This window comes from Streptomyces hokutonensis, assembly GCF_000376565.1.
Lineage (GTDB): Bacteria > Actinomycetota > Actinomycetes > Streptomycetales > Streptomycetaceae > Streptomyces > Streptomyces hokutonensis.
This window is the reverse complement of the sequence record NZ_BARG01000038.1, coordinates 109,711-166,558: the sequence shown is the minus strand read 5'-3', so window position 1 is coordinate 166,558 and position 56,848 is coordinate 109,711. Positions and strand designations below refer to the sequence as shown.

Here is a 56,848-nt window from a genome sequence, read left to right as displayed (position 1 = left end):
TCAGCGGGTCGACGAGGGAGGACAGCTCGCCGGAGGTGCCGCTCGCCGCGGCGAGGGCGGGGAACGGGGCGGCTGCGGCGAGCGCGGTCGTGACCGCCGCGGCCGCGACTCCGACGCCGAACCGTCTTGCCGTGCCCAGTAGTTGGTGACGCATGCGTCAAGTCGCCTTTCGGGGAAGGGACATGGGACCGAAGAGACAGGGGGCGTCGCGAGGCTAGGAGGCCGCGCGATGGGAGGGAAGAGGCACCCGGGTACGGGTGATGAAGTGCGGGTGAATGCTTCGCCGCGCGCTTAAGTGGCCCTTAAGCACGGGTTAAGCGACCCGTCTCATCTCGTTTCCGCAGGTCAACGTGGTGACGACTTCTCCTCGACCCGTTGGCCGAGGCAGCGCTCCTGCGTAATATCAGGCCCCGGCGGCGGTGCCGACGCACGCTGTGAGAGCGCTCTCAAAGCGTCGGCACCGTCCGCTCCGAACGGCCCGACCCGCACGGAGGCCCCCCACATGACTCCCCCGACTTCCCGTCATCGGCGCACGCTCGGCCGCCGTCAGCTCCTCTTCGCCCTCGGCGGGGCGGCGGTGGCCGCTCCGGCAGTCGCGGCCCTCGCACCGCACGCCCTCGCGGACACCAAGTCCATGGAGACGAACGCCGATCAGGCGGGCGGGCTGCCGTTGACGCTGGTCAACAACAGCGGTTCATTCGACAACGCGAGCGTGCACGTCTACATCGTCGGCAACGTGGACGGCAAACAAGTGCGGGTCGCCCCCGACGGGACGCTCGCGCCGATAGCGCTCTCGGACAACGGTGCCGACGGCTTCACGGACTACGCGATCAGCCTCAACTCCGGCGCCGAGACGACGATTTCACTCCCGTACCTGTCGGGCCGCGTCTACGTCTCCCTCGGCGCGAAGCTCAAGTTCAAGGCGGTGGCGGACGGCAACGGCAACCCGGCGCTCCAGTACCCGGCCGACTGGGTCACGTCCGACCCCAACTACCAAGTCCTGCACGACTGCGCCGAGTTCACGCACAACACGTCGGGCATGTTCTGCAACACGACGATGGTCGACATGTTCAGCGTGCCGTTGAGCATCCGGCTGACCGGCGCCCAGGACCAGACGACGGGCACGCTGCGCGACGGCGGGCGGGCGTCGGTGTTCGCCGCGGTGCGGCAGGTAGAGGCGTTCGCCCCGCTGGTCGTGGACGACACGCGGGTCATCGCGCCGGGGCACGGGCTGGACGCGGGCCTGTTCGCGGCGGACTACTTCGCTCCGTACATCGACGAGGTGTGGAGCACCTACACCGGCAAGGACCTCACCGTCACCACGAACGCGGGCGCCTTCACCGGCCGGGTGCGCGCCGACCGGTTCGCCTTCACCGGCCCCGCCCCGGTCTCCTTCGCGAAGCCGTCGACCCGGGACGTACTGTTCTGCGACGGCAGTCTGGCCGCCCCGAACGACGGCACCACGGGCCCGGTCGCGGCCGTCCTCGGCGCGGGCTTCAACCGCTCCACGCTGCTGTCGAACTCAGCCCAACCCACCACCGACGCCTCGGAGTTCTACCGCACCGACCTCACGAACCACTACGCGCGGGCGGTGCACGCGGCCACCGCCGACGGCCGGGCCTACGGCTTCGCCTTCGACGACGTGGCGGACTTCGCGTCGTACGTCCAGGACACCGCACCGACGGGGATACGGCTGACGCTCACGCCGTTCTGAAGCCGGAGAGGGCGGGAGCGCGGCCCCCGCCCTCTCCCGTTCCGTGCCGCTCAGTTCGGCCGTTGCATGCGCCGGCGCCACCACGCCAGACCCGCGCCGATCAGCAGGATCCCTGCCGCGCCCGAGCCCACCGACGCGGCGATCAGACCGGTGTTGCTCGTGCCGTCGGCCGAGCCGGTCGGCTGCAGGGCGTTGCCCACCTGGTCGCGGACGCTGTTGCCACCGGCCGTGCCCTTCGCGAGCGGGCCTCGCGAACCGGCGACGGGCTGGGCCAGGTAGGGGAAGGAGTCGCCGAACTTCTGGTCATTGGAGTCGACCGCGTCCCCCAAGTCGTTCTTGGCGCCGACCAGTTCGCCCTCGACGACCTGGAGCGAGATGTCCACGACGTCGTCGGTGAGCCGGCGCCCGTTCGGGAAGCCCGCGTTGTCGCCGTCGAGGACACCGAGCCGTTTCGGGTCGGCGGTCGGCTTGATCGAGGTGTTCAGGCGCAGCATCTCGGCCGGTCGCACACCAGGCGGCTGGTTGAGGCCCTTGACGCCCTTGAGGAAGACGTCGACGAGATCATTGCGGGGTTCCGCGGGTGCCTTGATCTTGTAGATGGCCTCCATGAGCTTCGGCAGTTCCGGGTTGGTCACGTTCTTCAGGAACTGGGCGTCGTTCCAGGGCGAGGACGCGTTGAACTTGTCCTTGTCCTTCAGCGGGTTGACGACCTCGTTGACCAGCGGGTTGCCCAGCCGCGAGACCTGCTCGTAGTCGCCCTGGGCGTTCCTTCGCTGGGTGGTCGACCAAATGCCCACGACCGGTTGCTGCTTCGACTCGGTGATCATGTCGGTGGGCAGCTGCAGGGCGATCGAGTTGACGTTGTAGCCCTTGAGGGTGTCGTTGCCGACCTCGGAGAGGTTGCCTCCGTAGAGCAGGTCGAAGACGCGCAGGTCCAGGAAGAACGGGTCGTCCGCCTGGCCGGCGAACGTCCGCCCTCCGTGGGCGAGTTGACGGACCGCCTGCTCGCGCAGCTTGGCGTAGTCGGGCATCGACGCCTTGCCGACGTTCGACGGGGCCACCGGTACGTCGTCGGCGAGCTTCGTCTTCGAGACGAGACTCTGGTTGTGCAGCTTGAGCAGGTCGACGTCGTAGGTCTGGGTGACGTTCAGGTCCGGGTCGTCGAGGCTGGTGACCGGGCCCGTGTTGTACAGGAACGTCTTCTTGTTCTTCGTGTGTGTCTTGAAGGTGTAGCGCAGCAGCAACTCGCCTTGCGCGTCACCGTTGTTGTCGATGTGGATGTCGTACTGGGCGTCGTCCGCGAACGTGTAGAAGTTCGGGCCGCCCGCCGGATCCTCGAACGGGATCCAGTTCGCGATGATCGTCGTCGTCGCCGGATCGTCCGGGCTGACGAAGGCGTACACGTCCGTGTTGTCGTACTTGGGGTGCCCCGAGATCAGCGGGGCCTCCCGGTGACTGGAGGCGGAAGCCGCCCCCGGTTCCAGCGTGGTCATACCGGCGGCTGCGAGTCCCCCGGCGGCCAGCGCACCTGCTACGAGGGTGGCGAGGCTCCTGCGCCGCGCACCGCTCCTGGCGATTGGTGTCATACCGTCCGTCCTCCGTGCCAACTTCCCTGACGCTCGAGGATTCGGAACGGCCACCCCTTGCGGATTGGTGAATATTGACTGATCTGACCGATCTTTCAGTTGATCTATCGATTTGGCGCTCGGAGTGCGGGGCCGGTCCCGTCGTAGGAGCGTGGTGGTGTGGGAAAGGTGCGGGGTCTCGTGTCGCGCCGGAACCGGGAGCCGACCCGGCGCGGCTGGCTCCGGGGCGCGCCCGCTCCCATGTGGGTGCGGGTGCTGCCGGCCGTGCTGGTCGTCGGTGTGGGCGTGGCGACGCTGATGAGTCGGAACCGGCTGGACGTCGGCTTCGTGCTGGGTGCCATTCCGCCGCTGGCCGGTCTGTCGTACGGCGTGGTGGCGACCGTGTTCTACGGCGGACTCAGCGTCGCGCTGCTGACCGTCCCGGCCTTCCACCTCAACGATCCGGGCAGTACGGACCTGTTGACCATCTGCTTCGTCGCGTTGCTGAGTGTGTTCATCTCGTTCGTACGGAGTCGTCGGGACGCCCAGCTCGATCTGGAGCGTACGGTCGCCGAGGCCGCGCAGCGGGCCGTGGCGCCGCCGTTGCCGGAGCGGGTGGGGCCGGTGCGATGTGCGGGGCTGTACCGGGCGGCGCAGCGCGGGACGCTGGTCGGGGGTGACTTCTTCGATGTGCGGGACGGGCCGTTCGGGGTGCGGGCGGTGATGGGGGACGTGCAGGGGCACGGGCTGTCGGCCGTGGCGACGGTGGCTTCGCTGCTCGGCGCGTTCCGGGAGGCGGTGCTCGACCGGCAGGAGCTGGAGTCGGTCGCCGCGCGGCTCGACCGCAGGCTCGTGGTGGATTCGGCGCGGTCGCCGCACGCGGAGCTGTTCGCCACGGCCGTACTGCTGGAGTTCTCGGCGGACGCGCGGGCGGTACGGATCGTGGCCTGCGGGCATCCGGCTCCGGTGGTGCTGCGCGAGGGGCGCGTCGCGGAGATCGACATCGTGCCGTGGACGCCGCTGGGTCTCGGTCTGGCCGACTCGGGTCCGCTCGGTGCCGTCACGGTGCCGCTGCGGCCCGGGGACCGGCTGTTCCTGGCGTCCGACGGGGTGTGGGAGGCACGGGACGCCTCCGGTGCCTTCTATCCGCTCACCGGGCGGCTCCCCGCGCTCGCCGACGGGGACCCGGCCGACCTGGCGGAGCGGGTGTGGGCCGATGTGCTGCGGTACTCGGAGGAGATCCGGGACGACGTCACCATGCTCGTCCTGACGCCCGACGACTGAGGTTCACCGCGCCTCCTGCTCACCCTCCGCGTCGATGTGCGGCAGGATCCGGTCCAGGAACCGGGGTGTCCACCAGGCGTGCCGGCCCAGCAGGGTCATGACGGCGGGCACCATCAGCAGCCGTACGACCGTCGCGTCGATGAGCACACTGACAGCCAGGCCGAGGCCGAGCATCTTGACCACGATGTTGTCGCTGAGGACGAAGGCCGCGAAGACGCTGACCATGATCAGCGCGGCGCAGGTGATGACGCGCGCGGTGATCTCCAGGGCGTGGGCGACGGAGGCCTCGGCGTCGCCGGTGCGCAGCCAGGCCTCGTGGACCCGGGAGAGCAGGAAGATCTCGTAGTCCATGCTCAGGCCGAAGATGATCGCGAACATCATCATCGGGACGTAGCTCTCGATGGGCACCTTGCCGGAGACGCCCAGCGCGGGGCCGCCCCAGCCCCACTGGAAGACGGCGACGACGACGCCGTAGGAGGCCGCGATCGAGAGCACATTGAGGACGGCGGCCTTGACGGCGACGAGGAGGCCGCGGAACACGGCGAGGATGATCAGGAAGGCCAGGGCGACGACCACACCGATGATCAGGGGCAGCCGGCTCGACACGATGTCGCGGAAGTCGACCTGCGCGGCCGTCGTGCCGGTGACGTAGCCCTTGGCGGAGGTGCCGGAGACCGCGTCGGGGAGGGTGTCGTGGACGAGGCGGTTGGTGAGGTCGGTGGTGTCGGCGCTCTGCGGGGACTGCTTGGAGTAGACGGTGCCGACCAGGACGTCACCGTCCTTGGTGGTCGTCAGCGGGGTGACCTTGGCGGCGCCCTGCACCCCGTCGAGGGTCTTCTGTGCCTGGGTGGTGAGGTCCTGGCGCTGCGAGGACGGGACGCCCGTCTGGTCGATGACGACGGTGAGAGGGCCGTTGGAGCCGGGCCCGAAGGCGTCCGTCATCAGGTCGAAGGCGCGCCGGTCGGTGAACGAGGTGGGGTCGGCGCCGTCGCCGATGTGACCGAGCTGGAGGGAGAAGACCGGGATCGCGAGGACGACGACGGCCGCGACGCCCGCCGCGAGGAAGGTCCACGGCCGGTGTTCCACGCGCTGCGCGTAGCGGTGCCAGGTGCCCGTGGGTTCGGTGCCGGGCTCGGCGTCGGTCTCGGCGACCGGGCGGCGCACGCGGTAGCGGTCGATCCGTTTGCCGACGAGCCCGAGCAGGGCGGGTACGAGGGTGAGCGCGCCGATGACCGCGGACACGACCGTCACGGCGGCCGCGAGCCCGAGTTTGCCGATGAAGGGCACTCCGGAGACGAAGAGTCCGGCGAGCGCGATGATCACTGTGCAGCCGGAAACGAGCACGGCTCGGCCGCTGGTGGCGGTGGCCTGTCCGGCGGCGCGCACCGGATCCGCGCCGTTCATGAGGTTCTGCCGGTGACGGGTGATCAGGAACAGGGCGTAGTCGATGCCGACGCCGAGTCCGATCATCGTCGCGAGGGTGGGTGACACCGTCGCGAAGGTGAAGGCCGCCGCCAGCAGTCCGAGGCACGCGAGTCCGCCGATCACGCTGATCAGCGCGGTCACCAGGGGCATCGCGGCGGCGATCACACTGCCGAAGCCGATCAGCAGCACGACGATGGCCACGGCGAACCCGATGAGTTCGCTGACCCGGTCGTCGGCGGCGGGGCGGGCCAGTTCGCCGAGCGGTCCGCCGTACTCGACCTGGGCGCCGGCGGCGCGGAGCGGCTTCACGGAGTTGTCGACGCCGTGGAGGTAGCCGTCACCGAGGGTGGACGGCTGGACGTCGAAGCGGATGGTGATGTAGCCGGTCTTCGCGTCGGTCGACAGGGGTCCCACGTTCGGACCGGTGGACGTCGGTGGCTGCGCTCCGGGCTGCGGCAGCGGGTTCTGCACCGACAGGACGTGCGGAAGCTTCTGCAGGTCGCCGACCGTCTCGGACATCTGCGAGCTCAGCGAGGTGAGCTGTTTGTCCTTGTCGTGCAGGACGATCTGGCTGCTGTAGCCGCCGGCCGCCGGATCGTGGTCCTTCAGGACCTGCAGACCGTGCTGGGACTGTACGCCGGAGAGCGAGAAGTCGTCCGAATAGTCGCCCCCGAAGGACCTGTTGAGGACCTGGAGCGCGGCCAGCGCGACGAGCCAGGCCACGACGACGATCACGAAGTGCCGGGCGCACCACTCCCCCAGCCTCCTCAGCACCCCCTTGGCTGCGGCCCCGCTGCCCCCTGCACTGGAATCCGTGGGCGTCATGACCTCGGCCTTTTCCGCCAGGGGACATTTCCGACACCCCCATTAGACGCCCACGGGATCACTACGGCATCTCGGGCCCGCGCTCAGGCGGCGGTCACCCCACGTCCCACAGGAACCGGTGGGTGTGGATCCCGAAGTACGGGAACGACTGGACGCTCCTGACCCCTTCGATCGGCCGTACGACGTCGTTGACGAAGTCCAGCAGGTCCCGCGGTCCCGGGGTGACCACTTCCGCGAACAGGTCGAAGCCGCCGGAGGTGAGCACGGAGTACACCACCTCGTCGCGCAGGGCGAGTTCGTCGGCGACCGTGCGCGGGTCGCCGTCCACCTCGATGCCGAGCATGGCCATGGCCTGCCCGCCCATGGCCATCGGGTCGGTCACCCCGACGACCTGAACGGCCTTGGAATCCAAGAGGCGTTGGAGCCGCTGGCGAGCTGCCGACGCGGACAGGCCGACCTTCGGTCCGAGGTCGGCGTAGGCGATACGTCCGTCGGTCTGGAGCTCGCGCAGGATGGCCCGGTCGATGTCGTCCACGTGCTTGTTCTCCAACTCCCTGTGTCAGTCGGCCAGTTCGGCGAGGGCTTCGGCGAAGACCCGGGTGTGGGTGTCGACGTCCTGCTCGGTGGTGTCGGGGCACATCAGCGCCATGCTGTGGAACGGGGTGAGCAGGATGCCCCGGTTGGCGAGGTAGAGGTGCAGGAAGTCCTCCAGCTCCGGGTCGCCCGCCGCCTCGGACTCGGTGCCGGTGCGCGGGGCCGGGGACGCGAAGCGGTACTCGCTGCGGGCGCCGAGGCGGCTCACCGTCCAGGGCAGCGCGTGGGCGTCGATGCCCTCCTGGACACCGGCCGCGAAGCGTTCGGAGAGCTTCGCCATATGGGCGAACGCCTCGTCGGTCAGGACGTGTTCGAGGGTGGCGCGCATCGCGGCGACGGAGAGCGCGTTGCCCGCGAGGGTGCCGCCGACCCCGCCCATGTCGACCAGATCCAGGTCGGCGCGGCCGAGCAGCCGGTCGGCGAGTTCGACGGAGAGGCCGTAGGCACCAGCCGGGATGCCGCCGCCGATCGCCTTGCCGATGGTGAGCAGATCGGGTTCGAGGTCCCACTCGGCGGTGCAGCCGCCCGGTCCCGCGGAGAAGGTGTGGGTCTCGTCGATGATGAGCAACGTGCCGTGTTTCCTGGTCAGTTCGCGTACGGCGGCCAGGTAGCCGGGCTCGGGCAGCACGATGCCGATGTTGGTGAGCGCGGGTTCCATCAGGACGGCGGCGACGTCGCCGTGCGCCAACTCCCGTTCCAGCTGGGCGGGATCGTTGAACTCGGCGACGCGGCTGGTGAGCGTGACATCGCAGGGAGCGCCGACGTTGCCGGGGCGGGCCGTACCCTGCCCGTCCGGCCCCACGACGATGAGCGACTCGTCGACGCTGCCGTGGTAGCTGTAGCTGTTCACCAGGATCTTGGGGCGGTCGGTGACGGCACGGGCGAGCCGGATCGCCCAGCGGTTGGCGTCGGTCGCGGTGAGCGAGAAGCTCCAGCGGGCGAGCCCGAAGCGGCGGGTGAGCTCCGCGCCGACCCACTCGGCGTCCTCCGTGGGCAGCATCGCCGTGGCACCGCCCTGTTCGGCGAACCGGCGCCGCACCGCCTCCGCGACCACGGCGGGCGAGTGGCCGGCCATGGCCCCGGTGTCGCCGAGGCTGAAGTCGATGTACTCGTGCCCGTCGATGTCGGTGACGCGGGCGCCCCGGGCGGTGTCGAGATAGCGGGGGAAGGCTCCGGCGGTCTTGTTCATCCAGGTCATCGGCACCCGCCCGAAGAGATGCTCGGCGCGGGCGTAGGCGGCCTTCGAGCGCGGATTGCGCCGCTCGGCCTCGGCGCTCTCCCGGGCGAGCAGGTCCTGGAGGCGGGTGCGGCGGTCCATGGGATACCCCGGTGGTGTCGGCGACGGAATGTCCGGACGATACGACCGAAAGCATCGTATGGGCAAGACGCAGCTGCGGAATCAGCTGTTGAGACGATCGATTCGTGCGCACACCCCATCCCGCGGCCCGCCCGGTTCGACGGATGCGCGACATCCCCCGCAGCGCTCCGCCTCCGCGCCCGATGCATCGCCCCCGGCAACTCAACTCCCTTTCTCCACGCGCCATTTCAGACACTTGACGCAGAAGTGAACAGAGAGCTGTCAGTTTCGAAGAGAACTCCTGTTACACCGTGCGAGAGCGGTCGATGACGGTGTGTACTGTGCTCCGGGCACCCCGCCTCAGGGGCTCGAAATCAGCCCTGCCCGACTTCTCTTGGACTCGATTCGATGACCGAATTACCGGACCTGGTGACCGGCGCGCTCGCCGCCGGCACGCTGTCCGCGCTGGCGCTCGGCGCCGGTCTGCTGCGGTCGCGGCGTCAACGTGCCCTGCAACGGGCGGAGATCGCGGAGCTGCGGGACCGACTGGCCGATGTCCAGACCGCGTTCGTGGCCGAGGTCGAGCATCTCTCCGTCCAGCGGATCCCGGCCGTCGCCCGGCAGTTGACGCATCCCCGGGTGACCGTACCGGGACCGGCGCAGCCGCAGTTCATCGGCTCGCCCCTCGGGATCGCCCTCGAGAGCGTGCTCACCACCCTGCGTTCGGAACTCACCGCGCAGCGCACCCGTATCGACGCCGCCGCGCAGGCCGGGATGCGCGGGGCCACCCGGGAGATCCAGGCCGCGCTGTACCGCTTGCAGGACGCCCTGCGGGCGCTCCAACAGCGGTACGACGACCCGGAGTTGACGCAGACCCTGTTCACGCTGGACCACGAGAACGAGCAGTCCCTGCGCCGGGCTCAGGTCACGGCGGTCGTGTGCGGGGCCTGGGTCGGGCTCGCCCGTGAGGACTCGCACCTCGTGGAGGCGGTGACCGGCGGGCAGGCCCGTCTTGCCGGATACCACCGCGTGCGGGTGCACAACCACCTCGAAGCCGGTACCGCGCTGGTCTCGCACGCCGTCGAACCGGTCGCGATCATCGTGGCCGAGCTCGTCGACAACGCGCTGCGGCACTCGGCCCCGGACACCGAGGTCGTGGTCAACCTGGAGCACGTCCATCACGGCGTCTGCGTCACCGTCGACGACGCGGGCGTGGGCATGACCCCGGACGAACGCGAGCACGCCCGGCGGACGGTGTCCGGTACCGACCCGGTCCTGCTCACCGACCTGGGCGACCCGCCGCGCATGGGGTTCGCCGCGATCGGCCGCCTCACCCGGCAGTTCGACCTCGGTGTCGACGTGTCCTCGCCCTCCCCGTACGGCGGTGTCCGCGCGGTCCTGCGGATCGACAGCCACCTCCTCAGCCGGATCGACCCCGAGCGGCAGCCGCCCGCGGCGGGCGCCCCGCGCTCCACCCGCCCGGCCCCCGCTCCCATCCGCGCGTCCGTGCCCTCCCCGGCCCACTCCTACGGCTCAGAGCGCGACGAACAGGCCGCGGCCGAGGTGCCCGGTCACCAGGCCGTCCCCGACGCCGGCGGACTGCCGCGCCGGCGTCGCCGCACCCCGGCCGCCGCCGTGAACGCGCAGACAGCCCCGGCCGTACCCGTCGCCCCGGCACAGTCGGAGTGGCGCCCGGAGCAGGCCGCGGCGGCGCTCGGCGCGCTCCAGTCCGGCACGGCCGCCGCGCGTGCCGCGAGCGTCGTGGACGAAGAGTCCGCGGGACCGCGACCGGCGGTGCGCGACCTCGATCAGAAGAACAACGGGAACGACTACGAGGGGGGAGCGGCTAGATGATCAGCCGCGATGGGGGCGACACGGCGTGGGTGCTCGATCCGATCCTGGAGGTGCCGCATGTGGTGGCCGCGGTGCTGCTGACCCGGGACGGGCTGGTGCGCGGGTACACCGACGCGCTGTCCCAGGCCTCGGGCGAGCGGGTCGCCGCGATCACCAGCACGGTGCAGGGGGCGTGCCGTACCGCGGCGGCGGCGTTCGCCGACCGGGAGGGCGCCGAGATCCGGCAGGTGGTGATCGAGTCGGACCACGGGTATGTGCTCATCGTCCCCACGGATCACGGGACTTGTGTGGCGGCCTACGGCGACACCGAGGTGCGGCTCGATCTGCTCGCGCACCGGGTGCACTCGCAGGTGGCGCGGCTGGGCGAGAAGACGATGGCCGCCGCTCCGCGGGGAGTTGACGGCGGCGCGTCGGCATGACGGGCCGCCGCGGCGGCCGTCCTCTGGTTCCCGCGTATCTGTCGACCGGCGGGGTGGCCCGGCCGAGCCGCCCGCAGCTGGAGCGGCTGACGGTGCTCTCCGGCAGCGGCGAGCCCGTACCCGCCGGGCTGCCCGCCGCTCAACTCGCCCTGCTGGACGCTCTGTTCGGCGGTTCGCTGACGGTCCTGGAGGCGGCGGCCCTGCTGGAGCTGCCGGTCTCCGCGGTACGGGTCCTGGCCGCCGGTCTCCTCGACCGGGGACTGGTGCTCGCCCGCGCCCCGATCCCGCCCGCCGAGTCCTTCGACCCCGACCTGCTGAAGAGAGTGGCCGATGGCCTACGCGCCCTCAAGCACGACTAGCGGCATCCATCTGCCGGACACCGCACAGGAGTTGGTGAAGATCCTGATCGCGGGCCCGTTCGGGGTGGGCAAGACGACCCTGATCGACTCGGTGTCGGAGATCCGGCCGCTGCACACCGAGGAGCGGCTGACCGAGGCCTCCGTCCACGTGGACGATCTCGACGGGGTACGGGAGAAGTCGACGACGACCGTCGCCATCGACTTCGGGCGGCTCAGCCTCCCGGGCGGGATCGTGCTGTATCTCTTCGGCACGCCCGGGCAGGAGCGGTTCCGGGCGCTGTGGGAGGAGATCTCGCACGGCGCGCTCGGGGCGCTGGTCCTGGTCGACAGCCGCCGCATCGACGCCTCCTTCGACATGCTCGGACTGGTCGAGGAGAGCGGGCTGCCGTACGCCGTCGCCCTCAACACCTTTCCGGACGCGCCCCGGCACCACACCGACGAACAGCTGCGCGCCGCCCTGGACCTGGCGCCGGACACCCCGCTGGTGACCTGCGACGCCCGGGACGCGGAGTCGTCGATCGACGCGCTGCTCGCCCTGGTCCAGCATCTGATCGACCGCGACCCTCCGGAGCACCGGTGACCACTTCGTCCCCCGTCCGACCCGTCCGGCTGTGGGAGGACGGCTTCGCGCTGGATCCCTACGGCTACTACGCCGCCCTGCGCGCCCAGGGCCCGGTCGGCTGGGCCGAACTCGCCCCGGGCGTACCGGCTTACGTCGTCACCGAGCGGCGGGCCGCGCTGGAGCTGCTGCGCGACACCGTCACGTTCTCGCACGATCCCCGGCCGTGGGAGTCGACGGTCGCCGGGGACTCGCCGGTCCTCGGGATGATGCGCTGGCGGCCCAACTCCCTGTTCGCGGACGGCGCCGCGCACGTCCGCTACCGTGCCTCGCTGATCGACGCCTTCGACCGGATCGAGCCGCACGACCTGCGGGACCGGGTGCACCGGGCGGTCCATGTCCTGGTGAGCCGGATCGGGCCGCGCGGACAGGCCGATCTGGTGGGCGAGTTCGCCCGGCCGCTGATGGCGCTGGTCTTCAACAGCCTGTTCGGACTGCCCGACAGCCAGAGCGAGCGACTGGACCGGGCGCTGGGCATGATGATGGAGGGCGGTGCCCAAGCGGCCGAGGGCGAGGCCGAGTTCGGCGGCTACGTCCTCGAACTCGTCGCCGCCAAGGCCGAGTTACGGGGCGACGATCTGCCGAGCTGGCTCCTGGACCATCCGGCCGGGCTGAGTCCGGAGGAGGTCGCCTGGCAGGTGTTCCTCACCCTGGGCGCGGGACACGAACCGACCGCGAACCTGGTGTCCAACGCCCTGTCCCGCATCCTCGGCACCTCGGTCTACTACTCCACTTTGACCAGTGGCGCCCGCCCGGTGATGGACGCCGTGGTGGAGGTCCTGCACCACGAGACCCCGCTCGCCAACTACGGGATCCACTACGCCCGTTCGCCCGTCACCTTCCACGGTGCGTGGATCAGGCCGGCGATCCCGGTGGTCGTCTCGTACGGCGCGCTCGCGCACTTCGCCGAGCAGGAGGTCGTCAGCGGCCGGCATCCCAAGGACGCCTCGCACCTGTCGTGGTCGGCGGGCCCGCACGCCTGCCCGGTCAAGCGGCACACGCTGCTCATCGCGACGGAGGCGATCGAGCGGCTCACCCTGTGGCTGCCCGACCTCGAACCCGTCGTGGAACGGGAGCAGTTGACCTGGCGTCCCGGCCCCTTCCACCGCTCGCTCACATCGCTGCCCGTGCGGTTCAGCCCCCGCTCCCCCGACCAGCCAGGAGACCCGTCGTGACCGTGTCCGACCGCATCGCCCTCGACCCGTTCGGCGCCGACATGGCCGCCGAGAGCGCCAAGCTGCGTGCCCTCGGCCCGATCGTGCCCGTCGAACTGCCCGGCGGCATCCCCGCCTGGGCACCCACCGGCTACGACACCCTGAAGGAACTGATCCTCGACCCGCAAGTCAGCAGGGACCCCCGGCTGCACTGGCGCCTGTGGCCCGAGCTGGGCGAACACCCTTCCTGGGGCTGGGTGTTGGGCTGGATCGGCGTCGTCAACATGCTCTCCACGTACGGCGCCGACCACTCCCGGCTGCGCAAACTCGTGGCGCCGAGCTTCACGCACCGCCGCACCGAGGCGATGCGGGCCCGGGTGGAGACGATCACGGCGGAACTGCTGGACGCGGTGGCGGCCGACGACGCCGAGGTGGTCGACATCAGGGCCGCCCTCGCGCATCCCCTGCCGATGCGGATCATCTGCGAACTCTTCGGTGTACCGGACGAGTTGGTGGCCGACACCGCGCGGCTCATCGCGGCCATCATGGACACCTCCGACCCCTCCCCGGAACACGCGGCGTTCGTCCAGCAGCAGATCGGCACCGTACTGCCCGCGCTGATCGCCCACCGCACCGAACACCCCGGCGACGACCTCACCACCGAACTGATCCGGGTGCGGGACGAGGACGGCGACCGGCTCAGCGACGAGGAACTGCTGTACACGCTGCTGCTGGTGATCGGCGCGGGCTTCGAGACGACCGTCAACCTCATCGGCAACGCGATCGTCGCCCTGCTCAAGCGCCCCGAGCAGCTCGCGGACGTACGCGCCGGGAACATCACCTGGGACGCGGTCGTCGACGAGACCCTGCGCGTCCATCCCTCCATCGCCTCGCTGCCGCTCCGGTTCGCGGTCAGCGACCTCACCGTCGGCGACGTCACCGTCCCGGCCGGGGACGCCATCATCACCACGTACGCGGCGGCCGGGCTCGACCCCGCGCACTACGGCCCCGACGCGGACGTCTTCGACGCGGCCCGCGGCGCCGACGACCACCTGTCCTTCGGCATCGGCGTGCACCGCTGCATCGGCGCGCCGCTGGCCCGGGTGGAGGCCCTGACCGCGCTGCCCGCGTTCTTCGACCGCTTCCCTGACGCCCGCCTCGCCGTCGCCCCGGACACCCTGCTCCAGGTGCCGTCCTTCATCGCCTTCGGCTGGCAGGAGATCCCAGTACGGCTGCGCGGCTGAGCACCGCCGATGAATCCGTACGGCGGCTCGCGCACCCGGCGCCGGAACGGCTCCGCCGCGGCCTCGGAGGGGAGCCGCCGGCGGAGCCGTCCTGCCCGGGTTCGGGGGAGAGCCCCGAGCGCACTGGTCGGCTTCCCCGGTTTCGCCGGGGTACGCCCATGCGATTCGGGCGGGGTGAGGGGCCGCGCGGCGACCCGTGGCCGTACGGCATAAGCTCGGCGGGTGGCCAAGTACTTCGACGTGCACCCGGACAACCCGCAGCCCCGCACCATCTCGCAGGTCGCGGACAGTGTGCGGTCGGGTGCGCTGATCGCGTATCCGACCGACTCCTGCTACGCGCTGGGCTGCCAGCTCGGCAACCGTGAGGGCATGGAGCGGATCCGTACGATCCGGCAGCTGAACGACCGGCACCACTTCACGCTGGTGTGCCAGAACTTCGCCCAGCTGGGCCAGTTCGTGCACATCGACAACGACGTGTTCCGCGCCATCAAGGCGTCCACGCCCGGCAGTTACACCTTTATCCTCCCGGCGACGAGGGAGGTGCCGCGCCAGTTGCTGAACGCGAAGAAGAAGACCGTGGGCGTGCGCATCCCCGACCATGTCGTCACCCAGGCGCTGCTGGCCGAGCTGGGCGAGCCGCTGCTGTCCAGCACCCTGCTCCTGCCCGACGAGGAGGAGCCGATGACCCAGGGCTGGGAGATCAAGGACCGGCTCGACCACGTGGTGGACGCGGTGGTCGACTCCGGTGACTGCGGCACGGAACCGACGACGGTCATCGACTTCTCCAGCGGCGAGGCCGAGATCGTCCGCAAGGGCGCGGGGGACGTCTCCCGCTTCGAGTGACCCCGGCGGCGGGGCCGTGGGCAGGCGTGCCACGATGATCGGAACACGCCGCTCCGGGTCGGCAGCAGGCCCGGCGCCGAACCGCTGGGAGGCACCCCCGCCATGACCGCCGTACAGGGCACCGCCGTGGACATCCCCACCGAGGACGGCATCGCCGACGCCTATCTGGTGCACCCCGGCGACGAGCGCCCCCGTCCGGCCGTGCTGCTCTACCAGGACGCCTTCGGGCTCCGTCCCCACCTCGAGGCGATGGCCGACCGGCTGGCCGAGGCCGGCTACACGGTCCTCGTGCCGAACGTGTTCTACCGGCACGGCCGCGCACCGGTGGTCGAGCTGCCCGAGTTCATCGATCCCGAGGCCCGGCCGGAGATCTTCCAGAAGGTCGGCCCGCTGATCATGGGGCTGACCCCCGATCTGATCGAGCGGGACGCCGGTGCCTATCTCCGTTGGCTGGCCGAGTCCCCCGTGGTCGCCGACGGGCCGGTCGCGATCACCGGGTACTGCCTGGGCGCCCGCCTCGCGCTGTACACCGCCGGCGCCTACCCGGACCGGGTGGCGGCGGTGGGCGGATTCCACGGCGGGCGGCTGGCCACCGACGACCCGAACAGCCCGCACCTGGCCGCCGAACACCTCACCGCCGAGGTGTACTTCGGCCACGCCGACCAGGATCCCTCGCTGCCCGAGGACCAGATCAAGCGGTTCGACGACGCGCTCACCGCGGCGGGCGTCCGGCACCGCTGCGAGGTCTACCCGGGCGCGCAGCACGGCTACACGCAGGCCGACACCTCGTCGTACAACGCGGAGGCCGACGAGCGTCACTGGGTCGCGCTGCTCGATCTGCTGAACCGTACGTTCTGATCGACGGACCGCTTTCACTGATTCAATCCAGGTGCCCACGGAGCGAGTTGCCGTGGGCACCTTTCGTTCAACTCATTGACATGCTCGCGCCTCGGCGCGACTCTGAGAGCGCTCTCACACAGGTACGGACCAATTTCTCGTACACCCCCCACACGGAGGTGAGTAGTGCTCGGCAGAATCCTGCGCCGACTGGGCGCCGCGACCGCGGTGGCCACGATGCTCGCGCTGGCCACACCGCTGACGGCGGACGCGGCGGTGCCCGCCACGATCCCGCTGAAGATCACCAACAACTCGGGCCGCGGCGACGCGGTCTACATCTACAACCTGGGCACCAACCTGGCCACCGGCCAACAGGGTTGGGCCGACGCGGCCGGCACGTTCCACGCCTGGCCGGCCGGCGGCAACCCGCCCACTCCGGCACCGGACGCGTCGATCGCGGGCCCGGCGGCCGGACAGTCCACCACCATCCGGATCCCCAAGTTCTCGGGCCGCATCTACTTCTCGTACGGTCAGAAGCTCGTGTTCAAGCTGACCACCGGCGGCCTGGTGCAGCCGGCCGTGCAGAACCCGACCGACCCGAACCGCAACATCCTCTTCAACTGGTCCGAGTACACGCTCAACGACTCCGGGCTGTGGATCAACAGCACCCAGGTGGACATGTTCTCGGCGCCGTACGCGGTCGGGGTGCAGCGGTCCGACGGGAGCACGGCCAGCACCGGGCACCTCAAGTCGGGTGGCTACACCGGGTTCTTCAACGCGCTGCGCGGACAGCCGGGCGGCTGGGCCAACCTGATCCAGACCCGGTCCGACGGCACGGTGCTGCGAGCGCTCTCACCGACGTACGGGATAGAGACGGGTGCCCTCCCGAGCACGGTGATGGACGACTACATCAACCGCGTCTGGTCGAAGTACGCGTCGTCGACGCTGACCGTGACACCGTTCGCCGACCAGCCGAACACCAAGTACTACGGCCGGGTGTCGGGCAACGTCATGAACTTCACCAACAGCTCCGGCGCGGTCGTCACCACCTTCCAGAAGCCGGACGCGGCCAGCATCTTCGGCTGCTACAAGTACCTCGACGCCCCCAACGACCTGGTGCGCGGCCCGATTTCGCGCACGCTGTGCGCGGGCTACAACCGCTCCACGCTCCTGGTCAACCCCAACCAGCCGGACACCACCACGGCGAACTTCTACGTGGACACGGTGACCAACCAGTACGCGCGCAAGATCCACGCGCAGATGGCGGACGGCAAGGCGTACGCGTTCGCGTTCGACGACGTCGGCGCCCAGGAGTCCCTGGTGAACGACGGGAACCCGCAGCAGGCCTATCTGACGCTGGACCCGCTGAGCTGAACAAGACCGGAACACCCCGCACGCCTGGGGGCGCGTGCGGGGTGCCGGACGGAACAGGTGGAGCGGATCAGCTGGTCGTGACGGCGGTGTCGTCGATCACGAAGCTGGTCTGGAGCGAGGAGTCCTCGACCCCGCTGAACTTCAGGGCGACCGTGGTCCCCGCGAAGGCCGACAGGCTGAAGGACTTCGCCACGTAGCCGCTGGCCGCGTTGAGGTTCGAGTAGGTGGCCAGGGTGGTCGATCCGGCGGTGACCGTCAGCTTGTCGTAAGCCGTGCTGGTGGTGGTCTCGGCCGTGTCGATGTGAATGTAGAAGGTGAACGTCGTCCCCGTGCAGCCGCTCGGGATCGTCACCGACTGGGACAGCGTGTCCGTGTGGGTCGAGCCGTAGCCGTCGAGCCAGGCCTTGTACGAACCGGTGCGGGCCGCCTGGCTGCTGGAGCTGGTGATGACCCCGCTGGTCGCGGTCCAGGTGGTGTTGCCCGACTCGAAGCCCGCGTTGCCCAGCAGCTGCGTCGAGGTGCAACTGCCGCCCCCGCCACTGGAACTGACGGTCCAGGTGAAGGACGCGGTGCCGGTCGCCCCGGTGCTGTCGGTGACGGTCACCGTGGTGCTGTAGGTGCCCGCGGTCGTCGGGGTGCCGGTGATGGCGCCCGTGGAGCTGATCGACAGGCCGGTCGGCAGTCCGGTCGCGGCGTACGTCAGGGTGCCGCTGTTGGTGGAGCTGGCCGCGATCTGCAGGCTGACCGCCGTACCGACGGTGGAGGACTGGCTGCCCGGGTTGGTGACCGTGACCCCGCTGGTCGGCACGGTGATGTGGCTGCCGACGTTGATGCCGGCGAAGGCGTTGCCGACTCCCGCGTACTGCGCGGAACTTGTGCCGTACAGCGCCGCTGCCGCGTTGAGCGCGGCGGTGCGGGCGGCGGCGTAGTTGGTGCTGGACGTCATGTACGTCGTCAGTGCCTTGTACCAGATCTGCAGGGCCGCGGCCCGGCCGATACCCGCGACGGCCACGCCGTCGGAGGTGGTGCTGGTGTAGGTGGTGCCGTTGATGACCTTGGTGCCGCTGCCCTCGGAGAGCAGGTAGAACATGTGGTTCGCCGGGCCCGAGGAGTAGTGGACGTCGAGGTTGCCGACACCGGAGTACCAGCTGTCCGCGCTGCCGCCGTCCTTGCTCGGCTTGTCCATGTAGCGCAGCGGCGTGCCGTCGCCGTTGATGTCGATCTTCTCGCCGATGAGGTAGTCGCCGACATCGCTGCTGTTGTTGGCGTAGAACTCGACGCCCGTGCCGAAGATGTCGGAGGTCGCCTCGTTCAACCCGCCCGACTCACCGGTGTAGTTGAGCCCGGCCGTGTTCGACGTGACGCCGTGGCTCATCTCGTGCCCTGCCACGTCCAGCGAGGTCAGCGCGTGCGTGGAGCCCGAGCCGTCGCCGTAGGTCATGCAGAAGCAGCTGTCGTCCCAGAAGGCGTTGACGTACGCCGTGCTGTAGTGGACGCGCGAGTAGGCGGCGACGCCGTCGTTCTTGATGCCGCTGCGGCCGAACGTGTTCTTGTAGAAGTCCCAGGTCGTCTGGGCGCCGTAGGCCGCGTCGGCGCCCGCGGTCTGGGTGTTGGAGCCCGCGCCGGTGCCCCACACGTCGTCGGCGTCCGTCATCAGGGTGCCGGTGCCGGACGTGGCGTTGTTCAGGCTGTACGTCTTGTGACCGCCGCGCGTGGTGTCGTACAGCTGGTACGTCGAGCCGGACAGCGTGGTGCTCAGCGAGACCGTGCCGCTGTACTGGGTGTTGCCGGTGCCGGTCTCGATGCCCTGGAAGCGGGAGAGCTCCTTGCCGGTGGTGGCGTCGGTGATGACGTGCAGCTGGCTCGGGGTGCCGTCGTCCTGGAAGCCGCCGATCACCGTCTCCCAGGCGAGCTTCGGGCTGCCGTCGCCGGCCCAGATGACCTTCCGGGCGCTGTCGGTGCTCGGCGCCTTCGCGTCGAGCGTCTTCGCCGTGGTGAGGGCCTTGGTCTCGGCCGCCGACTTGGCGACGGACGCGGTGGTGGAGGGGACGGTGAGGGTGTGCTTGTTGTTGAAGGTCGCGCTCACCGTGCCGGTCGCCTGCGCGGCGGGCGGGGTGTGCACGACGAGGTCGCCGCCGAGGACGGGCAGACCGGCGTAGGTGCGCTCGTAGCGCGTGTGGACGGTGCCGTCGTTGTCCTTGACGACGTCCTTGACGACCAGCTTCTCCTTGGCGCCGAGGCCGAGGGTGCGGGCGGTCTTCGTGCTGTTCGCGGTGGCGGTCTTCACCAGGGCGGTGCGCTGTGCCGGGGTGAGCTTCGCCTCCAGGCTGCCGGTGCGCAGCGGGCTGGGGTGGGGGGACGCGGGCTTCGCGCTCGCCGGAACCGACTGGATGCCGACGGCGAGGAGCGCGGCGGTGGAGATCAGGGCTCCAACCGCGGTCCGCTTGCGGGGGATGCGTCTCACTCGTACTCCTCCTGCGACGGCCGCGGACGCGGCCGGTGACAGACCGGACAGCCGGGTCTGCTGTCCGGGAGAGCTGAGCTGTGCGGGGCCGACCGAACTTTGACCGATCCATGGAGGATCCGTGGGGTAACTGCGTGGAGGATGACAGCGTTGACCCGTCCATGTCACGCAGGGTCGGGGCACTCAAGGGTTTTCCCTCTGTCCCCGGGCCCAACCGGCGTCGCGGACCGGCCACTTGCCGTTCGCGAAGGTGACGGAAGGGGCCCGCCGGGTACGGTCCGATCATGCCCCGACTCGTGGATGTTCCCGGGTACGCGCGCTTCTGGACGGCCTCCGCGGTCTCGGCGTTCGGTTCGCAGGTGACGGGGCTCGCCCTGCAGATCCTCACCGCCGTCACGCTGCACGCGTCCGCCACCGAGGTGGGCCTGGTCAACGCGGCCCGCTGGGCGCCCTATCTGCTCTTCGGCCTGGTGGCCGGAGTCCTCGTGGACCGCTGCCGACGCAAGCCGGTGCTGGTGGCCATGGACCTCGGCCGGGCCGCACTGCTCGGCGCGATTCCGCTGCTGTACGCGCTTGAACGGCTCGACATCGCCACCCTGTGCGCGTGCGTCTTCGCCTTCGGGGTGCTCTGCCTCTTCTTCGACGCGGCCAACCAGTCCTACGTCCCCCAGCTGGTTCCCCGAGAACTTCTCAACGCGGGGTACGCCCGGGTGGGACAGGCCGACGCGGTGGCCGGGTCGACCGGGCCGCTGATCGCCGGCGTGCTGATCAAGCTGCTGGGCGCACCGGTCGCCGTACTCGTGGACGCGGCCAGCTATCTGGCCTCCGGTCTGCTGCTCACCTCGGTGCGGGCCCCCGATCCGGTGCCCGACCGGGGAGCGCGGCGCGGTCTCATGAGCGAGCTGCGGGAGGGAGTGGCCTGGGTCTACCGCCACCGGACCCTGGCCTCCATCGCGCTGACCTCGCATCTGATGCTTCTCTTCAACACCGTGGTCAGTACGGTCTTCGTCGTCTTCGCGCTGCGTGACCTGCGGATCGGGGACTTCGGCCTGGGGGTGACCTACGCCTGTGCGGGACTCGGCGGAGTGCTCGGCGGCGCGTTCTCGGGACGGGTGGCGAAGAGGCTCGACGTCGGCGCCACCCTGATCGCGGGCCGGCTCCTCGCCGCCGTCGGCTGGCTGCCGCTGGTCCTCGCCCACCGCGGGCCGTGGGCACTGGTCTCCGTGTCCGCGGCCTTCTTCGTGGTGTCCGCCGCGATCTCGCTCGAGAGCCCGGTGGAGATGAGCTACCGCCAGGCGGTCACACCGGACCGGCTGCGCGGCCGGATGAACGCCACGATCCGCTCGTTCAACTGGGGAATGGTGGCGATCGGGGCGCCGCTGGGCGGGCTCCTCGCCGACCACGTCGGCTACCGCTTCGCCCTGTCCGTGGGCCTGACCGGAGCGGTCCTCCAGGCACTCGCGCTCGCCGTGTCCCGCACGCGTGGGGCCCGCGCCACCGACGGACACGAACCGCTGGTGCCCGCCTGACGCACGGCACCGAAATGCGGCTTGCGCGAACGCGGGGGATGCTGGGAGGGCCAACGCACGTCCGAAGGAGGACACCCATGTCGTTCATGGAAAAGGTCAAGGGAATGCTCGGCCAGAACCCCGACAAGGCCAAGCAGGGCGTGGACAAGGCCGGAGACATGATCGACGAGCGCACCGGCGGCAAGCACGCCAAGCAGGTCGACATGGCGCAGGACAAGGCCAAGGACTTCATCGACCGCGAGAAGCCGCAGCAGCCCTGACAGCCCTGACCGGCTGACCGCATCTGTCCGCGTATCGCCCCCGATGCGCCTCAAGTGATCCCTGAAAGTGGAGACTTCGTCAAGTACAGATGTGAAAGCGGTGCGCGGCCCGGCCCCGATTCGTACATACTCCCCCCACAAGCAGCCAGGACTCTGGGGGGAGTTGGCTCATGCAAGGCACGATCGACGGGTTCCGCTACGGTGCGGTGACTCCGGTGGCGGCTTATTTGATGGCCTGCCTGGGAGGTGCTCTGGGACTGCGCTGCGTGGTGCGGTCCCTGCACAACGAACATTCCTGGAAGGCGGGTTGGCTCGCGCTGGGCGCGACATCCATCGGCACCGGCATCTGGACGATGCACTTCATCGCGATGATCGGCTTCCAGGTCGAGGAGACCCGCATCGGCTACGACGCCGGCCTCACGGTGCTGAGTCTGGCCGTGGCGATCGTCATGGTGGCCGTCGGGGTGTTCATCGTGGGATATCGCGGCGCCACCACCGGTACGCTCGCCGCGGCGGGCGTCATCACCGGCCTCGGGGTCGCCGCAATGCACTATCTCGGCATGGCAGCCCTCAAGTTGAACGGCACCATCGAGTACCGGACCAGCACGGTCGTCCTCTCCATCGCGATCGCGATCGTCGCCGCCACGGCGGCCCTGTGGGCGGCCGTTTCCATCCGGGGTTTCCTCGCGAGCCTGGGCGCCAGCCTGGTGATGGGCGTGGCCGTGTCCGGGATGCACTACACGGCCATGGCCGCCGTGAGCGTCCATCTGCACAGCACCGGAGGGGCGTGGACGGGCGACTCCGCCACCTCGCTGCTCCTGCCCATGCTGCTGGGCCCGGTCATCTTCCTGCTGCTGGCCGGGGTCGTGGTGATGTTCGACCCGCTGCTGGTGATGGGCGAGGGCAACTGGGACCGTTCCTTCGCCCGGCACCCCATCGCCCCGAAAGCCGCTGACAGGCAAGCGGATTCGGCCTTCGCCGCACGGGACTCCGCGGCCCCCCGGGCCGTGGAGACCAACAGCGGTCGCCACGGCCCGAGTTCGACCACGAGCCGCCGCAGACCCCGATAGCGGGGCGCCTCAGTTGGGCGCGCCCGGCGGCACCCGGGGCAGCGGATCGAGCCGCACCGAGCCGGGGTCGGCGAGGAATGCGCGGATCAACTCCCCGGCCTCACGCGCCTGTTCGTCGCCCTGGCAGCGCAGCTCCGTCGCGAGCCGCCGCACGGCACCGCGCAAGGACATCCGCACCGGAGTGTGCAGCGTGGTGTCGTCGAGCAGGGTCAGCAGGTGGTTCAGGAGCGTCCAGTCCGCCGCGTGCTGCACGGCGGCTCCGCCGGGCAGTTCCCCGGGCACGGGGTCGCTCCGGCGCCAGGTCGTGGCGACGAGCGCGTCGACGATGTCGGCGACACCGGGCACCTCGGGGTCGGCCGTGTGCTGCCAGGCGACCCGGTTGAGCCGGGCCGGGTCCAGCAACCGCTCTGTCACCAGGGCGGTCGCGGTCCGTACGGCTTCGAAGGGGTCGAAGATCCGTCCGGCGCCCGTGTCGAGGTACTGCTCCGTCCGGCCGTAGCGGATCGCGGGTGGGGTGAGGGTGTCCAACACCGCGTGCGGCAGGGCGAGTTGTTCGGCGCGCAGTAGTTCGGCGAGTCGGGTCAGTGCCGTGTGCTGAGTGGCCGCGTCGACGGCTTCCGTGCCCCGGCCGGCCTCGCCCGCGAGCCCGTACGCGTAGCGCACCCCGCCCACCAGCCGGGCCACGGCCGCCACCTCGTGCCGGTGCAGGAGGTGCAACAGCGCGGCGCGTTCCTCCAGTTCGCCGGTCTGCCGGTCGGGCGGCAGCACCCCGGCGGAGAATCCGTCCAGGGCGATACGGCGGACTCGAAGCATCGTCTCCAGCGACTGGAGGGCGTCCGATCCGCTCACCCAGGGCACGGCGTCGGCGTGCGCGGCGTGCGGGCCCTGGGCGTCCTCGTCGGAGACGTAGGTGAGACCGGCCTCGGCGGCTTCGCGGCGCAGCGCGGCGAGCGCGGTGTCCTCCTCGGTCGAGCCTTCGCCTTCGCCGAACCGTCCGTAGGCGTGCGCGACCAAGTAGTGGTCCCACGGCCCGAGTTCGGTGCCGTACGCCGCGGAGAGGTCGAGATCGCCCTCCTCGGTGACACGGATGCGGGCGTGCGGGTAGTCCATGACGGACGGCTCGGAGTGCCCGCTACCGGCGAAGTTGTGCATGAAGCCGAGTGCGTGGCCGATCTCGTGCGCGGCCAGCTGGCGGAGCCGGGCGAGCACCAACTCCTCGACGGCGGCGAGCCGTTCGGCCTCGTCCTGGCGGCCGTAGGGGGCGAGGAGCGACTCGCCGAGGGCGCGGACCTGCTCGACGCGCTGGGAGCCGAGCCGTACCCGGGCGTGCAGGATCTCGCCGGTGCGCGGGTCGGTGAGCCCCTGCCCGAGGGACCAGCCGCGGCCGGCCCGGTGCACCCAGACCACGCCGTTGACGCCGGGCTCGTAGGGGTCGAAGCCGGCGCCACCGGGCTCGACCCGGTAGGCGTCCGGGAGGCCGATCCGGGCGAAGGCCCGCTGCCACCAGTTGCCGCCCTCGACGACTGCCGAGCGGAAGGGTTCGGGGACGGCCGGGTCGACCTGGAAGACGATCGGGTCGCCGCCGGGTTCCGCGCGGAAGCGGGGCTGGAACCTGACCTGGGTGCCCGCCCGGCCGACGAGGCCGTGGTCGGCGTAGCCGATGCCGTAGCCGCCCGAGGCGGGGTGGTAGCGGCGGACGGGCAGCGGGGTCGCGGGCAGCCGCATCAGGTTGAGCTGCTGGACGACGGTGAGGGCGCGCGGATCGGCGGCCACGGCCTGGACCGCCCTGCCCCGGCCGGGTCCCCGGAAGGTGAGGAGCGCGGGCAGCCGGACGGCGCGCGGGCCGGTGCGGCTGTCGGCGACGAGCGGGAGGCTCGCCGACCCGTCGATCGTGTAGTCGCCCTGCTCGTGTGCGTGCAGATGCTCGGCGACCCGGTCGTGGTCGGCGACGACCAGGCCGGTCGCGTCGACGACCACCGCCCCGTCCTCCTCCCGCAGCACGGGCCCGCTCCACACCACGGACAGCGCGAACGACTCGTCCCCGGCCCGTACGGCGGCCTCGTCGCCGGAGGTGAGGAAGTGCTTGTTACGTACCGCGAACAGGACCCGGTCGCCGATCCGCCGGAACTCCGCGAGCCGCGCCTTGCCCGCCCTGCCCCGGTCCAGCCACAGGTCGCTGGAGCCGAGGCCCTGGGAGAGGGAGACGGTGAGGAGGAAGGGTTCGTCGAAGTGACGGATGCCCAACAGCAGCCGGTCCGACCGGAGTTCGGGGTCGGGGAGCAGATCGATGAAGTCGGCTTCGCCGGGCATGCGGGGGCCTTTCGGTTGAGCGTCGTCGAGTTGATGTTGCCAGGCCCCCGCCTCTCGCCCCGCCATGGCTCGTTGTTACGGTTCGCCGGTGTCTGAATCCTCACGTGATACCGCCGAGGGTGCCGGTTGGGGCACCGCGGAGCGCGGCGCGTACCAGCAGCTCATGCCGACCCATGTCCAGAAGGTCTCGTGGCTGAATCCGAAGACCCTGTGGGCCGCGCGCAACGGTGTGCTGGCGTCCTGGTTCGGGGACCCGACCGGCGACACCCGCAGCCGCTGGGTCGCACAGCGCACGGCGGCCGGCGCCTCCGCCGACAAGGTGATCCGGCGCGAGGACGCGGACACCTTCTCCTTCATGGTCATCGGTGACACGGGCGAGGGCGACGATCCCCAATACGCCGTCGTTCCAGGGTTTCTGAAGGTCAGTCAGGGAACGGACTTCGCGGTCATAGCCAGCGACGTCATCTATCCCGTCGGCACCGCGGACGACTACGGCACGAAGTTCTTCCGCCCGTACCAGGACTATCCGGCGCCCATCTACGCGATACCCGGCAACCACGACTGGTACGAGGGCCTCGGCGGCTTCATGCGCGTCTTCTGCGACGACGCGCCCGCGCTGCCCACGCCGGAGTCGAAGCCGCGCCCGCTGACCCGGGCCTGGTGGCGCTCGCTGCTGTGGCACCACCCCCGCCCGTCCGACGGCGAACACCTGGACAAGGAACGGGAGTTGCGTTCCTCCCCGCTCCAACAGGCGGTCCAGCCGGGCCCGTACTGGGCGATCGACGCGGGACCGGTACGGATCATCGGTATCGACACGGGCCTGTTGGGCACGATCGACGCCGAACAGGGCGCCTGGCTGCGGGAGGTGGCGAAGGGGCCGACGCCGAAGATCCTCGTCACGGGCTCGCCGCTCTACGTCGACGGCAAGTACGACCCCTGCGCCATCGAGGGCGGCGGCACGGTCGACGACATCGTCCGCGATCCCGACCACCACTTCGTGGCGGCGATCGGCGGCGACATCCACAACTACCAGCGCTATCCGGTGCGTTTGGACGACGGGCGCACGCTCCAGTACGTGGTCTCGGGTGGCGGCGGCGCGTTCATGCACGCGACCCACACCGTCCCGCGCGTCGACATCGCGGGCGTCACCGAGCAGGACTTCCGCTGCTATCCGCTGCGCGGCGACTCCCTGGCCTTCTACAGCCGGCTCTACGGGCGCCGACTGCGCCTGAGCCGGTTCTTCACCCTCACCGAGGCCGAGGCGTCGGCCGTGATCTGCGAGCGCCTCGGCATCCCGCCGACCCGCACCCCGGGCCCGCCGGTCCGCGTCACCCGGCGGATCCGGCTGGTCGCGAGCCTGCTGGGCGCGGGCGGCCGTCCGGACCGAACCTCCCGCTTCCGGCTCCCGGTGCGCAAGATCTACACGCAGCTGTTCTCGCCCGGCTCGGTGACGTACAGCCCGCCGTTCTTCAAGTGCTTCCTGCGGCTGGACGTCACCCCGGAGGCGGTGCGCCTGCGCTGTTTCGCGGCCACCGGCAACCGCGCCCAGGAGATCGACCCGCCGGTCGAGGACGAGATCGTCATTCCGCTGCGCTGATCACACGCCCGCAACGTTCACCTGCCACAATCGGGACAGAACAGCACTGACGTACGACCGCCGGAGGAGCCCGTGCCGCCCACCTCACGCCCGCTGCGGAAGCTGGGCTTCCTCACGATCGGCCTCTTCGAAGAGGCCGATCCGCGCCGGGGCCACGAGTCGACGCTGGAGATCATCGAACTCGGCGAACGGCTCGGCTTCGACAGCGCCTGGCTGCGCCACCGCCATCTCCAGTACGGCATCTCCTCCCCCGTCGCGATCATGGCGGCGGCCTCGCAGCGCACCAGCCGTATCGAGCTCGGCACCGCGGTGATCCCGCTGGGCTGGGAGAACCCGCTGCGGCTGGCGGAGGACCTGGCGACCGTCGACATCCTGTCCGGGGGCCGGATCAACCCGGGCGTCAGCGTCGGCCCGCCGATGCACTACGACCAGGTCAAAGAAGCGCTGTACCCCGACACGGCCGACGCCGAGGACTTCAGCTACGAGCGGGTCCGGCGGCTCGTGGACTTCGTGCGCGGCAAGCCGGCCACCGACTTCAGCGGCGTCGAGGGCTTCGAGGTGTTCTCCGACCGGGTCCAGCCGCACTCCCCCGGTCTGGGCCGTCGCCTCTGGTACGGCGGCGGCAGCGCGAGTTCGGCGAAGTGGGCCGGCGAACACGGCATGAACTTCCTGACGAGCAGCGTCGTCAAGGCCGAAGGGCCGGACGAGTCAAGGGACTTCGCGGAGATCCAGCTCTCCCACATCCGCACGTTCCGCGCCCACCACCCCGACGGCGACGCCGCCCGTGTCTCCCAGGGCCTGGTCGTGATCCCCACCGACTCCGCGTCGCCCGAACAGCGCGCGAAGTACGAGGAGTTCGCCCGCAGGCGCACTCCCCGTACGACGTCACCGCAGGGCCCGGCCCGGCTGATGTTCGCGCCGGACATCGTCGGCACCTCGGAGGAGATCGCCGAACTCCTGGGCGCGCACGCCGCGTTCAGGGAGATCGACGAGGTGGCGTTCGCGCTGCCGTTCACCTTCGAGCACGAGGACTATGTGCAGATCCTCACGGACATGGCGACGAAGCTGGGCCCGGCGCTCGGATGGCAGCCCCCCGCCTGACCCGGGTGTCACCAGCGGCCGGGCTCGGTGCCGACGATCGGCTCCGACGGCTTCCCGTCGACGCCCACCGGTATGTCGCCGGTGAGCATCACCCGGTGCATGGTCCGGGGGAAGCCGAGGTGGGCGTTGTCGCTGGGGGCGAGGTGGATGGTGGCCCGGTTGTCCCAGAAGGCCACGCTGCCCGGCTCCCAGCGGAACCGGACGGTGTACTCGGGCCTGGTCGCCTGCGCGAGCAGCATGTCCAGGATCGCGGCGCTCTCCGCGCGGGAGATGTCGGTGATCTGCTCCAGGTAGTAGCCGTTGACGAACAGCACCCGCTCCCCCGTCTCGGGATGCACCCGTACCAGCGGGTGCACCGAGGCGACCTGGTGGTCCAGGAGATGGCGGACGTACGCGTCGTCGCCGGGCCGCGGCTGGTAGCCGACGCCGAGCCGGTGCTCGGCCCGCAGTCCGTCCACGAACTCCCGTACCGGCTGCGACAGTCCGGCGTAGGCGGCGGCCAGGTTGGACCAGGTGGTGTCACCGCCGTACGGCGGGACGGTCTCCGCGCGCAGGATCGTCGCGGCCGGCGGGTCGACACGGGCGCCGTGGTCGCAGTGCCAGCCGCGCAGCAGGGTGTGCCGGCGGCGCTCCAGCCACTCCTCGTGCTCCATGCCGAACCGGCCGCCCAACTCCAGCCGGTCGGAGGTCGTTTCGACCTCGGGGAAGCCGGCCGGTGAGGCGCTGCCGCGCCGGCCGAGCACGACCGGTTCGCCGAACCTGCGCGCGAACGCCACATGCCCGGCGTGATCGAGCGGTTGGTCCCGGAAGAACACGACCTTCCAGCGCAGCACCGCCGCCCGGATCGCGGCCACCACGGCGTCGTCGAGTTCACCGGCCAGATCGACACCGGTGATCTCGGCCCCGATGTGCCCGGCGGCCGGCTTCACCTCCATGCCGTCCACCGGCACCGCCCCGTCCGTCGTACCGCTGTCCTTCGTCATGCGCGCTCCGTCGTCGTACCCGCTCGGTCGGTCGTGCCCACCGGGTCGTACCCAGGTCGTACCGGGTTCAAGAAGATCGTGACAGCGATCACCGCACGAGGCGACAGGGCTCCCGGACGCCCATACTGGCTGTACCGCACAGTCAAGGGAAGGTCGACCGTGATCAGCATCCCGACGCACACGCTCAACGACGGAACGCAGCTCCCCGCCATCGGACTGGGCACCTGGCCGATGGACGACGCGACGGCCGAGGAGGCCGTCGACGGCGCGTTGCGCATGGGTTATCGCCTGGTGGACACGGCGACGAACTACCGCAACGAGACCGGCGTCGGCCGGGGCATCGCGCGCAGCGGTGTGCCGCGCGAGGAGATCGTCGTGACGACGAAGCTCCCGGGCCGCCACCACGGCTACGACGAGACCCTCGCGTCCTTCGAGGAGTCCCGGGCGCGGCTGGGCGTGGAGTACGTGGACCTGTATCTGATCCACTGGCCGCTGCCCCGCGTCGGCAAGTACGTCGATTCCTGGAAGGCGATGATCAAGCTCCGCGAGGAAGGCCTCGTCCGGTCGATCGGTGTCTCCAACTTCACGCCCGGGCACATCGAACGGCTGGAGAAGGAGACCGGCGTACTGCCCTCCGTCAACCAGATCGAGCTGCATCCGCTGTTCCCACAGGACGAGCTGCGCGCCTTCGGCGCCGAGAAGGGCGTTCTCACCGAGAGCTGGAGCCCTCTCGGACGCGGTTCCGCGCTGCTCGACGACCCGACCGTCGTCACGGTCGCGGAGGCCTTCGGTGTCACGCCGGGGCAGGTGGTGCTGCGCTGGCACACCCAGCTCGGGGCGGTCCCGATCCCCAAGTCGGCCGACCCGGACCGGCAGCGCGCCAACCTCGACATCTTCGGCTTCGAACTCGGCCCGGCCCAGCTGGCCGCCCTCTCCGACCACGCCCCGCAGCGGCTGGGCGGGGACCCGGAAACGCACGAGGAATTCTGAGAATCCGGGGGTGGAAGTTGCGTGTTCCCACCCCCAACTCGCCTTCCCTGCCTCTATGTTCACGGCGGAGGCTCACGATCTCACCGGAAGGTTCCCGTATGCGCACCGCGTTCCGTACCGCCGTGACCGGAGCGGTGGCCACCGCCGCCCTGCTGGCCGGCGGCACCGTCGCCCAGGCGACCCCAGCCGGGCCCGGCGTCACCGCCAAGCTGATCAGCCAGACCACGATCGGCGACACCGACTACACGGTGCGCGAGATCACCATTCCGCCCGGCCAGGCCACCGGCTGGCACTACCACGACGGCCCCCTGTACGGAATCGTCAAGGAGGGCACGCTCAGCCACTTCGACTCCAGCTGCGCCTCCGACGGCGTGTACCGGAAGGGCAGCACTATCCAGGAGCCGGCCGGGGCGGGCAACGTGCACATCGGCCGCAATCTGGGGAAGACGCCGCTCGTCCTGGACGTGCTGTACGTCCTGCCGCACGGGTCGCCGTTCTCGGAGGACGCGCCGAACCCCGGCTGCCCCTTCGAGTGAGCGGTCCGTTCAGTCGGGCCCTGATGTCGGCGAACGGTTCCGTCAGTCGGGAGGCAGCGGCTGCTCCGCCCAGATCGTCTTGCCGCTGCCTGTCTGCCTGCTCCCCCACCGCTGGGTGAGCTGGGCGACGAGGAGAAGTCCGCGTCCGCCCTCGTCGTAGGCGTGGGCGCGGCGCAGATGCGGTGAGGTCGAACTGCCGTCGGAGACCTCGCAGATGAGGGCGCGGTCGCGGATCAGGCGGAGCTGGATGGGCGGTTGGCCGTAGCGGATGGCGTTGGTGACGAGTTCGCTGACGACGAGTTCGGTGACGAAGGCCTCCTCCTCCAGTCCCCAGGCGGCGAGTTGGTCGGTGGCGGCCTGCCGGGCCCCGGCCACGCGCGCGGGGTCCGGTTCGATGTCCCAGGTGGCGACCCGGTCGCCGCCCAGCGCGCGGGTGCGTGCCAGCAACAGGGCCACGTCGTCGCTCGGTTCCTCCGGCATCACGGCCTTCAGCACCGAGTCGCACAGCGCGTCCAGGGAGTCCGCGGAGGCGGTGAGCGCGCGGCACAGTTCGGCGGTGGCGTGGTCGACGTCGCGGTCCCGGTCCTCGATCAGACCGTCCGTGTACAGGGCGACGACTGCGCCCTCGGGCAGCTCCAACTCGACGGCCTCGAAAGGGAGTCCGCCGACTCCGAGCGGTGGTCCCGAGGTCATGGGGACGAGGCTCGCGGTCCCGTCGGGCAGCACGAGGGCCGGCGGTGGGTGTCCGGCGGCGGCCATGGTGAGGCGGCGCGAGACGGGGTCGTAGACGGCGTAGACGCAGGTCGCGCCGAGTTCCGCGACCTCGTCGCCGGTGTCGTCGGACGCGAGGTGGGTGACCAAGTCGTCGAGGTGGGTGAGGAGTTCGTCGGGCGGGAGGTCCACGTCGGCGAGTGTGCGGACGGCCGTACAGAGGCGGCCCATGGTCGCCGAGGACGCGATGCCGTGTCCGACGACGTCGCCGACGACGAGGGCGACCCGGCTGCCGGACAGCGGGATCACGTCGAACCAGTCGCCGCCGATGCCCGCGAGCGAACCGGAGGGCCGGTAGCGGTGCGCCACCTCGACCGCGGCCTGTCCGGGCAGTCCTCTGGGCAGCAGGGTGTGCTGCAGGGCCAGCGCGGTGCTGCGTTCGCGGGCGAAACGGCGGGCGTTGTCGATGCAGACGGCGGCCCGGCTGGCCAGCTCCTCGGCGAGTACGGCGTCGTCCTCCGCGTAGTCGTCCGGGTGCGCCATCCGGACGGCCACCGCGACGCCGAGGGTCGTGCCGCGCGCCCGCAGCGGCACCGCGATCATCGAGTGGACGCCCTTGCGGTGCGGACGGCCTTCGGGAGAACGGGCGTTGCGGTCCGCCACCCAGCGCACGAAGTCGGGTTCGCCCGCCTGGCCGCGCACCGCCCGCCCCGAGCGCAGGGCCCGCACGGGCGGCGAGGACAGCGGGTACACATCCGCCTGCCCGAGGTGCACGGCGGCGTCCGGCGCGCCCTCGGTGACGGAACCGTGGGCCACGCGGCGCAGCACGATCTCGCCCTCCGGGTCCTGCGGCAGCTCGTCGGCGCCGAGCACCCACGGCAGCAGGTCGACGCTGGCGAAGTCGGCGTACCGCGGCACCAGCAGTTCCACCAGTTCCTCGGCGGTGCGCACCACGTCGAGGGTGGTGCCGATGCAGGTCGCCGCCTCGTTCAGCAGGGCCAGGCGCTGCCGGGCGAGGTACTGCTCGGTGCTGTCGAACGCCGCGAGGGCGACCGCCGTCAGCTCCCCGGAGGGGTCCCTGAGCGGCCACATCTCGATGCTCCAGGCGTGCTCCCGGTTCAGGGCGGGGGCGCCCGCCCAGCTGTCGTAGCGGACCGGTCTGCCCGTCTCGACGACCTGGCGCAGGTTGCGGAGGAAGCCCCGGCTGTGTTCGGCGTCCTCGACGGTCTCCGGGAAGAACCGGCCGATGAGGACGTCCTCCGGGACTCCCATCACGCGGCAGGCGACGTCGTTGACGCGGAGATAGCGCTGCCCGGTGTCGAAGACGGACAGGGACATCGACGCCTGTTCGAAGGCCTGCTCGGCAAGAGTGGGGCCGGGGTCGGCGGTGAGGACGTATCCGTCCGGTGCGCCGTCCGCGCCGAGCACCGCGCACGCCCGCACGGTGAGCGGGAGCGGGGAGCCGTCCCGGTGTCGTAGCACCACCGGGCCGGCCAGCGCGGCCACGGACGTGGCGGCGGGGGGTTCGGCGAGCAGTGCCGCCACCGACCGGCCCACGGCCTCCTCGGCCGGGTATCCCGTCAGTGTCCGGGCACCCTCGCTCCACCCCGTCACGATGCCCCGGGCATCGATGACCGCCGCGGCGGAGGCCTGCTCCATATCGTCCAGGATGGTCCCTGTACCGCGCGGCATCAACCGCGATACGGCATTTGCGGCCCCTGTGTCACTTCCGGTGGGCGCGCAGTGCGGCGAGGGCGCGGTCGGCGTGGGTGTTCATCCGGAGTTCGCTGGCGACGACCTCCAGGATGGTGCGGTCCTCGCCGATGACGAAGGTGGCCCGCTTGGTCGGCGCCAGCGAGAAGCCGCGCTTCACCCCGAACCGCTCCCGGATCGTCCCGTCGACGTCCGAGAGGAGGGGCATGCCGAGGGTGTTCTTCCCGGCGAACTCCTTCTGTTTGTCGACCGTGTCGCCGCTGATGCCGACGGGCCGGGCGCCGACGGCCGCGAACTCGGCAGCCAGATCACGGAAGTGGCAGGCCTCGGCGGTGCAGCCGGCGGACAGGGCGGCCGGGTAGAAGAAGAGCACCACGGGCCCCTCGGCGAGCAGTTCCGTGAGACTGCGTTCCGCGCCGGTCTCGTCCGGCAGCGTGAAGTCCTCGACCTTGTCGCCGATGTTCGGGCGATCACTCATGACTGTCCCTCCCCATTGTTCTTCGCGACACTACGGGCCCACAGCACGAGGGGTATCTGCAGGGGCAGTCGTCCGAGGGCCGCCGCCTTCTGCGGGGCCGGGCGGTCCCGCCAGTCGATCGCCATCTGCACATTGGCGGGGAACACGCCCACGAAGAACGCCGCCGCGGCCAGTGCGGCCGGCCGCCGGGTGCGCGGCACGGCGAGCCCGGCGGCCAGCGCCAGTTCGACGGCACCGCTCGCGTACGTCCAGGTCCGAGGCGCCCCCGGCAGGGCGCGCGGGATCGTCGCATCGAACTGTTTCGGCGAGGCGAAGTGGGCGACCCCCGCGGTCGCCAGCAGTCCGGCGAGCAGCAGCGACGAGCGTTCGGACCGTGGCACGGTTCCTCCTCTGATGGCCTGCCGCGCGATATTACTCGACGGTAGGCCCTTATCGGTCCCCTACTGCTTCGGTCTGACCTTTGATATGTTTCGCAACCGGAACCGGAGAAGGGTCCGTGCATGGACTTCGAACTGACCGAGGACCAGGAAACGATCCGCAAGTCCGTCGCCGGGCTGCTGCGCGACTTCGACGACCAGTACTGGATGGCGAAGGACCAGGCGCACGAGTTCCCGACGGAGTTCTACGAGACCGTCGCGGGCGGCGGCTGGCTCGGGATCACCATCCCGGAGGAGTACGGCGGTCACGGACTCGGCATCACCGAGGCCAGCCTGCTCCTCGAAGAGGTGGCACGGTCGGGCGGCGGCATGAACGCGGCCAGCGCGATCCATCTGTCCATCTTCGGCATGCATCCCGTCGTGGTGCACGGCTCCGAGGAGCTGAAGCGCCGGACACTCCCCCGCATCGCGAGCGGCGACCTGCACGTCTGTTTCGGCGTCACCGAACCGGGCGCGGGACTCGACACCGCGAGCATCACGACGTACGCGCGACGGGACGGCGACCACTACGTGGTCAACGGCCGCAAGGTGTGGATCTCCAAGGCGATGGAGTCGGAGAAGATCCTTCTCCTGACCCGCACCAGCAAGGCCGACGAGGTCACCAAGAAGACCGACGGGATGACCCTGTTCCTGACGGACATCGACCGCGACCGGATCGACATCCGCCCCATCCCGAAGATGGGCCGCAACGCAGTCACCTCGAACGAACTCTTCATCGACGACCTGCGCATCCCGGTCGAGGACCGCGTCGGCGAGGAGGGCCAGGGCTTCCGCTATCTCCTCGACGGCCTCAACCCGGAACGCATGCTCATCGCGGCGGAGGCCCTCGGCATCGGCCGGGCCTCGCTCGACAAAGGCGTGAGGTACGCCAAGGAGCGGGTCGTCTTCGGCCGCCCGATCGGCATGAACCAGGGCATCCAGTTCCCCCTCGCGGACTCGCTGACCCGCCTCGACGCCGCCGAACTCGTGCTGCGCAAGGCGACCTGGCTCTACGACAACGGGAAGCCCTGCGGGCGGGAGGCGAACACCGCCAAGTACCTGTGCGCGGACGCCGGGTTCACGGCCGCCGACCGGGCGCTGCAGACCCACGGGGGCATGGGCTACTCCGAGGAGTACGCCGTGGCCCGCTACTTCCGCGAGGCCCGCCTCATGCGGATCGCGCCGATCAGTCAGGAAATGATCCTGAACTACCTGGGATCGCACACGCTGGGACTCCCGAGGAGCTACTGAATGACCGACAGCACAGGGCTGTTCGACCTCACGGGCCGGTCGGCGCTGGTCACCGGCGCCGGGGGCGGCATCGGTTCCGCGGTCGCCGAGGCGCTGGCCCGCGCGGGCGCCGCGGTGCTGGTGACCGACGTCGACGAGTCGGCCGCCGCGGCCGTAGCCGGGAAGATCAACGCGGCGGGGCTGACGGCGGACAGCGCCGCACTCGACGTACGGGACCGGTCCGCCGCCGATACGGCCGTGGCGCGCGCGGCGGCGCTCGGCGACGGGACCCTGCACATCCTGGTCAACAACGCCGGGGTCATCGCCCCGGCCATGTTCGACAAGCTGGAGGAGGAGGCGTTCCGGCGGGTCCTCGACATCCATGTGATGGGGACCTTCCACTGCGCGCAGGCCGCGCTGCCGTTCCTGCCGGACGACGGCAAGGGGCGGATCATCAACGTCACCTCGTCGGCGGGCCTGGTCGGGACGCTCGGGCAGGTCAACTACTCGGCCGCGAAGGCCGGGATCATCGGGCTGACGAAGTCCCTGGCCCGCGAACTGGCGCGCCGGCGTGTGCTGGTGAACGCGCTCGCCCCGCTGGCGGCCACGCCCATGACGGAGACCATCCGGACCAACGAGAAGTTCGCGGCCCAGATGCTCGCCCGGATTCCGCTGGGAAGGTGGGCGGAGCCGGCGGAGATCGCGGGCAGTTTCGTGTTCCTCGCCTCGGACGCGGCCTCCTTCATCACCGGTCAGGTGCTGCCGGTGGACGGCGGCATGGTGATGTGACGGTCGGGCCCGTGATGTGACAGGTGGCGCGCGTGCTGTGTTGAATGGTTCAGCCAAAGAGGCCGAAGAGCGCGGCCTGCGACGAGAGGCCCGAACCTGTGCAGAGCGCCGAGCATCCTTCCCGCACCGCCCGGGGGCGCGCCGCGGCCGGTGAGCCCCGGCCGCGCTTCGACACGCTCACGGTGCCCAAGGCCTCGGACGTGCTGGCGGCGGAGGTGCGCGAGCGCATTCTCTCCGGCGAGTTCACGGAGGGCATGGCGCTGCCGCCGGAACGGCAACTGGTCGAGCAGACGGGACTGAGCCGGGCGACGGTGCGCGAGGCGCTGCGCGTCCTGGAGGTCGAACGGCTCCTGGAGATCAGGCCGGGGCGCGGGGGCGGTGCCTTCGTGCACCGGCCGGGGCGTGAATCGCTCGCGAACACCGTGCGGTTGGTGATCCGGGGTCAGCGGATCCGCCTCGAGGACCTGCACGAGACCCGGGAGGCGATCGAGCCGGCGTGCGCGGCGCTGGCGGCCAGGCGCCGGACGGACGCGGACCTCGCGGAGCTGGACGACGCGCACGCGGAGCTGGTCGCGGCGGGGGACGACATCCAGCGGTTCCTGCGCGCCAACATCCACTGGCACAACGCCGTGGCGAGGGCCGGTGAGAACGAGCTTCTCATCGGATTCATGAGCGCTCTCTCGCAGTCCATCCACGCGGCCACCGACATCGAGCAGTTCATGGACGCGGACATCCGCAAACTCACCGCCCGCGCGCACGCCCGGATCACCGAGGCCATCCGGGACCGCGACAGCGAGGCGGCGATGCGCCGTATGACCCGCCATGTGTGCGGCTTCGCCCAGGCCGCCGCCGAGGTGGACCGCCGGGACGGCGTGGAGCTGACCGATCCGGAGAACTGACCCCGCCAGGGATGAGAATGTGATTCTCTTCTTCGTGCAACACCATTGACAGTTTCGGTCTGACCTTTAATACCATCGCGGTATGAGCAAGGTGAGTTCCGTGCTGACCGTGGCCGCCGACGGAGACGTCCGCATCGTCACCCTGAACCGCCCCGACCGGTTGAACGGCGTCTCCGAGGAACTGCACCGACGGCTGTCGGAGGTGTGGCGCGAACTCGCGGACGACACCAAGGCCCGGGCCGTCGTCCTCACCGGCGCGGGACGCGCGTTCAGCGCCGGCGGCGACTTCGACCATCTCCTACGGCACCACACCGACCCGGAGCTGCGGGAGCGGTCCATCCGTATCGACCGCACCATCCAGACCGAGATGATCCGCTTCCCGCTGCCGGTGATCGCCGCCGTCAACGGGCCCGCGGTGGGCCTGGGTTGCAGCCTCGCGCTGGCCTGCGATCTCGTACTGATCGCCGAGGACGCCTACTTCGCGGACCCGCATGTGTCGGTCGGCCTGGTGGCGGGCGACGGCGGAGTCACCCTGTGGCCGCTGCTCACCAGCCTGCTGCGGGTGAAGGAGTACCTCTTCACCGGAGACCGCATCCCCGCCGCCAAGGCGGTCGAGTTCGGCCTCGCCAACCGCACGGTCCCGCCCGACGACCTGATGCGCGAAGCACTCACCCTCGCCCACCGACTCGCGGCCCAGCCCGCCGAAGCCCTCCGCGCCACCAAGCTGGCCCTCGCCGCCGTCGTCGAGCAGGTCTCGCGCGGCGGCATGGAGGCGGCCCTGATGGCCGAGCGGGCCACGATGACCAACCCCGACCACATCCGCATCATCACCGACCTCGCGGCCCGCGCCGAGCGGCGCGCCAACTCCCCCGAGGAGCGCTGAGCGTGGAGCGCGAGGAGTTCGTCCTGGTCCGCGACACGGTGCGTTCGCTCGCACCCCGGTACGGCGTGACCTCGCCGGACGAGGTGAAGCCGGCGACCCGAGCCGCAGCCCAACAGGCCCTGGACGACATGGGTTTGAGAGATCTCCGGCGCTCATCTCCCCCGGCGGCGACCGCGCAGGAGTGCGCACTGCTCGCGGAGGAACACGGCCGACACCCGCTCACCACCTCCCTGCTCGGTACGGTCCTGCTCGCTCCGGAACTGCTCCGGCTGCTCGGCGACGACACCTCGCGGGGAACCCCCACCGTCGCGCTCACCCGCGAACTCCGCTTCCCCGGGCCGGAGTCGGCGGACCTCGCCGCCTGGGACTGCGAGGGAGCCGACAGCGCGCTCTGCGTCACCACCGACGGGACGGTCACCCGGGTCGAGTTGGGCCCTGCGGCACCGAGCACGGACCTCGTGCGCTCGGTGCGAGCAGTGTCGCCGGGTGCTCCCGTCGAGACCGTCGGCCGCCTGACCGCGCCCGACCAACTCCGCTGGCAGGCCTACGCACTCGTCGTCGTGACCGCCGAACTCGTGGGCGCTGCGGGCTCGTTCGTGGAGCAGGCGGTCGAATACGCCCGCGTCCGGCGCCAGTACGGACAGGCGATCGGCTCCTTCCAGGCCGTACAACATCTCCTCGCCGACGCGACGGTCCTGGTGGAGGCGGGCACCAGTGTCACGCGCTGTGCGGCCTGGTGTCTGGACAACGAACCGCCGGAGCGGGCCCTGACGGCCGCGCGTGTCGCCAAGGCGGAGGTCAACTCCTCGGCGCTGGAGGCGGTGTACGCCGGGATGCAGGTCTTCGGCGGTATCGCCCAGACGTGGGAGCACATCGCGCACCTGTATCTGCGCAAGGTGCGGCTGGGCGCGACGCTGCTCGCCACGACGGACGAGCTGCTCCCCGCGCTGGCCGCACCGGAGGTGACGCGATGACCGACACCCCGCTGGACTTCGGCGACCCGGCCGACCTGGACCGGCTGCGCCACGAGTTCCGCGCCTGGCTGGACCGACACCCGCTCCCCGAACGCGAGTCGGGCGAGCCGGTCCCGGTCTTCCTGCACCGCTGGCACCGGCTGCTGCACTCGGGCGGCTGGGTCGGGCTCGACGTTCCGGAGCGCTACGGCGGCCGGGGCCTGACCGCGCTGCACCAGGTCGCGATCAGCGACGAACTCGGTGCCTGCCGAGCCCCGGGCGTCCCCCGGATCGGCTATCTCGCCCACGCCCTCCTGGAGTTCGGTTCGGAGGAGCAGCGACTGCGGTTCCTGCCAAGGATGTTGGCCGGTGACGAGGTGTGGTGCCAGGGCTTCAGCGAACCGGGAGCCGGCTCCGACCTGGCGGGCATGACCACCTTCGCCGAACGGCACGACGGCCACTACACGGTACGCGGTCAGAAGCTGTGGACCAGCTACGCCCAGTACTCCGGCCTCTGCCTGCTGCTGGCCCGCACCGACCGCTCGGCACCGGCCCACAAGTCGATCTCGGCGTTCGTGCTGCCCTTGGACCGCCCCGGCGTGACGGTACGGCCGCTGCGCGCGGCCAACGGCGACGACGAGTTCTGCGAGCTGTTCCTCGACGACGTCCGCGTCGAGGAGTCCGAGCGCGTCGGCGCCGAGGGCGTCGGCTGGGCGCTGGCGATGACGACGGTGTCGTACGAGCGCAACGCTCTCGACACCGGGCACATCTCGAAGTACGGGCTGCTCGTCGAGCGGCTCCGGCGTCATGCGTCCGAACACGAAGGCACGTTGCCCGACGGGCTGCTGTCGCGGATCGGCCGGTGTGTCGTGGACTACGAGGTGCTGGTGGCGCACGCCCGCCGCCGTACCGCCGAACGCCTGGCCGGGCAGGTCGCCGGCCCGGAGTCGTCCGTGGACAAGCTGCTGATGACGAGGACCGAACAGCGGCTCTACGACACGGCACTCGAGGTGTTCCCGGCCGAACTGGCCCAGGACGGCGGCGAGTTGTTCGGCGACTACCTCTACTCCCGTGCGGCCTCCGTCTACGGCGGCACCTCCCAGATCCAGCGGAACATCATCGCCAAGCGGATCCTGCATCTCCCCTCGAACGGCTAGCCCTGGAGCCAACTGATGCGCTACGACGACGAATTCCTGAGCATCCCCCACGTCATCAGGCTGGCCGCCGAACGCTTCGGGGACGCCACGGCACTCATCGACGGAGACCGCCGCTGGACGTTCCGGGAGTTGAAGGACCGGATGGTCGACGCGGTCCGCGCCACCATCGCGCTCGGCATCAAGCCCGGGGACCGGGTCGGGCTGTGCGCCCCCAACTCGGCGGAGTGGATCTTCGCCGCGCTGGGCATCCACGGCGCCGGGGGCGTACTGGTCCCGCTCAACACGCGGTTCAAGGCGCAGGAGATCTCGTACATCCTGCGGAAGTCGGAGGCGGCGGCCGTGTTCGCCTCGCCCTTCCTCGGGAACGACTACGTCGGCGAACTGCGGAAGTCCGATCCGGGACTGCCGGCGCTGCAGAGGACGGTGTCCGTTCTCGGTCCGCAGGGGACGGCGGATCGGTCGTGGAACGACTTTCTCGGCGCGGGAGAGGGCGTTTCCCTGTCCGCCGCCCATGCCTCGATCGACCGGCTGACGCCTGACGACGTGTCCGACGTGATGTTCACGTCCGGCACGACCGGTCACCCGAAGGGCGTGATACTCACGCACGGCCAGTCCCTGCGCGCCTATGGGTGGATGGCGGAGGAGTACACGTTCCGGGAGTCCGACACCTTCCTGGTGATCCCGCCGTTCTTCCACTGCTTCGGATACAAGGCGGGGTGGCTGGCCTCCCTTATGCACGGGGTGACCGTCATCCCCATGGCGGTCTTCGACGCCGGGCGGGCACTGGATCTCATCGCCCGGGAACGGGTGAGCATCCTCCTCGGGCCGCCGACGATCTTCCACGACCTGGTCAACCATCCGGACCGTGACACCCACGACCTGACCTCGCTGCGAGTCTCCATGACGGGCGGTACCACGATTCCGGAATCGCTGATCCGCGCCATGAAAACGGAGTTGTCGTTCGACATCGTGATGAGCGCCTATGGCCTCACCGAGTCCACGGCGCTGGTGGCCACGACCCGGGTCGGGGACTCGGAGGAGACGGTCGCGCACACCACGGGAAGCGCCATTCCGGATGTCCAGGTCCGGATCGTCGCCGACGACGGGCTCGACGTCCCGATCGGACTCGACGGCGAGATCCTCGTGCGCGGCTACAACGTCACCCGCGGCTACTGGGACGACCCCGACGCCACCGCCTCGACGATCGACGCCGAGGGCTGGCTGCACACCGGGGACATCGGACGGCTCGACGACGACGGCAACCTCGCCATCGTCGACCGCAAGAAGGAGATGTACATCGTCGGCGGCTTCAACGCCTATCCGGCGGAGATAGAGAAGCTGCTTCTCGGCTGCGAGAGCGTCCAGCAGGTCGCCGTGATCGGCGTTCCCGACGAACGGCTCGGCGAGGTCGGCTGCGCCTTCGTGGTCGGGGACCCGGAGCACCCGCCGACCGAGGCCGAGGTCATCGCCTGGGCCCGCGAGAACATGGCGAACTTCAAGGTCCCCCGGCATGTCCGCTTCGTCGACCAACTACCGCGCAACGCAAGCCAGAAGGTACTGAAGGACGAACTCCGTACCAGTTTCACGGTCGTGGGCTGAGACATGACGACAACGACCGGGCCACTGGCCGGAATCACCGTGGTCGCGTTGGAGCAGGCGATCTCCGCTCCCATGTGCACCCGCACGCTCGGCGACTTCGGCGCCCGCGTGATCAAGGTCGAGAACCCCCAGGGCGGGGACTTCGCCCGCCACTACGACGACGTGGTCAAGGGACTCGGGGCGCATTTCGTCTGGGTCAACCGGGGCAAGGAGTCGGTGGCCCTGGACCTGAAGACACCCGGCGGCATGGGCGTCCTGCACCGCCTGCTGGAGCGCGCCGACGTCCTCGTCTCCAACCTCACACCCGGTACCACGGCCAAACTCGGCATCTCCCCGGGCGACTTGACGACCCGTCACCCCGGACTGATCGCCGTCGAGATCGACGGCTACGGTCCCGGCGGCCCGCTCTCCCACAAGCGGGCCTACGACCTGCTCGTGCAGGCCGAGTCGGGCGCCTGCTCGGTGACCGGGCACCCGGGAGCACCGGCCAAACCCGGCCCGCCGATGGCCGACGTGTCCAGCGGCCTGTACGCGGCACTGTCGGTCGTCGCGCTGCTGTACGGCAGGGAGCGCGGGGTGGGTCCGGCTGCCTCGTCCGTCGCGGTGAGCCTGTTCGACACGATGACGGAGCTGATGGGCTATCCGCTCACCTACACCCAGCACTCCGGGGTCGAGCAGCAGCCGCTCGGTCTGAGTTCGCCCGCCGTGGCACCGTACGGCGCCCATCGCACCGCCGACGGCCACACCGTGATCCTCGGGACGACGAACGACCGTGAATGGCAGCGCCTGGCAAGGGAGTTGCTCGACCGTCCCGACCTCGCGGACGACCCCCGCTTCCGCAGCAACGCGGGACGGGTGGAACACCGGGACCTGCTGGAGCCGGAGATCAGCGCCTGGTGCGCACGGCACGACCTCTCGTACGTACAGGACCGCGCGGACGCGGCCGGCATCGGCAACTCCCGTTACAACACGACCAGCGACGTCATCGCCCACCCGCATCTCCAGGCGCGCAACCGGTGGCGGGAGATCGACACGCCGTCCGGTCCGGTGCCGGCGCTGCTGCCGCCCCCCGTTATCGCCGGGTACGACCCGCCGATGGGCGCGATTCCCGCGCTCGGCCAGCACACCGACGCCGTACTCGCCGAACTCGGCCTCACGGGCGAGGAGATCGCCGTTCTACGGGCAGAAGGAGCTGTGCGATGAGCGGGCCGCCGGTGCTTCTCACGAGCGACGCCGACGGTGTTCGCACGCTGACGCTGAACCGGCCGGAGCGCAAGAACGCGATCGACGCCGAGCTGTGGGACGCCTTGAGCAGGGCGCTCTCCGCTGCGGGCAGTGATCGTTCGGTACGTGCGCTGGTCCTCAGCGGTGCGAGCGGTGCGTTCTGCTCCGGGGCCGACATCCGCAAAGGTGTCAGCGACGAGCATCCGCTCTACCGGATGCGGACTCTGACCGAAGTCACGCTGCTGCTGCACGAGTTGCCGATCCCCACGGTCGCCAAGGTGCACGGCGTGGCGGTCGGCGCGGGCTGGAACCTCGCCCTGGGCTGCGACTTCGTCGTCGCGACTCCGGAAAGCACGTTCTCGCAGATCTTCGCCCGCCGTGCCCTGTCCCTGGACTGCGGCGGTTCCTGGCTGCTGCCGAAGCTGGTGGGGCTGCAACAGGCGAAACGGCTGGCGCTGCTGGCGGAGACGATCGACGCCGAGGAAGCCCGCGCGCTGAACCTGGTGACCTGGGTTGTGGACGCCGACAAGATCGACGCCTTCGTGGACGACCTGACCGCCCGGCTGGTCGCCGGAGCTCCGGTCGCGCTCGCGCAGAGCAAGGCGCTCCTCAACGAGAACGCCGACCGCACGCTGCGCGAGGCCCTTGCCGGTGAGGCGCGGGCGCAGGCCATGAACTTCGCCACTGCGGACGTCCCGGAGGCGTATGCCGCCTTCGTGGCGAAGCGCCCGCCTCGCTACATGGGGCGCTGGGCAGTGCCGGGAACAGCCGCGCCCAGAGCGACAAAGGAGACGTGATGCGTGAGGCAGTGGTGGTGGAGGCGGTCCGCACCGCCGTCGGCAAACGGAACGGCGGTCTGGCCGGTGTGCACGCGGCCGACCTCTCCGCCGTCGTTCTCCAAGCCCTCGTCGACCGTACGGGCCTGGATCCCGAGGTCGTGGACGACGTGGTGTGGGGCTGCGTGGGCCAGCTGGGCGACCAGTCGAGCAACATCGGCCGCTATGCGGTGCTGGCCGCCGGCTGGCCCGAGACCATCCCGGGGACCACGGTGAACCGGGCCTGCGGATCGAGCCAGCAGGCGCTGGACTTCGCCGCCCAGGCGGTCATGTCCGGGCAGCAGGACGTCGTGGTGGCGGGCGGCGTCGAGGTGATGAGCCGGGTACCGCTCGGGGCCTCGCGGGGTGGCGGGACGCCGTACGGTCCTCAAGTCCTCGCCCGTTACGAGGACTTCTCCTTCAACCAAGGTGTCTCGGCCGAGCTGATCGCACGGAAGTGGGGACTGGGCCGGAGTGTCCTCGACGATTTTGCCGCGCTGTCGCATCAACGGGCGGCGTCCGCGCAGGACGGCGGGGCGTTCGACGCGCAGATCGTGCCGGTGACCGAAGGCACGGGCGGCACGGGCGGCACGGTGACCATGGACGAAGGCATTCGGCGAGAGACCAGCAGCGCCACTCTCGCGAAGCTGAAACCGTCCTTCCAGGAGGACGGGGTGATCCACGCGGGCAACTCCTCGCAGATCTCCGACGGTGCGGCGGCCCTGCTGGTGACCACCCCGGAGAAAGCCCGTGAGCTGGGACTGACGCCCATCGCGCGCTACCGGGCGGGCGTGGTCACCGGCTCCGATCCGGTCCTGATGCTGACCGGGCCGATCCCCGCGACCGAGAAGGTGCTGCGCAAGGCCGGAGTGGGACTCTCCGAGGTGGGCGTCTTCGAGGTCAACGAGGCCTTCGCGCCCATCCCGCTCGCCTGGCTGGCCGAGACCGGAGCGGACCCGGCTCTCCTCAACCCGCTCGGCGGTGCCATCGCGCTCGGGCATCCGCTCGGCGCGTCGGGTGCCGTCCTGATGACGCGCATGCTCCACCACATGCGGGACCACGGGATCCGCTACGGCCTGCAGACCATGTGCGAGGGCGGCGGCACCGCCAACGCCACCGTCGTCGAACTCGCTTCCTGACAGGGGATGTTGTGCGCCGAGACGTCTTCACCGACGACCACGAGGCATTCCGCCGGCTCGCCCGGGACTTCATCGCCAAGGAGGTCGTCCCGCACTACACCGAGTGGGAGGAGGCCGGCCGGCTCCCCCGCACCCTCTTCGAACAGCTGGGCTCGCTCGGCCTGTTGGGCACGGCGGTCCCCGAGGAGTACGGCGGAGCGGGCCTCGACGACTACCGCTACAACGTCGTCCTCCAGGAGGAATCGGCCCGCGCCCTGGTGACCTTGGGGACCGTCCGAACCCAACTCGACGTCGTCCTGCCGTACTTCCTCACCTACGCCGACCGGGATCAACGCGACCGCTGGTTCCCCGGCCTGGCCTCCGGGAAGCTCCTGACAGCCATCGCGATGACCGAGCCGGGCACGGGTTCCGATCTCGCCGGGATCCGTACGACCGCCGTGCGCGACGGGGACGCGTACGTCCTCAACGGCGCGAAGACCTTCATCACCGGCGGGCTGCTCGCCGACCTGGTGATCGTCGTGGCCCGTACGTCGACCGACCCGGACAATCGCCGCGCCGGGCTCACCCTGCTGGTCGTCGAGGACGGCATGCCCGGTTTCACCCGGGGCCGGGTGCTGCACAAGCTGGGCATCAAGGTGCAGGACACCGTGGAGCTGGCCTTCGACGACGTACGCGTCCCGGTCGCCAACCGGCTCGGCGAGGAGGGTGCCGCGTTCGGCTATCTCGGCCACAACCTCCCACAGGAGCGGATGACGGTGGCGGTGGGTTCGGTCGCGCAGGCTCGGGCCGCCCTGGACACGACGATCGCCTACGTCAGGGAACGCAAGGCGTTCGGGAAGCCGGTCGCCTCCTTCCAGAACACCAAGTTCGAACTCGCCGCGGTGGCCGCCGAGATCGAGGCCGCGCAGGCAATGTTGGACAGGGCGGTCCTCGAACTCGTCGCGGGTGAACTGAGCGGCCCCGACGCCGCCAAGGTCAAACTCTTCTGCACCGAGATGCAGGCCCGCGCGGTCGACCGCTGTCTGCAACTGTTCGGCGGCTACGGCTACATGCTGGAATACCCCATCGCCCGGCTCTACGCGGACGCGCGCATCACCCGCATCTATGCCGGAACCAGCGAGGTCATGAAGGTCATCATCGCCAAGTCCCTCGGATTGTGAGGCGGTTACGGTGCCGGACTTCTCCAGCAGACCAGGTGTCGCGTTCGTGGCGGGCGGCTCGGGCGGCATCGGGGCGGCGATCGTACGGCTCCTCGCGGAGCGGGGCAGCGACATCGTCCTCACCTACCGGGCCAACCAGGAGGCGGCGGACGCCGTCGCCACCGAGGTCACGAAGATGGGCCGTCAAGTGCGGGCGATACGCCTGGACTTGACCGACGAGTCGGCCACGGCCGAGGCGGTCGCGAAAGCCGGCGGAGGCATCCACACACTGGTGTACGCGGCGGGCCCGCATGTACCGATGAGGCACCTGAGCAGGGTCTCGCCGGGCGAGTACCGCGCCCAACTCGAAGGCGACGCCGTGGCGTTCTTCAACCTCGTCCATCCCGCACTGCCACTGCTGCGCGAGAGCCGGGGCAACATCGTCGCCGTGACGACCGTGGCCACCCGCCGCTTCCCGGTACGGGACGGACTGTCGTCGGGCGCGAAGGGCGCGGTCGAGGCGGTGGCCCGGGCGCTGGCCGCCGAGGAGGGCCGCTACGGCGTCCGCGTGAACTGTGTGGCGCCCGGCATGCTCAACGACGGTATCGCCGGCCGCCTGATCAGCTCCGGCGAACTCGACGAGGACGCCCTCACGGTCACCCGGCGCAACATCCCCATGCGCCGTTTCGGCGATGCCACGGACATCGCGGAGGCGGTCGCCTTCCTCGCCTCGGACCGGGCCGGGTTCATCACCGGGCAGGCGTTGGGAGTTGACGGTGGGTACAGCGTGTAGGAATCACGCGGGCGTGATGCGGCGGCCCGACACGTATGCGGCGCGGACCAGTTCACCGGACAACGCGTCGAGGGCCGTGCGCAGCGGTACGTGGAGCAGGCACAGGTCGGCGACCGCGCCCACCGCCAACCGCCTTGTCCGGGCGGGGTGTTGGGGATCACCGGTGAACAGCCCCAGCGCCGCCTCCGGTTGGAGCCGCTCGCCGTCGTCCCGTTCCGTCGCCGCCCGCATGACCGCCCAGGGGTCCGGGGTGCCGTAGGGCGCGTCGGTGCCCGCGGCGAGGGCGATGCCGGCCTCGGTCAGGGTCCGGCAGCGATAGAGGTGAGGGCGGTCGTCGGCGTCCACGTCGGTGGCGTACGCGGCGGCCCGTTCGACGGGGAAGTGAGGCTGGGTCACCACCGTCACCCCGAGCCGTCGCAGCCACGGGATCGTCTCGGCCGGGATGACCGAGCCGTGCTCGATGCGGTCGCCGTCGGCCGGGCCCACCTCGTCCAGGGCGAGCAGCGTCACCAGCAACTGCACCCGGGTCACGCAGTGCACGGCGACCGGCCTGGGCCTGATCTCCCCTATGGTGCGAGCGAGTTGGGAGGGCGTGGGGAGCGTGGGATCGTCGAGCATCAGCTTCACGGGCTCGTCGACGCCCATCACCAGGAGCCGTTGCGGGAGGACCGACAGCATCTGGGTGAGTCCGCCGGCCGGGTGCGGGTCGGCGTTGGTGAACCCCGTGACGCCGAGTGCCGCCGCCCGCCGCCCCACGCCCTCCAGATCCAGCCGTACGGGCGGCACGAACCCCCGCAGCCGCTCGTCCTCACGCCAGAACCGTCCGTCGCCGTCCAGCCCTGCCGCCCGCAGCGCGGCACTGTTCCACACCCACAGCGCGCCGGTGCGATGCTGCACCCGCACCGGCCGATCGGGGACGAGCGCGTCCAGCGTCCAGCGGTCCAACTCCCCTGCCACGCCCTCGTGGTAGCCCACGGCCCGCACCCACTCCCCCGGCGGCCCAGTCGCCAAGGCCGCCGCGAACGCCGTACGGTCTCGCACGTCCCCCGGCCCGACGCGCACGGAGGCGGCTTCGGCGGCCAGCGCCGCGAGGTGGATGTGATGGTCGTGCAGACCCGGCAGCAACGCACCGCCACGGCCGTCCACTTCACCCCGGCCCGGCAGCCCGGGCCCGATCTCGGCAATGCGCCCGCCTTCGATCCGTACGTCCACCGCGGGCCCGCGACCCTCGACCTCCACGTTTCTGATCAGCACGGCGGGCGGACCCGGGCAGGCGCGTCGGCGAGGGTCGCGGCGCAGGCCGCCATGGAGACGCAGAGGAGTTCTCCGCCTCCCTCGGCGAGAGAGCGGGCCGCCGCGTGGGCGGCGAAGACGCCGGTGACGGGGTCGGCGAGCGCGTCGCCGAGGAAGACGGGGTCGCCGTTCGGGTCGAGGCCGGTCAGACCGCCGGCGACGGCAGCGTCGTCTCCGAAAGCGATACGGTCGTTCTCGCGTCCGTAACCGGTGATGCCGACCCAGACCCGGCCGGGGCGGGCGGCGAGGAAATCCTCGGCGCGAAGGCCGAGTCGGCGCAACGCGCGCGGTCGCGAGGCCTCGATGACGACGTCGGCCTCGGCGACGAGTTCGTCCAGCGCACCGGGGACGAACTCCACGACGGCGTTGTCGTGTCCGTCGTGCAGCCAGCCGTAGAAGGCCGGTGTCCCGAGGCGCGCGCCGTCCGGTCGCGTCGCGCTCTCGACCTTGACGACCCGCGCGCCCGCGAGCCCCAGCAGCCGGGCGCACAGCGGGCCCGCCCAGAGCGCGGAGAAGTCGACGACCCGCAGATCGGCCATCGCGCGCACACGCCGTTCGCCCCACCGCTCGGTGCGAACCGCAGGCCGTGCGTCCCGGGTGACCGATCCAGGTACTGCGGCTGCGATGCCCAGCAGCTGCGCAGCCTCGGCCACTCCGGCAGCCGTGACCTGTTGTACCGCCTCGTGCAAGCCCCCGGTCTCGGCGGGCGGTGAACCGAGCAGTGCCAGCAGTGCGGGTACGGCGGCGAGGTCGTCGGGGCGAGCCAGATTCACGGCGGTCCAGCCGTCGGCGGCTCGCAGAAGGTGGCAGGAGCCGTTGGCCGAGGTCCTGCCCGGGCGTTCCAGACCGGCCAGTTGGGCCCGGAGGAACAGTGCGCTCGGCAGATCCACCGGAACACCCGTCAGACCGGTGAACGAGCAGGCGATGTCGGAGAGAGGGGCCACGTACGGCTCGACAGTGTCCATCCAGGCGTGGAGAGTGCGATTCTCTGTCATTCGAACCCCCTTCTCTCCACAGGTGATCTCAAATTACACTCCGGTCCACGCCTGGAGGGAGATCACCGTGGAGTCGCCCCTCGTGATCGTCGATCTCGACCGCAACCCCGCGTGGGAACCAGACACCCGCGACCGTGTCGTGATCGGTGTGGCTGCAGCACCCAAGGACGCGATCGACGGGTACGACGTACTGCTCACCGCCGTCCCCGATCCGCCCGCCCCATGGGTGTGGTGTGCGGATCCGCATGCCATGGCCCGGGAGCTGGGGCACATCGTCGAGAGTCGGCCCGCCGCAGCTGTCGCGCTCGTGCAGGTACTGCGGATGGGCGGCGGGCTCCCGGTCCCGGACAGGCTGGTCCTCGAATCCCTTGCCTATTCGACGCTCCAGGGCGGCGCGGACTTCCGTTCCTGGCTGGCCGCCGCTCCCGGGCGCACGCACCGCCCGGCCGAGACTCCCGTACGGCTCGGTCGCGACGGTTCCCGGCTGGTGATCACGCTGGACCGGCCCTGGGTGCGCAACGCGTTCGACGCGGCGACGCGGGACGCGCTGTGCGAGGCGCTCGAGGTGGCCGTGGCCGACCCGTCGATCACCCGCGTCGACCTGTACGGGAACGGTCCGACGTTCTGCAGTGGGGGCGACCTCGCCGAGTTCGGTACGTCCCGTGATCCGGCGCAAGCTCATCTGGTGCGGGTCCGTCGCAGCCCGGCCGCGCTGCTGCACCGATGTGCTCCGCGCGTGACCGCGCATCTGCACGGCGCCTGTGTCGGCGCGGGGATCGAGCTCGCGGCTTTCGCGGGGCGCGTGGTCGCCGCGCCGGACACGGTGATCCGGTTGCCGGAGATCGGGATGGGGCTGATTCCGGGTGCGGGCGGCACAGCGAGCATCCCCGTCCGAGTCGGCCGGGAGCGCGCTGCCTATCTCGCCCTGTCCGGCGCGGAGTTGAGCGCCGTGGAGGCACTGCGCTGGGGGCTGGTCGACGAGATCGGCGATACCGATGACGTGACCGCCGATGCTCAGGAGGCGGTCCGCTCCTGAGCATCACTCCGGTGTCTCCGACCGTCGCCGAGGACACCGGAGTTGGGTCACTTCCCGGTCCACACCGGGCTACGGCGTTCGGCGAAGGCGCGTGCCCCCTCTGCCGCGTCGGCGCTCCTGAACACCGCCTCGACCTCTGCGGGTTCGGCCCAACGGCGTTCCCGCATCAGCTTCTTCGTCATCGCGACACCGAGAGGGCCGTTCTCGGCGATGCGTTCCGCCAGGGCCAGCGCTGTCTCCCGTACCTTCTCGGCCGGGACGGCTCGGTTGACCAGGCCGAACTGCTTGGCGTCCGCCGCCGTGACGAGGTCGCCGGTCAGCCCCATCTCCAGGGCGACGGCCAGCGGCACCCGGTCGGCGAGGGTCGTACCACCACCGGCCGCGAACAGGCCCCGCTTGACCTCGGCGATCCCCAGCTTGGCGTCCTCGGCGGCCACCACCAGGTCGCAGGCCAGGGCGAGTTCGAAGCCGCCGGCGAGTGCCGAGCCGTTGAGGGCGGCGATCACCGGGGTGGCGATGCCCTCGCGGAAGAACCACACCAGGCCGTCGAATCTGCCGCCGCCCTTCGCGAACGCCTTGAGGTCCATGCCGGAGGAGAAGACCGTTCCGGCGCCGGTGAGGACGATCGCCCGGACCGCCGGGTCGGCGTCCGCCTCCCGCAGCACGTCTGACAGGTCGTCAATCAGTTCCGGGCTCATGGCGTTTCTGACCTCGGGACGGTTCAGGGTCGCCACGAGGACTGCGCCGACCCGTTCCGTCAGGACCAGGTCGCTCATCGGGCCGCCGCCACGGCCGCCCGGGCCTTGGAGCGGAATGCCTCCAACTTCTCGGCGGGCTCGATGAGTTGGTGGCTGCGGGACCGGGTGGTGACGTCGTGTCCCTCGGCCGCCTTGCGCAGCGCGCCCACGGTGGCCTGCTCGCGCGGGATGTGCGCGAAGGGGTCGAAGGAGTACCAGCGCATCGCGTTCTCGAAGGTGATCTTCCGGGCGTCGTCGTCGGGGACGTCGCAGCTCGACAGCACGTCGTGCAGCTGCTCGGGGGCGTCCGGCCACAGGGAGTCGCTGTGCGGGTAGTCGCCCTCCCAGCAGATGTTGTCGATGCCGATGTCGTGGCGCAGCCGTACACCCAGTTTGTCCGTGATGAAGCAGGTCAGGAAGTGCTCGCGGAAGACCTCGGAGGGGAGCTTGCCGCCGAAGTCCTGGAGGGTCCACGTCGAGTGCATCTCGAAGGTGCGGTCGAGGCGCTCCAGGAAGTACGGGATCCAGCCCGTACCGCCTTCCGAGAGGGCGATTTTCAGGTTCGGGAACTGCTTGATCGGGGGTGACCAGAGCAGGTCGGCGGCGGCGGAGACGATGTTCATCGGCTGGAGCGTGATCATCACGTCGGGCGGCGAGTCGGCGGCGGGGACGGCGAGCCTGCCGGAGGAGCCGATGTGCACCGACATCACGGTGTCCGTGTCGGACAGCGCGCGCCACAGCGGGTTCCAGTACGGGTCGTGGAAGCTCGGGTAGCCGAGGACGGCGGGGTTCTCGGTGAAGGTGAGCGAGTGGACGCCCTTCTCGGCGACCCGGCGCACCTCGGCCGCGCACAGCTCCGCGTCCCAGATGGCCGGCAGCGCCATCGGGATGAAGCGGCCCGGGTAGGCGGCGCACCACTCGTCGATGTGCCAGTCGTTGTAGGCCCGCACGAGCGCGAGGGAGAAGTCGGCGTCCTCGGTGGCGAAGAGCCGGGCCGAGAAGCCGGGGAAGGACGGAAAGTTCATCTGGGCGAGGATGCCGCCCGCGTTCATGTCCTTGATGCGCTCGTGCACGTCGTAACAGCCGGGGCGGATCTCGTCGAGGCCCTGCGGTTCGACGCCGTACTCCTCCTTGGGCCGGCCGGCCACGGCGTTGAGCGCGGAGTTGGTGATGGTCGCGCCGCCGAACTGCCAGACGTCGGTTCCGTCGTCCCGGTGGACCAGTTGGGGCGCTTCTTTCTTGTATCGCTCGGGGAGGTGGTTCACGAACATGTCGGGCGGTTCGATGATGTGGTCGTCGACGCTGATGAGGATGAGGTCGTCGCGGTCCATGACGGCTCCTTCGGGGGTGGGTCGGTCAGTCGGAGGCGGGCAGCGGCTTGGCTGCCTTCAGTGCCATGGGGGCGCCGTCACAGGTGAGTTCGCCCGCGCCGGAGGCGGTGCAGAGCAGTTCGAGGGTGCCGGTGGCGTCGACGTACCGCTTGCCGATGAGGGTGGTGGTGCCGGCCGGTCCGGGCTTCGCCGGGGGTGCTTCGGCCGCGGGCACCAACGGGCGTCCGCCGCAGGCCAGTTGGGGCTGCACGTCGGCGGGGGCGCGGATGACGACCACGCGGGTGCCGCAGACGGTGCTGGCGAGTTGGTCACCGGGGCGCGGCGTCGGTGCCGGTGGGGTCATGGCGGAGTTCCCTTTCGAGCAGGCGGTCGGCGAGGAGTTCCACGTCGTAGGACTGACGGGCCATCCAGTACCGCAGGAAGCCGGTGAGCGAGTACCGCAGGAAGAGCGCGGACCCGACGACGCTCCCGGCGACCGCGGCGAGGCCGAGGGTGAGGGCGTCGTTCTGCACCAGCGGGTCGCTGGTGTTGTGCGAGATGAAGTAGGCGCTCACGCCGAGGACGACGCCGATCGTCATCAAGGCGGCGCCGGCGCGCAGCCAGAGCGCGGCCCTTCCGGCGGCCGGGTCCGGGATCTTCAGGACGGTGAGTTCGCGGACGAAGCGGTCCGCTCGCGTCTCGGTGGACGTCATGTGGAACTCCCCAGGTAGAGAGCGGACAGTTCGGCGCGCAGGCCGCCGTCGGGGTGGCCCTGCCGTTCGACCCTGCCGCGGACGAGGACGGCGGCATGGTCGCAGATGTCGAGAACCGCTGCGGCGAACTGCTCGACCACCAGGACGGCCACGCCCTGCCGGGCGATCTCGCCGACCTGTTCGTAGAGCCGGCCGACCACCAACGGGGCGAGCCCCATGGAGAGTTCGTCGAGCAGCAGGACGGCGGGGTCGGTGGCGAGGCCGCGGGCGAGGGCGAGCATCTGCTGTTCGCCGCCGGAGAGGGTGCCCGCCGCTTGTCCGGCGCGCCGGGCCAGGACGGGGAAGCGGGCGAACGCGATCTCCTCGATCTCCTCGCGGCCGCGGCCGGTGAAGGTCATCATGAGGAGGTTGTCGCGGACGGACAGGTTCGGGAACACGCCTCGCCCTTCGGGGATGAGGCAGACTCCGGCGCGGGCCAGGTCGCGGGGGTCGGCGCCGGTCATGTCCCGTCCACCGAGCACGAGTTGGCCCGACTCGACGGGGTGGACTCCGGCGGCGACGCGCAGGGTGGTGGTCTTTCCGGCGCCGTTCGGTCCCAGCAGCGCGACCACCTGTCCGGCGGCGACGTCGAGGTCGACGCCGTGCAGGACGGTGATGCGTTCATGGGCGGCGCGGATGCCGCGCAGTTCGAGAAGTGCGCTCACGCGTCCCCCAGGTAGGCGGCGAGTACCGTTTCGTCGCTGCGGATCACCTCGGGCGGGCCGACGGCGATGATCTTGCCGAGGTCGAGGACGTACACCTCGTCGCAGACGGCCATCACGAGGCTCATGTCGTGCTCGACGAGGACGACGGCGGTCCCGTCCTCGGTGAGGGCGCGCAGGAGTTCCGCGAAGCGTTCGGTCTCCTCCGCGTCCTGTCCGGCGGCGGGTTCGTCGAGGAGCAGCACCTTCGGTCGGATCGCAAGGGCCCTGCCGACCTCGACCAGGCGGCCGACTCCGGTGGGGAGGGCGTCGGGTGAGGTGTCGGCGACGTCCGTGAGATCGAGGCGGTGCAGGATCTCGGTGACGACCTGCTCCGCCCGGCGGCGTTCGGGGCCGAGTTCGGCGGCGACGAGGAGGTTGTCGCGCACGCTCAACCGGCCGAAGAGTTCAAGGCGTTGGAAGGTGCGGGCCAGTCCGTGCCGGGCGCGAGCGGAGGGTCGGGCCCGGGTGACGTCCCGGCCGTCCAGCCGGACCTGCCCCGAGGAGGGCCTGCGCAGTCCGGACGCGACGTCGAACAGGGTACTTTTTCCTGCCCCGTTGGGTCCGATGAGCCCGGTGACCCGGCCCGCCTCGGCGGTCAGCGCCACTCCGTCCAGAGCGCGGTTCCCGCCGAAGGAGACGGTCACTCCACTAACCTGCAGCGACGCCACGGGCCAGCACCTCCTCGTCCTCGGGGCGCCACTCACGCCGTAGGCCCCACCACTCGACGGGGATCTCCGGCTCGGCCGGAGCGGTCTGCCGGGCGTCCGCCCAGGAGCGGAGCGCTATGGCGAGGAGGAGTGAACCGCCGTAGTACGTCCAGTCGTTGATCACGTCGCCGAAGCGCAGCGCCCAGGCCAGGGCAAGGACGCAGAGCAGGGCCGGCAGGGCGATGCGGTCGCGGGCGAGGGGCTCCCACTGGCGGCGGAAGCGGGACACGATGCCGTCGGGGTTGTGGCCGAGTCCCACGCCGGCCAGGCCGGGGAGCAGGGCGACCAGGTTCGCGGTACCCGGGGCGACGGCGATCAGGGCGTTCGTCGGACCGACGAACGCGGTGCCGGCGAAGAGCCCGTTGCCGACCGCGCCCAGTCCACCGACCACGGCGACGAGGAAGATCGGCAGCCCCGCGATGAGGCTGAACTGGTCGGCGGTGACCGTGCGTTGCTGCATTCCGTACAGCGCTCCGCCGAGTCCGGCGATGCCGGAGGCGAGGGCGAACACCGCCACCTTGGCGACCAGCAGGTTGCCGCCGAGGGTGGCGTACGCGGCCTCGCTGTCGCGCAGGGCGATCAGCCGCCGTCCGAAGCGGCTGCGGCGCAGGGCGGCCACGCCGATCGAGGCGAGGGCGAGGCAGACGGCGGCGAACACCATCAACTGCCGTCCGCTGTCGAGCCGTAGACCGAAGAGGTGGGGCCCTGAGATGTCCACCGAGCCCTGGTCGAACAGGGCGATCCGCAGGCCGAGGACGTGGAAGGCCGGGATGGTGAAGATCCAGCGGTCGAGGATCACGGCGAACGCGGCTGTGCCCAGGGCGAGATACACGCCGGAGAGCCGTAGTGCGGGGAGTGCGACCAGTGCTCCGGCCGCCGCCGAGACGAGGATCGCGGCGGCGAGCGCCCACAGTTGGCCGTGGGCGCCGAGGTGTCCCCAGACGACCGCGCCGATGCCCGCCATGCTCAGCTGGCACAGCGAGACCTGTCCGGCGTACCCGGCGAGCGGGACGTACGAGAGTGCCACTACGCCCAGGGAGAAGATCGCTCCGTAGGTGATGAGGTCGGCTTCTCCGAGGAGGGAGGCCAGTACCGCGCCGAAGGTGATGACCACCGCGGCGAACACGAGTGTGCCGCGCGCGCTCGGCACCGGTACGCGGGCAAGCCGTCGCTCACGGCCTCGCAGGCGTCGATGTGGGAACACCAGCAGGGCGAGGAAGAGGAGGAGTGCGGGAGCGGCGAGCCTCAGTCCGGGGAGGTAGTCGTTCTGCGGCAGGTAGCCGGTCAGATAGCTCTCCATGCAGCCGACGACGACGGCGCCGAGGAAGGTGAGCGGCAGGCTGCGCAGCCTGCCGAAGACGGCCGCGGTGTAGGCGCTGACGATCAGCAGGGAGAGCTGTGCGGCGTCGAGCGTGACGGTCGGGGCGATCAAAATGCCGCCGATCGCGGCCAGTTGGGTGCCGAGGATCCAGGAGACCCGGCCCGCCCGGACCGGGTCGGCGCCGGTGAGGCCTACGAGTGCCCGGTCGTCGACGGCGGCGCGCATCTCGGCTCCGGCGCGGGTGCGGTAGAGCAGGATGCGCAGGCCGATCGCGACGGCGACGGCCACCGCCATGGTGATCGCCTGGTGCCAGGTGATGACGGCAGGGCCGAGATGGAAGGGCTTGCGGTCGGCGAAGAACATCGGCAGCGGGCGCGCCACATTGGGGTCCCAGATCCAGCGCGCCGCCGCGATGAGTCCGCTGAGCAGCGCGACCGTCATGACGAGCCGTTCGGCTTCACCGAGGGCTTGGACAGGCCGCAGTACGAACCGCTCGACGAGCAGCCCGAAGCCGGGGGCGAGCACGAGCAGCACCACGACCAGGGCGACCGGAACGGGCCAGCCCCAGCCGACGGTCAGCTGCCAGTACATGAACGCGGACAGCATGCCGGCCGCGCCGTGCGCGAAGTTGAACACGCCGGTGGTGGTGTAGGTGAGCACGAGCCCACTGCCGATGACGGCATAGATCGCGGCCGTGCTCAGGCCAACGATCCCGAAGGTGAGGAACTGGTCCATCGCGTCGGATCTCCCCTCTCCATCGCTGGAAACTAGCTTCTCATCTACGGAGAATCAACCATTCAGACAGAGACTGTTGACGTCGCCTCACGCGTCGTGGAAATCTGCCACTCATCTGAGAGAATGCCATTCTCGCTCATGGTGAAGGGTGGAAAGTCCTTGTCCTCCTTGCCTGTTCCGGCTCCTCCCCCTGGTCCGACCGACGACCTGATGGAGATCCAGCAGCTCCTCGCCCGCTACGCGGTGTGCATCACCCGCGGCGACCTGGACGGGGTGCTGGCGGTCTTCACGCCCGACGGCACGTACAGCGCCTTCGGGGACGCCTACGGCCTCGACGAGTTCCCGGCGCTCGTCGCCGCCGCCCCCAAGGGGCTGTTCCTCACGGGTACGCCGGCCGTCGACCTGTCCGGCGACACGGCCACCGGCACCCAGCCGCTGTGCTTCGTCGACCACGCCACGCACGACATGCGGATCGGCTACTACAACGACACCTACGTCCGCACGGACCAGGGGTGGCGGCTGCGCACCCGTGCGATGACGTTCATCCGCCGCAGCGGGGCGCACGACTCGGGCCGTCCACACGCCTATCAGCGTCCGGGAACATGAACACCCGTTCGGAGTCCGGGTACTCAAGCGTCGCCGACTTCCGCTCGGACCTGCGCGGCTGGCTGGACGGGCACGACCTGTCCCCCGGCCGCGACCACTCTCTCGACGCCCAGGTCGCTCAACTGGCCCGGGTGCGCCGGGCGTTGTACGACGCGGACTGGATGCGGTACGGCTGGCCCGCCGAGGTGAGGGGGCTCGGCGGGCCCGCGGTGCTGAGGGCGGTGCTCGGCGAGGAGGTCGCCACCCGGGAGCTGGCCGAGCCGGGGATCTACTCGATGATCGAGGTCCTCGCCCCGACGATGATCTCGTACGCCCCTCCCGCACTCGCCGCCGAGATGGTCCCCCGGCTGCTCAGCGGCCGTGAGCAGTGGTGCCAGGGCTTCTCCGAACCCGGCTCCGGCAGCGACCTCGCCTCCCTCACCACGCGGGCCGTTCCGCGCGACGACCACTGGGTGATCAGCGGCCAG

General features: G+C 70.5%; 53 protein-coding genes (2 of these 53 running past the window's edge). 33 read left to right on the top strand and 20 right to left on the bottom strand.

What is annotated here, in order from left to right; all coding sequences use genetic code 11:
- A protein-coding gene (locus tag SSP08S_RS23340; protein ID WP_019070057.1) for a GH92 family glycosyl hydrolase crosses the window boundary here: on the bottom strand, positions 1-154 show its beginning. 2,267 nt of this gene lie to the left of the window's left edge; only the first 154 of its 2,421 coding nucleotides appear in the window; its start codon is at positions 152-154; the stop codon falls past the left edge of the window.
- 348 nt (positions 155-502) lie between these two features.
- Between SSP08S_RS23340 and SSP08S_RS23335 the strand changes: the two genes are divergently transcribed.
- A complete protein-coding gene (locus tag SSP08S_RS23335; RefSeq protein WP_019070056.1) occupies positions 503-1,714 on the top strand; it encodes a beta-1,3-glucanase family protein in 1,212 nt (403 codons plus the stop codon).
- 50 nt (positions 1,715-1,764) lie between these two features.
- Here SSP08S_RS23335 and SSP08S_RS23330 read toward each other — a convergent pair whose 3' ends face one another.
- Entirely contained in the window at positions 1,765-3,300 is a 1,536-nt protein-coding gene (locus SSP08S_RS23330; RefSeq protein WP_026178753.1) for a DUF4331 family protein, read from the bottom strand.
- Between the two features lie 159 nt (positions 3,301-3,459).
- Here SSP08S_RS23330 and SSP08S_RS23325 point away from each other — a divergent pair, with 159 nt between their 5' ends.
- The gene (locus tag SSP08S_RS23325; protein ID WP_019070054.1) at positions 3,460-4,563 is read left to right on the top strand and encodes a PP2C family protein-serine/threonine phosphatase; all 1,104 of its coding nucleotides are present in this window, start codon (positions 3,460-3,462) and stop codon (positions 4,561-4,563) included.
- A 3-nt stretch (positions 4,564-4,566) separates the two neighbouring features.
- Here SSP08S_RS23325 and SSP08S_RS23320 read toward each other — a convergent pair whose 3' ends face one another.
- From SSP08S_RS23320 to SSP08S_RS23310, 3 genes are all read right to left on the bottom strand, one after another.
- On the bottom strand, positions 4,567-6,813 hold the full coding sequence (locus SSP08S_RS23320) for an MMPL family transporter (RefSeq protein ID WP_026178751.1): 2,247 nt from the start codon (positions 6,811-6,813) through the stop codon (positions 4,567-4,569).
- A 94-nt stretch (positions 6,814-6,907) separates the two neighbouring features.
- On the bottom strand, positions 6,908-7,348 hold the full coding sequence (locus SSP08S_RS23315) for an Lrp/AsnC family transcriptional regulator (protein ID WP_026178750.1): 441 nt from the start codon (positions 7,346-7,348) through the stop codon (positions 6,908-6,910).
- A 24-nt stretch (positions 7,349-7,372) separates the two neighbouring features.
- Complete coding sequence (locus tag SSP08S_RS23310; RefSeq protein WP_019070051.1) at positions 7,373-8,725, bottom strand: transaminase; 1,353 nt, start codon at positions 8,723-8,725, stop codon at positions 7,373-7,375.
- Between the two features lie 387 nt (positions 8,726-9,112).
- Here SSP08S_RS23310 and SSP08S_RS23305 point away from each other — a divergent pair, with 387 nt between their 5' ends.
- From SSP08S_RS23305 to SSP08S_RS23265, 9 genes are all read left to right on the top strand, one after another.
- Positions 9,113-10,558 (top strand): ATP-binding protein, encoded by a 1,446-nt coding sequence (locus SSP08S_RS23305; protein WP_019070050.1) that lies wholly within the window; start codon positions 9,113-9,115, stop codon positions 10,556-10,558.
- The gene (locus tag SSP08S_RS23300) at positions 10,555-10,977 is read left to right on the top strand and encodes a roadblock/LC7 domain-containing protein (RefSeq protein ID WP_019070049.1); all 423 of its coding nucleotides are present in this window, start codon (positions 10,555-10,557) and stop codon (positions 10,975-10,977) included. The genes SSP08S_RS23305 and SSP08S_RS23300 overlap by 4 nt, the downstream gene beginning before the upstream one ends.
- Positions 10,974-11,336 carry a DUF742 domain-containing protein gene (locus tag SSP08S_RS23295; RefSeq protein ID WP_019070048.1) on the top strand — a complete coding sequence of 121 codons (363 nt, stop codon included), beginning with the start codon at positions 10,974-10,976 and terminating at the stop codon, positions 11,334-11,336. The genes SSP08S_RS23300 and SSP08S_RS23295 overlap by 4 nt, the downstream gene beginning before the upstream one ends.
- A complete protein-coding gene (locus SSP08S_RS23290) occupies positions 11,308-11,916 on the top strand; it encodes a GTP-binding protein (protein ID WP_026178749.1) in 609 nt (202 codons plus the stop codon). Before SSP08S_RS23295 ends, SSP08S_RS23290 begins: the two co-directional genes overlap by 29 nt.
- Entirely contained in the window at positions 11,913-13,130 is a 1,218-nt protein-coding gene (locus tag SSP08S_RS23285; RefSeq protein ID WP_019070046.1) for a cytochrome P450 family protein, read from the top strand. The genes SSP08S_RS23290 and SSP08S_RS23285 overlap by 4 nt, the downstream gene beginning before the upstream one ends.
- Positions 13,127-14,353: a cytochrome P450 family protein gene (locus SSP08S_RS23280; protein WP_019070045.1), complete on the top strand. Its 1,227-nt coding sequence runs from the start codon at positions 13,127-13,129 to the stop codon at positions 14,351-14,353. Before SSP08S_RS23285 ends, SSP08S_RS23280 begins: the two co-directional genes overlap by 4 nt.
- A 222-nt stretch (positions 14,354-14,575) precedes the next feature.
- Positions 14,576-15,196 (top strand): L-threonylcarbamoyladenylate synthase, encoded by a 621-nt coding sequence (locus SSP08S_RS23275; protein ID WP_019070044.1) that lies wholly within the window; start codon positions 14,576-14,578, stop codon positions 15,194-15,196.
- 102 nt (positions 15,197-15,298) lie between these two features.
- Entirely contained in the window at positions 15,299-16,054 is a 756-nt protein-coding gene (locus SSP08S_RS23270) for a dienelactone hydrolase family protein (protein ID WP_019070043.1), read from the top strand.
- 165 nt (positions 16,055-16,219) lie between these two features.
- The gene (locus SSP08S_RS23265) at positions 16,220-17,407 is read left to right on the top strand and encodes a glycoside hydrolase family 64 protein (RefSeq protein ID WP_019070042.1); all 1,188 of its coding nucleotides are present in this window, start codon (positions 16,220-16,222) and stop codon (positions 17,405-17,407) included.
- Between the two features lie 67 nt (positions 17,408-17,474).
- Here SSP08S_RS23265 and SSP08S_RS23260 read toward each other — a convergent pair whose 3' ends face one another.
- Positions 17,475-19,871: a M4 family metallopeptidase gene (locus tag SSP08S_RS23260; protein ID WP_019070041.1), complete on the bottom strand. Its 2,397-nt coding sequence runs from the start codon at positions 19,869-19,871 to the stop codon at positions 17,475-17,477.
- 284 nt (positions 19,872-20,155) lie between these two features.
- Here SSP08S_RS23260 and SSP08S_RS23255 point away from each other — a divergent pair, with 284 nt between their 5' ends.
- The 3 genes from SSP08S_RS23255 (at position 20,156) to SSP08S_RS55705 (ending at position 22,730) form a co-directional block, all read left to right on the top strand.
- On the top strand, positions 20,156-21,400 hold the full coding sequence (locus SSP08S_RS23255) for an MFS transporter (RefSeq protein ID WP_019070040.1): 1,245 nt from the start codon (positions 20,156-20,158) through the stop codon (positions 21,398-21,400).
- Between the two features lie 77 nt (positions 21,401-21,477).
- The gene (locus SSP08S_RS23250) at positions 21,478-21,660 is read left to right on the top strand and encodes an antitoxin (protein WP_019070039.1); all 183 of its coding nucleotides are present in this window, start codon (positions 21,478-21,480) and stop codon (positions 21,658-21,660) included.
- A 170-nt stretch (positions 21,661-21,830) separates the two neighbouring features.
- Complete coding sequence (locus SSP08S_RS55705; protein ID WP_051105960.1) at positions 21,831-22,730, top strand: MHYT domain-containing protein; 900 nt, start codon at positions 21,831-21,833, stop codon at positions 22,728-22,730.
- 9 nt (positions 22,731-22,739) lie between these two features.
- Here the strand turns inward: SSP08S_RS55705 and SSP08S_RS23240 are convergent, their stop codons facing one another.
- On the bottom strand, positions 22,740-25,040 hold the full coding sequence (locus tag SSP08S_RS23240) for a zinc-dependent metalloprotease (RefSeq protein ID WP_019070038.1): 2,301 nt from the start codon (positions 25,038-25,040) through the stop codon (positions 22,740-22,742).
- A gap of 88 nt (positions 25,041-25,128) precedes the next feature.
- Here SSP08S_RS23240 and SSP08S_RS23235 point away from each other — a divergent pair, with 88 nt between their 5' ends.
- Complete coding sequence (locus SSP08S_RS23235; protein ID WP_026178748.1) at positions 25,129-26,637, top strand: metallophosphoesterase family protein; 1,509 nt, start codon at positions 25,129-25,131, stop codon at positions 26,635-26,637.
- Positions 26,638-26,709: 72 nt separating this feature from the next.
- Positions 26,710-27,738 carry an LLM class flavin-dependent oxidoreductase gene (locus tag SSP08S_RS23230; protein ID WP_019070036.1) on the top strand — a complete coding sequence of 343 codons (1,029 nt, stop codon included), beginning with the start codon at positions 26,710-26,712 and terminating at the stop codon, positions 27,736-27,738.
- A gap of 8 nt (positions 27,739-27,746) precedes the next feature.
- On the opposite strand, the gene SSP08S_RS23225 is transcribed toward SSP08S_RS23230, so the two are convergent.
- The gene (locus SSP08S_RS23225; RefSeq protein ID WP_019070035.1) at positions 27,747-28,721 is read right to left on the bottom strand and encodes a TauD/TfdA dioxygenase family protein; all 975 of its coding nucleotides are present in this window, start codon (positions 28,719-28,721) and stop codon (positions 27,747-27,749) included.
- 159 nt (positions 28,722-28,880) lie between these two features.
- Here SSP08S_RS23225 and SSP08S_RS23220 point away from each other — a divergent pair, with 159 nt between their 5' ends.
- Entirely contained in the window at positions 28,881-29,711 is an 831-nt protein-coding gene (locus SSP08S_RS23220) for an aldo/keto reductase (protein WP_019070034.1), read from the top strand.
- 98 nt (positions 29,712-29,809) lie between these two features.
- Positions 29,810-30,247 carry a cupin domain-containing protein gene (locus SSP08S_RS23215; protein WP_019070033.1) on the top strand — a complete coding sequence of 146 codons (438 nt, stop codon included), beginning with the start codon at positions 29,810-29,812 and terminating at the stop codon, positions 30,245-30,247.
- A gap of 42 nt (positions 30,248-30,289) precedes the next feature.
- On the opposite strand, the gene SSP08S_RS23210 is transcribed toward SSP08S_RS23215, so the two are convergent.
- The 3 genes from SSP08S_RS23210 to SSP08S_RS23200 form a co-directional block, all read right to left on the bottom strand.
- A complete protein-coding gene (locus tag SSP08S_RS23210) occupies positions 30,290-32,617 on the bottom strand; it encodes a SpoIIE family protein phosphatase (protein ID WP_019070032.1) in 2,328 nt (775 codons plus the stop codon).
- A gap of 64 nt (positions 32,618-32,681) precedes the next feature.
- Positions 32,682-33,149, bottom strand: a complete 468-nt coding sequence (locus SSP08S_RS23205) for a peroxiredoxin (RefSeq protein ID WP_019070031.1) — start codon at positions 33,147-33,149, stop codon at positions 32,682-32,684.
- On the bottom strand, positions 33,146-33,529 hold the full coding sequence (locus SSP08S_RS23200) for a DoxX family protein (RefSeq protein WP_019070030.1): 384 nt from the start codon (positions 33,527-33,529) through the stop codon (positions 33,146-33,148). The genes SSP08S_RS23205 and SSP08S_RS23200 overlap by 4 nt, the downstream gene beginning before the upstream one ends.
- A 120-nt stretch (positions 33,530-33,649) precedes the next feature.
- On the opposite strand from SSP08S_RS23200, the gene SSP08S_RS23195 reads away from it, so the two are divergent.
- The 12 genes from SSP08S_RS23195 to SSP08S_RS23140 all read left to right on the top strand — a co-directional run bounded on the left by SSP08S_RS23195 (position 33,650) and on the right by SSP08S_RS23140 (position 46,185).
- Positions 33,650-34,816: an acyl-CoA dehydrogenase family protein gene (locus tag SSP08S_RS23195; RefSeq protein ID WP_019070029.1), complete on the top strand. Its 1,167-nt coding sequence runs from the start codon at positions 33,650-33,652 to the stop codon at positions 34,814-34,816.
- A complete protein-coding gene (locus SSP08S_RS23190; RefSeq protein ID WP_019070028.1) occupies positions 34,817-35,584 on the top strand; it encodes an SDR family NAD(P)-dependent oxidoreductase in 768 nt (255 codons plus the stop codon).
- A 44-nt stretch (positions 35,585-35,628) separates the two neighbouring features.
- Positions 35,629-36,483 carry a FadR/GntR family transcriptional regulator gene (locus SSP08S_RS23185; protein WP_078532492.1) on the top strand — a complete coding sequence of 285 codons (855 nt, stop codon included), beginning with the start codon at positions 35,629-35,631 and terminating at the stop codon, positions 36,481-36,483.
- Positions 36,484-36,565: 82 nt separating this feature from the next.
- Positions 36,566-37,366, top strand: coding sequence for an enoyl-CoA hydratase/isomerase family protein (locus SSP08S_RS23180; protein ID WP_019070026.1), 801 nt, complete (start codon positions 36,566-36,568; stop codon positions 37,364-37,366).
- Positions 37,367-37,368: 2 nt separating this feature from the next.
- Positions 37,369-38,340, top strand: a complete 972-nt coding sequence (locus SSP08S_RS23175) for an acyl-CoA dehydrogenase family protein (protein WP_019070025.1) — start codon at positions 37,369-37,371, stop codon at positions 38,338-38,340.
- Positions 38,337-39,476, top strand: a complete 1,140-nt coding sequence (locus SSP08S_RS23170) for an acyl-CoA dehydrogenase family protein (RefSeq protein WP_019070024.1) — start codon at positions 38,337-38,339, stop codon at positions 39,474-39,476. Before SSP08S_RS23175 ends, SSP08S_RS23170 begins: the two co-directional genes overlap by 4 nt.
- Positions 39,477-39,491: 15 nt before the next feature.
- Positions 39,492-41,075, top strand: a complete 1,584-nt coding sequence (locus SSP08S_RS23165) for a FadD3 family acyl-CoA ligase (RefSeq protein ID WP_019070023.1) — start codon at positions 39,492-39,494, stop codon at positions 41,073-41,075.
- Positions 41,076-41,078: 3 nt separating this feature from the next.
- The gene (locus tag SSP08S_RS23160; protein WP_043259621.1) at positions 41,079-42,278 is read left to right on the top strand and encodes a CaiB/BaiF CoA transferase family protein; all 1,200 of its coding nucleotides are present in this window, start codon (positions 41,079-41,081) and stop codon (positions 42,276-42,278) included.
- Positions 42,275-43,096, top strand: coding sequence for an enoyl-CoA hydratase/isomerase family protein (locus tag SSP08S_RS23155; RefSeq protein WP_019070021.1), 822 nt, complete (start codon positions 42,275-42,277; stop codon positions 43,094-43,096). The genes SSP08S_RS23160 and SSP08S_RS23155 overlap by 4 nt, the downstream gene beginning before the upstream one ends.
- Positions 43,096-44,253: a thiolase family protein gene (locus tag SSP08S_RS23150; protein ID WP_019070020.1), complete on the top strand. Its 1,158-nt coding sequence runs from the start codon at positions 43,096-43,098 to the stop codon at positions 44,251-44,253. Before SSP08S_RS23155 ends, SSP08S_RS23150 begins: the two co-directional genes overlap by 1 nt.
- A gap of 11 nt (positions 44,254-44,264) precedes the next feature.
- Positions 44,265-45,413: an acyl-CoA dehydrogenase family protein gene (locus SSP08S_RS23145; protein ID WP_019070019.1), complete on the top strand. Its 1,149-nt coding sequence runs from the start codon at positions 44,265-44,267 to the stop codon at positions 45,411-45,413.
- Between the two features lie 46 nt (positions 45,414-45,459).
- Positions 45,460-46,185 carry an SDR family NAD(P)-dependent oxidoreductase gene (locus SSP08S_RS23140; RefSeq protein ID WP_019070018.1) on the top strand — a complete coding sequence of 242 codons (726 nt, stop codon included), beginning with the start codon at positions 45,460-45,462 and terminating at the stop codon, positions 46,183-46,185.
- Positions 46,186-46,188: 3 nt separating this feature from the next.
- On the opposite strand, the gene SSP08S_RS23135 is transcribed toward SSP08S_RS23140, so the two are convergent.
- Together SSP08S_RS23135 and SSP08S_RS23130 are read right to left on the bottom strand one after the other, a co-directional pair.
- Complete coding sequence (locus tag SSP08S_RS23135) at positions 46,189-47,439, bottom strand: amidohydrolase family protein (protein WP_019070017.1); 1,251 nt, start codon at positions 47,437-47,439, stop codon at positions 46,189-46,191.
- On the bottom strand, positions 47,433-48,473 hold the full coding sequence (locus SSP08S_RS23130) for a CoA transferase (RefSeq protein ID WP_019070016.1): 1,041 nt from the start codon (positions 48,471-48,473) through the stop codon (positions 47,433-47,435). Before SSP08S_RS23130 ends, SSP08S_RS23135 begins: the two co-directional genes overlap by 7 nt.
- 67 nt (positions 48,474-48,540) lie before the next feature.
- On the opposite strand from SSP08S_RS23130, the gene SSP08S_RS23125 reads away from it, so the two are divergent.
- Positions 48,541-49,509, top strand: coding sequence for an enoyl-CoA hydratase/isomerase family protein (locus SSP08S_RS23125; RefSeq protein WP_019070015.1), 969 nt, complete (start codon positions 48,541-48,543; stop codon positions 49,507-49,509).
- 47 nt (positions 49,510-49,556) lie between these two features.
- Here SSP08S_RS23125 and SSP08S_RS23120 read toward each other — a convergent pair whose 3' ends face one another.
- Genes SSP08S_RS23120 through SSP08S_RS23090 form a run of 7 tightly spaced genes read right to left on the bottom strand, consistent with a single transcriptional unit; the run spans position 49,557 to position 55,775 of the window.
- Complete coding sequence (locus SSP08S_RS23120; RefSeq protein WP_019070014.1) at positions 49,557-50,285, bottom strand: enoyl-CoA hydratase-related protein; 729 nt, start codon at positions 50,283-50,285, stop codon at positions 49,557-49,559.
- Positions 50,282-51,577: an amidohydrolase family protein gene (locus tag SSP08S_RS23115; RefSeq protein WP_019070013.1), complete on the bottom strand. Its 1,296-nt coding sequence runs from the start codon at positions 51,575-51,577 to the stop codon at positions 50,282-50,284. Before SSP08S_RS23115 ends, SSP08S_RS23120 begins: the two co-directional genes overlap by 4 nt.
- Positions 51,578-51,602: 25 nt before the next feature.
- Positions 51,603-51,920 (bottom strand): hypothetical protein, encoded by a 318-nt coding sequence (locus tag SSP08S_RS23110; RefSeq protein WP_019070012.1) that lies wholly within the window; start codon positions 51,918-51,920, stop codon positions 51,603-51,605.
- Entirely contained in the window at positions 51,886-52,269 is a 384-nt protein-coding gene (locus SSP08S_RS23105) for a hypothetical protein (RefSeq protein WP_019070011.1), read from the bottom strand. Before SSP08S_RS23105 ends, SSP08S_RS23110 begins: the two co-directional genes overlap by 35 nt.
- Positions 52,266-52,973, bottom strand: coding sequence for an ABC transporter ATP-binding protein (locus SSP08S_RS23100; protein WP_019070010.1), 708 nt, complete (start codon positions 52,971-52,973; stop codon positions 52,266-52,268). Before SSP08S_RS23100 ends, SSP08S_RS23105 begins: the two co-directional genes overlap by 4 nt.
- A complete protein-coding gene (locus tag SSP08S_RS23095) occupies positions 52,970-53,680 on the bottom strand; it encodes an ABC transporter ATP-binding protein (RefSeq protein ID WP_043259620.1) in 711 nt (236 codons plus the stop codon). Before SSP08S_RS23095 ends, SSP08S_RS23100 begins: the two co-directional genes overlap by 4 nt.
- Positions 53,661-55,775: a branched-chain amino acid ABC transporter permease gene (locus SSP08S_RS23090; RefSeq protein ID WP_019070008.1), complete on the bottom strand. Its 2,115-nt coding sequence runs from the start codon at positions 55,773-55,775 to the stop codon at positions 53,661-53,663. Before SSP08S_RS23090 ends, SSP08S_RS23095 begins: the two co-directional genes overlap by 20 nt.
- Before the next feature lie 210 nt (positions 55,776-55,985).
- Between SSP08S_RS23090 and SSP08S_RS23085 the strand changes: the two genes are divergently transcribed.
- Positions 55,986-56,381, top strand: coding sequence for a nuclear transport factor 2 family protein (locus SSP08S_RS23085; protein WP_019070007.1), 396 nt, complete (start codon positions 55,986-55,988; stop codon positions 56,379-56,381).
- A protein-coding gene (locus tag SSP08S_RS23080) for an acyl-CoA dehydrogenase family protein (protein WP_019070006.1) crosses the window boundary here: on the top strand, positions 56,378-56,848 show its 5' end (the start). The gene runs 645 nt beyond the window's last position; 471 of the gene's 1,116 nt are visible here — the first part of the coding sequence; it begins with the start codon at positions 56,378-56,380; its stop codon lies beyond the right edge, outside the window. The genes SSP08S_RS23085 and SSP08S_RS23080 overlap by 4 nt, the downstream gene beginning before the upstream one ends.

Bases quoted from the DNA above. Each gene is read 5' to 3' on its own strand.
- SSP08S_RS23090 (WP_019070008.1), bottom strand. From the start codon at position 55,775: ATGGACCAGTTCCTCACCTTCGGGATCGTTGGCCTGAGCACGGCCGCG.
- SSP08S_RS23305 (WP_019070050.1), top strand. From the start codon at position 9,113: ATGACCGAATTACCGGACCTGGTGACCGGCGCGCTCGCCGCCGGCACG.
- SSP08S_RS23185 (WP_078532492.1), top strand. From the start codon at position 35,629: ATGGTTCAGCCAAAGAGGCCGAAGAGCGCGGCCTGCGACGAGAGGCCC.
- SSP08S_RS23210 (WP_019070032.1), bottom strand. From the start codon at position 32,617: ATGGAGCAGGCCTCCGCCGCGGCGGTCATCGATGCCCGGGGCATCGTG.
- SSP08S_RS23300 (WP_019070049.1), top strand. From the start codon at position 10,555: ATGATCAGCCGCGATGGGGGCGACACGGCGTGGGTGCTCGATCCGATC.
- SSP08S_RS23195 (WP_019070029.1), top strand. From the start codon at position 33,650: ATGGACTTCGAACTGACCGAGGACCAGGAAACGATCCGCAAGTCCGTC.
- SSP08S_RS23190 (WP_019070028.1), top strand. From the start codon at position 34,817: ATGACCGACAGCACAGGGCTGTTCGACCTCACGGGCCGGTCGGCGCTG.
- SSP08S_RS23320 (WP_026178751.1), bottom strand. From the start codon at position 6,813: ATGACGCCCACGGATTCCAGTGCAGGGGGCAGCGGGGCCGCAGCCAAG.
- SSP08S_RS23085 (WP_019070007.1), top strand. From the start codon at position 55,986: ATGGAGATCCAGCAGCTCCTCGCCCGCTACGCGGTGTGCATCACCCGC.
- SSP08S_RS23225 (WP_019070035.1), bottom strand. From the start codon at position 28,721: ATGACGAAGGACAGCGGTACGACGGACGGGGCGGTGCCGGTGGACGGC.
- SSP08S_RS23160 (WP_043259621.1), top strand. From the start codon at position 41,079: ATGACGACAACGACCGGGCCACTGGCCGGAATCACCGTGGTCGCGTTG.
- SSP08S_RS23330 (WP_026178753.1), bottom strand. From the start codon at position 3,300: ATGACACCAATCGCCAGGAGCGGTGCGCGGCGCAGGAGCCTCGCCACC.
- SSP08S_RS23310 (WP_019070051.1), bottom strand. From the start codon at position 8,725: ATGGACCGCCGCACCCGCCTCCAGGACCTGCTCGCCCGGGAGAGCGCC.
- SSP08S_RS23110 (WP_019070012.1), bottom strand. From the start codon at position 51,920: ATGACCCCACCGGCACCGACGCCGCGCCCCGGTGACCAACTCGCCAGC.
- SSP08S_RS23120 (WP_019070014.1), bottom strand. From the start codon at position 50,285: ATGAGCGACCTGGTCCTGACGGAACGGGTCGGCGCAGTCCTCGTGGCG.
- SSP08S_RS23215 (WP_019070033.1), top strand. From the start codon at position 29,810: ATGCGCACCGCGTTCCGTACCGCCGTGACCGGAGCGGTGGCCACCGCC.
- SSP08S_RS23240 (WP_019070038.1), bottom strand. From the start codon at position 25,040: ATGCCCGGCGAAGCCGACTTCATCGATCTGCTCCCCGACCCCGAACTC.
- SSP08S_RS23335 (WP_019070056.1), top strand. From the start codon at position 503: ATGACTCCCCCGACTTCCCGTCATCGGCGCACGCTCGGCCGCCGTCAG.
- SSP08S_RS23150 (WP_019070020.1), top strand. From the start codon at position 43,096: ATGCGTGAGGCAGTGGTGGTGGAGGCGGTCCGCACCGCCGTCGGCAAA.
- SSP08S_RS23115 (WP_019070013.1), bottom strand. From the start codon at position 51,577: ATGGACCGCGACGACCTCATCCTCATCAGCGTCGACGACCACATCATC.
- SSP08S_RS23205 (WP_019070031.1), bottom strand. From the start codon at position 33,149: ATGAGTGATCGCCCGAACATCGGCGACAAGGTCGAGGACTTCACGCTG.
- SSP08S_RS23250 (WP_019070039.1), top strand. From the start codon at position 21,478: ATGTCGTTCATGGAAAAGGTCAAGGGAATGCTCGGCCAGAACCCCGAC.
- SSP08S_RS23270 (WP_019070043.1), top strand. From the start codon at position 15,299: ATGACCGCCGTACAGGGCACCGCCGTGGACATCCCCACCGAGGACGGC.
- SSP08S_RS23180 (WP_019070026.1), top strand. From the start codon at position 36,566: ATGAGCAAGGTGAGTTCCGTGCTGACCGTGGCCGCCGACGGAGACGTC.
- SSP08S_RS23155 (WP_019070021.1), top strand. From the start codon at position 42,275: ATGAGCGGGCCGCCGGTGCTTCTCACGAGCGACGCCGACGGTGTTCGC.
- SSP08S_RS55705 (WP_051105960.1), top strand. From the start codon at position 21,831: ATGCAAGGCACGATCGACGGGTTCCGCTACGGTGCGGTGACTCCGGTG.
- SSP08S_RS23170 (WP_019070024.1), top strand. From the start codon at position 38,337: ATGACCGACACCCCGCTGGACTTCGGCGACCCGGCCGACCTGGACCGG.
- SSP08S_RS23165 (WP_019070023.1), top strand. From the start codon at position 39,492: ATGCGCTACGACGACGAATTCCTGAGCATCCCCCACGTCATCAGGCTG.
- SSP08S_RS23290 (WP_026178749.1), top strand. From the start codon at position 11,308: ATGGCCTACGCGCCCTCAAGCACGACTAGCGGCATCCATCTGCCGGAC.
- SSP08S_RS23130 (WP_019070016.1), bottom strand. From the start codon at position 48,473: ATGACAGAGAATCGCACTCTCCACGCCTGGATGGACACTGTCGAGCCG.
- SSP08S_RS23295 (WP_019070048.1), top strand. From the start codon at position 10,974: ATGACGGGCCGCCGCGGCGGCCGTCCTCTGGTTCCCGCGTATCTGTCG.
- SSP08S_RS23255 (WP_019070040.1), top strand. From the start codon at position 20,156: ATGCCCCGACTCGTGGATGTTCCCGGGTACGCGCGCTTCTGGACGGCC.
- SSP08S_RS23105 (WP_019070011.1), bottom strand. From the start codon at position 52,269: ATGACGTCCACCGAGACGCGAGCGGACCGCTTCGTCCGCGAACTCACC.